The sequence below is a fragment of the Erythrobacter colymbi genome (assembly GCF_002155685.1).
In the GTDB taxonomy this organism is placed as follows: Bacteria; Pseudomonadota; Alphaproteobacteria; order Sphingomonadales; family Sphingomonadaceae; genus Erythrobacter; species Erythrobacter colymbi.
Map to the genome: position 1 here is coordinate 1 of NZ_MUYK01000013.1, position 57,671 is coordinate 57,671.

Genomic DNA, 57,671 nt, shown 5'->3' on the forward strand with positions numbered 1-57,671 from the left:
GCCATCAGGCTCAGGTCGACTTTGCGCAGTTCCGGGTGCGTTTTGCTGATGCGCCGGATCGTGTGCAGGTGGTCTGGCTGTTCTCCATGGTGCTGGGCTTCTCGCGCCTGATCTGGGGGCGGTTCGTGCTGCGCCAGACGATGCCCAGTGTGCTGGCATGCCATCGGGCTGCGTTCGAGGCGATCGGCGGCGTGCCGCGCGAAATCCTTTACGACCGCATGAAAACCGCAGTGATCGGCGAGGATGAGGACGGGCGCGTCGTCTACAATCGGACGCTTGTGGAATTTGCGAAACATTACGGCTATCTGCCGAGGGCCTGCCGTGCGTATCGGCCGGAGACCAAGGGCAAGGTTGAGCGTCCGTTCCGCTATATCCGGGAGGACTTCTTCCTTGGCGGTGTGTTCCGCGACCTGGATGATCTGAATGTCCAGTTCAATCGCTGGCTCAGCACGGTCGCCAATCCGCGCCTGCATGCTACGACGGGGCGGGTCGTGAACGAGGCCTTCGCCGAGGAAATGCCCGCGTTGCAGCCCTTGCCGCTGGTTCCCTTCGGTGCGGTGCTCAAGCTTGAGCGTCGGATCAGCCATGAGGGCATGGTCAGTGTTGGCGGCAATTACTACTCGGTTCCGGATGCGACCCGTCGGCGTGTCGTGGAGGTCCACAGCCTTGCGGACGAGATCCGCATCTTTGAAAATGATCGTCTGATCGCCCGCCATCCTTTGCTTGAGGGACGGCGGCAGCGCTCCCTTCTGGACGGTCACCGGCGTCATCGGCGCCGGAACGACGATCTGCCCTTGCCGCATGGGTTTACTGGCCAGCAGGTCGCTCGTCGCTCGCTCGATATCTATGCTGCCATCGGACAGCAGCTGGCAGGAGCAGGCGCATGAACTCGCTCCTTCCAGATCCCAGCGCATCGCTGCTTGACCGGATCAAATCCAGCATGGTCGGCCTCAAGATGCCGCGTGCGATCGAGGTCGTCGATGACTGCGTCTCCCGCCTTGATCGGGGCGAGATTACGGCTCTGGAGGCCGTGGAACAGCTGTTGCTCGAGGAGCTGACGTTCCGTGAGGAACGCCGCATCCGCACTGCCCTTCGGATGGGCCGGGTCAACACGGTGAAGACGCTGGCTGGATACGACTTCTCGTTCCAGCCTTCGCTCGACAAGGCCAGGATCATGGCGCTGGCTGAGCTCAACTTTGTTGCGCGCGCCGAGGTCGTGCACCTGCTGGGGCCGCCGGGGACAGGCAAAAGCCATCTGGCCAGCGCGCTTGGGCTTGAGGCGGTCAAGGCGGGCAAGAGCGTGTCGCTCATCACCCTTGCCGATCTGATCGGCGCTCTGGCGAAGTCAGAACGTGAAGGCGCCTTGCGCGAGCGGCTCCGGTTCTACTGCCGACCATCGCTCCTGATCGTCGATGAGATCGGTTACCTGCCGGTCATACCCGGAGGCGGCAACCTGTTCTTCCAGCTGGTCAATGCGCGTTACGAAAAGGGGGCGATGATCCTCACTTCGAACCGCGGCTTTGCAGAGTGGGGCGACATCTTCGGCAGCCCCGTGGTCGCAACCGCGCTGCTCGACCGGTTGCTGCATCATGCCATCGTCATCCAGATCGACGGCTCGAGCTACCGCCTGCGTCGGCATGCCGATCTGCTGCCCGAGCATATCAGGTCCAACGCCCTGATTACACCGCCTGCGCCGATCGAACCCCGGCGCCGCGGACGCCCACCCAAAAATGGAGGCGCCACACAAACCACCTGATCAACCGAACCGCAAAGTGGGGAATTTTACTTTGCCAGTTCCGGGGATTTTTTCAGTGCCGTTGACAGGTGTTTCTTGCAGGGGTTGCACGGATTGCCGACCTCACACGCGAGCTGTCGCGTGGAGAAGGTGATGCGTTCTTTAAGTGCCATGCGATGCGGCGGGACCGAGATATCGAACTCCTTGCCCAGATTGTGAGTCTCGACCCCGAACGCGATTATGGACGCCTGGCGGCTGTCGTGGATTTCGTGCGGAGTGCGTGGGACTGCAGCGATGATCGGTTTGCTGAGCGGGTGCGCCAGATGACGGTCACGGCCTTTGTCGACCGCATCGAACCGCACGTAAAACTCAAGTCAGACTGGATCGATGAACTCGTCGATGGTCTGCCCGAGCTGGCACGAATGCTGTCTGAAAGTATCGACAGCATCGATGCTTTCAATCGCCTTCTCCGGTCTGGCCTTGAAGTGTCAGTCGCGCGGCAGGGATTCAAAGAACGCGAGGAGAAGCGCGAGGCTGAGAGATACGACAGCTGGTATCAGGAGCATTTGAGCCAAGCTCTTGCCGCCGGCAAGCCGTTCAAAATCGCCTATCCATTTGTCTATTCACAGGGGTCCGACGATTTCGAGCGTGCAGACGGAGAGGTCTGGAGTTGCGATGCATGGATCGCTGCGCATGGGCATCCTGAAGGTTTCGAGCCCGCAGAGGATGATCTCGGTGACGTCGAAATCCTCGATCCCAATGAGTATGATGTCACATATTTCGATGCAGATTGGCTGGCCTCCGACAGCCAAATAGTTCCCAATGCCGACGCCAGCGAGGGCTCCGATCCGCACGTTCAGTATGCCGAATTCGACGAACTCGACCCCGTCACTGTCGGTGCTGGCGAGCCAGAAATCGACAGCGAAGAAATCGATTTTGAAGCACTGATAATGGAAGACGATGAGGCCAGTAGCGCTGCGCCGTCCATCCCTGCGGACCCCAATAACACAAAAGCGGCCAGCGAAGGTGAGCTTCTTGGGCCAGGCCAACGGCCTCGCAGCGCCCCCATTTCAGGAACGCAGTTGGCGGCCAGGAAGGCGCTTGCCCCCTCGCCAGCGGGACAAACTGGGGCCGCCCCAACGCCCAAACCAGATTATCGTAGCCCCGACATCGCGGGTGAATTGCCGCGGGATGGCGATGCACAGCCATCCCTCTTCAACATCAACGATGAGGATATGTGATGACGACCGATATAGTTCCCTTTGACCCTTATCGCAGCAAATTGCAGGCTGCCACGCAGATCACCAACCCTGCAGGCGCAGTGACGTTGCCCCAATCAATCTCGGAATACGGGACCAACGTGACTTACTTTCTTGTTCATCGCGATGGCATCGGCGCAAGCACGGTTGCGCTGATGCTCGAACCGTTCCTTCCGGTGGAACCACTCATTATGGAGGTAGGCACGAATGTATCGCGGGTTTTGAAATATGTTCCGAGGCAAGACCGCCACTTTCACGTCCAAGAAGCAGATGAAAGGTCAATCCCGAAAGCATTGGACTGGCGGTTGGAGCGCCCGGGAACGCCTGCAATCATTGAAGTCGGGCGGACTCTTTACAAGGAAGCAATCAACACTGCTATTGCGTTGACGTCGATTGACCCCGAGGCGCAGGTCATCTTCATGTTCATCGCTAACGAACATGATCAACATCTCAAAGTTCCTGAATTGGCACGAAAAATGGGCCTTCGGAACGTGGCTGTCCTTGGGGAGTTCCGAGGAAATTGGAATAAGCGCTCCGGTATCATTCCTATACCTCGCCTTTCGAGCGATGTTGAACAGCTTGTCACCCGTGAGGGCAAATCAATGCGCGAAGCTTTTCTGCTGAGCCAAGGCGCTTTCTCGCGAGTCCAGTTCGCCCATGCCTATAGGAGTTTTGGAAAGTCGATCCTTGAGGGGATCAATCCATGAGCTATCACAACGACTTATGGCGCGATTTATTTGGAATCGATATCTCTGACTTCGAACTTCGCGTGATGGAAGGCGTGGAAAGACGCGCAGGTGATGATGAAACTATTATGATTCTGTCCGCGATACTGACATTCTTGACAGTCTTTCCGCTCTATAGAGATCCAGCGAGCCCTTTCGTAATTGCGAATAACCTTGGTGCGGCGGTGAAAGACGTGAATGCTGAGCTGGTTCGGTTGCGGGACTACCTTGAGATTGATCGTGAACAATCGCACCTTCTCGGTATCAAACTGCAAGAGCTCAATTGGGTTGTCGATAAGACCGATGCCGTTCTTGAAGATGCGAGACGTGATGTGAAGCGGCGGGAGGACTTCCCACTCAATGCTTACCTATTTATGTCGTTCATATGCTTTTCAGCCGGCATACTGGGCGTCTTTCTGACCGTGCTTCTGCTAAAAAGTGGTTTTGTTCCATAGACGCAGCAGCAGGCTTCGGATTACAGATGGGTTGCGCAGTTAACGATCGAACCCTGGATGCCGGTCGTTATGCGAAGTCATAGCCCGCGCAATTACGTCGTGAACCTGCGCGGGCTCAAAAGCGACGTCCCACACCCACTCTCCAAAGCCTCCCGCGCTATTGACTGCTCTCACCCACTCATCGAGGGCGGCTCGCTTGGCTCGGTTCTGCTCGCTGTCGGCGCCTTTGATCTCGAGCGCCAGTGTCTGTCCGTTGACGAGGCGGACGATAAAGTCCGGAATGTAGCGTCGACGTGATCCTTGCCAGAGGTAGTGTATCTGAAAGCCAAGATGATCGTTCTTGGCATACGCGACAACATCGTCGCTACGCTCAAAGATATTGGCGGCATACTGCTCCCAAGCCGAGTCGCCGACGACATGGCTGATGTGAGACTTGATCGTCGGCACATTCGGCTTGGTAGTATACCAAGGGCGCATTTGCTCTGTGCTACCTATCGGATTTTCCTCATCAAAGACAGGTGTCAGCGCCGTCACGTTCTGCTCGGTTACGAAGCGGAGGACATGACGCACGACGATATCGATGTTGAGCGCGATTAGGATGCGACGGCGAACCGGATCCTGATGGAACAAAGACGGGATATCGATCCGGTCGGACGTGAGGAACGCATCCACCAGCCGGATCAACTGCAAGACCAGATATTCCTCGTTGCCGGTGAAATTCGACCGAAGCTCTGCAAACGCTTTGCGCGCAGCGACGAAGGTGAGCCGCTGAAGCCGGAACTCCTCGGGCAAGGCCGACAGATCGATGGTCGTCACCTTGCTCAGATCAGTGGCGCCACCCAGAGCGGGCGCGATCTCTGCGCTGATGACGGTTGCTGCCGGGTCCAATGTCAGCCGCTCGACCGCCGGCCAGTTCACCGTGAGTTCCGGCTTCACAACGGTCTCGATCCTGAGAACGTTCGGCCAACGCAATTCGAGAGAAGCCCGTTCGGGCACCACATCGATTTGCGTGCTCGGCTTGGGCGGTGGCGGTGCCTCTCCACCTTCGCCCGGTTCGTAGATCGACAGCGGCACGCCAAAAACGTTGACATACTCCGGCACGAACAGACCGTTCTCGTCTTTCTCATACGAAACCCGGCGAAGGCCGCGCCCGATCACCTGCTCGCAGAGTAGTTGCGACGTGAAAGCCCGCAAACCCATGATGTGGGTAACGTTCTTCGCATCCCACCCTTCGGACAGCATTGCGACCGATATGACCTTTTGCAGGCCCTGCCCTGCTCCACCGCGCTTGCCGACATTATCGACGATCTCGCGCAGCAGTTCCTCTTTCTTCATCTCGCGGAGCCGGGCCTTGGCTGTCTCCGGTATCGCTGCGGCTTCCACGATCTGTTTGAGGCGGTCCTCGTAACTCTTGTCGGCCTGCGCGGCCTCCCCGACCTCGGCCTTATCGAGAACCTTCGAATCAACCCGCAGGGTGCGCTCGGGCGCGTGGAGTTCGGGCCAGTGGCTATCGCCTTGATTGAAATAATGCTCGATCCTCGCCGCCGTCTCCGTGCGGTTGCAAACGGTGAGCATGACGGGGGGCGAATGGTGCTTGGCCTCGGCCCATTGCAGCATCGCCGCCCGCCAGTCAGCGCCGAGAATGGTGTAGGCGTCCTGCACCAGCTTGGGCAGCGCTTCGTGCGGCTCGGCTTTGCGATTGAGGTCTTCTGCAACCGCCGGATCACGGTAGATATGATACAGCTTTGACCGCATGGTGCGGGCATCGGGCAGAGCATCGTCGCGCACGACGACGCGGGGCGTCTTCACCAGCCCAGCCTCGATGGCATCGTTCAGCCCGAAATCCGACACGATCCATTCGAACAGGCCGACATCAGTGCTGGCCTTGCCGGTCGGAGCAAACGGCGTGGCGGAAAGATCAAAGCACCGCTGGATGCGGCGCGTTTTGTGCAGCCGGTCCAAACCCTCGATCCAGCGAGTTGCTTCGTCCAGATCGATGCCTTGTTCCGCCGCCTGCTTCTTGCTGATCTTGACCTCAGCGGGCTTGCGATAGGCGTGATGCGCCTCGTCGTTGATGACGACGATATCCTTGAATGCCGCCAGCTTGCCAAGAACGCGGCGAGTAAACGCCTCGTCTGACTCCGCGCCTTTCTTGACGACCGACCGCTTCGGTTCCGCTGCAGGCATCAGCGTATGCCAGTTCTCGATCAGGATTTCCGCCTGGTTGAGCTTCTGCCGCAGCGTCTCGGATGGGCAGAGGTTGAACTCGTCGTAATAGCTCCCCGCGCTCGGGATAAGGACTTGAAGCCGCCCTTTCACCGTCAGACCGGGGGCGACGATGAAGATGGCGCGGCTGAAATCCTTGTTGCGCTTGGGATAGGTTAGCGCGTTGAGAACCTGCCATGTGATGATCATCGCCATCACGGTGGTCTTGCCTGCGCCTGTCGCCATCTTGTTGCAGATGCGTTCCCACGGCCCACCATCGCCGGGCACGTGAATGCCCTGCCGATACTCTTCGGACGCTTCCGACCACCAGATCAGCGTCTCGATCGCTTCCAGCTGGCAGAAGTAGAACGGGTATTCGCGAGCCGTATTGTCGTGCCAGTGCTCCAGCAGGCGGCGGGTGACAATAGTGACGCCGGGATACCCGGCTTCCCGCCATTGATCGACACGGTCACGGATCGTGTTGACCAATTCGAGCGGCTCGACACGCCGGGTGTTGTTGCGGGCGTCGAATACCTCGTAACTCGCCGGTCGCCGCTCAGGCACGATTTCCAGCGTGCCATCCTGCCGGGGGGCCCAGTGCTGCTGGGGGCAAACGAAGGGCGTGTTGATGATAAGCGACTTGGGGCGTGCGCCCGGCTGCGGACTGTTCACTGCCGTCACCCCAAATCCATGATCTTGAGAGACTCAATGCCCCGGTCATCGACGATCTTGACCGCAATCCGCCGATGATCACCGGCTTCGAAGGGCAGTGAGACCGTGCCGTGGAACTGCTCAAGCAGATCTTCGTCAAGCTCAGCGCGGATCGTCTTCTTCAGGCGGTTCCAGCCGTCCTTTGCCCCTGCCATCGGGAAGAACACCTGATGCGGCATGAGGCTGCGGCCGTCATAGTCGGTGTCGAGCGACCACATGGCGATCTTGGATTTGCCGCCGGAGACCAGCGTGCCTTCGCGGGGATCGAAGTAGTCGAAGCCGTGAACCTCAACCTGCCACGTATCACCAGTCTGGCGGAGCTCGACCTCGGGCTGACCCATCAGCCAGAAGGACTGGTTGGATGAGCGCGCCTTCTTCAGGTCTTCGGTCAGCAGGTCGGTATTCATCTGCGCCTTGAGCAGAGTGACGCCGGGCCAGTTGATTTCATCGATGTCCTTCGCCGCTTCGGGATCGAACGTGAAGGCGCAAAAGACGATGAACTTGGGCGCGGGGCGCAGTTTCTCCGCCTCGCTGAGCGCCATTTCGACCTGCCGCTGTTCGAGAGCGGCATGTTCGGGGCCGAAGCTTACCACCACCCGTTCGCCGGTTTCGGCCAGCGTGCCAGAGGCGTGGAGGTGACGGACGCCGGGGATCGTTTCGAGATCGGCGAATTTCAGCATGGCACCGCCCTTGGCGCGGATGCCGGTGCGGATCAGTTCGTCGCGCCACTGGGTCTGGCGAGATGTTTCGCCGGAGCGGGCAACGGTGGCGTCGGCTTCGGCTGGCTGGACGGTTTCGTCGAGCGACAGGACTGTGGGCGCGGGCACAGCCTCGACTGAGAAGGGGCCGGTGATGCGCAGGCGAGTGTCGTCCTTTTTAGGCTTGTCATAGAGCGTCTCTTGCTCGGCGCGATCCTTGATCGATTGATCCATCGCCGCCTGCATCGTCCGCCTGGCCGTATGGAAGTCGTCGAAGGGTTTGCGCGCCTTGTCCGGCCAGCCGGCAGGAAAATCGAACGGAACCTCCCATTCTTCCAGCCCCTCACCTGCTGCAAAGGTGACCGGCTTTCCCTTGCGGTAGCCTTGACCCGGCTTGAAGGACGCTGGTGGGGCGGCAAGCAAGGACGCGTTCAGTCCGTCCAGCGCCGTAGCGATAGAAGGGTGCTCGGCCTCGTAGATCGTGTCGATGTCGGGGTTATTTGCGATGCTCTTCAGAGTGATGTGCGGCACGGTCTGATAGATAAATCCGCCTTTGAGCCCTTCGTTGGGATAGCGGAGCGCAAAATAGTCGAAGCTGGCTGTCATAAGACGTTGCTTCGCCAGTGTGATCGCAACCCTGCTGGTGTCGCAGGTGATCCAACGTCGCCCCCATCGCTCAGACACGACGGCAGTTGTGCCCGAGCCGCAGGTGGGATCTAAGACCAAATCACCCGGTTCTGTGCACATGAGAAGGCACCGCTCGACGACTTTCTCATTTGTTTGAACGACATAGACTTTCCCCATACCGCTCCCTGTCGCCGTGTCGGTCCAAAGGTTAGAAAGGTATGTGGCCGGGAAGTCGTCGAGATACCGTTTGCTGTCGCGGCCGCTCGGAGCGATCCGCCCAGATCGTATCAAACGGGGCATGCTTTCAGGGGGGAAGCCCCACCAGCGGTCACCCGCATCCACGGGACGACCCTGGAAGTCAAAAGAGTATTTTTGACCCGGGCCGGGTTTCGTCATCAAAACATAACGGAGAGGCCTGACCTTCGAAAGGTCATCTCCGTTCTTTAAGCCGCGAATTTCGCCGTTCGGCAGCTCTGCCAAACGATAGGCGCCGACGTCTTCTTCGGGGATTTTTTCGAAATACAATTGATTGTATTTTACTACTCTCTTATCTTTGCAATACCAAATAATGTAATCATTTTGCCGAGGCAGTTGAACGGAGCCTAGCGCTCCGGCCTTTACGAAAATGATATCGGCGAAGAAATTCGACTGACCGAAAATCTCGTCGAGCAAGCCTCTTACAAGGTGCACGTTCTCCTCTGAAATCTGAACAAAGAGACTGCCGCTTTCAGAAAGAAGTTCACGAGCAAGACGGAGGCGATCCCGCAGGTAAGTAAGATATGAGTGTATGCCGAGCTCCCACGTATCGCGGAATGCCTTTATCATCTCTGGCTCTTGAGTCAGATCGGCATCAACGCGATCCTTCACATCTTTCTTGTTGGTGAAAGGCTGAAAGTTTGACCCGTATTTGATGCCGTAAGGCGGGTCGATATAGATCATCTGGACCTTGCCAGCCATCGACTCCTTCTGGAGTAGGGAGTTCATGACCAGCAGGCTGTCGCCCGCGATTAGCCGGTTCGACCAGCCTTTCTCGTGCTTGTAGAAATCGACGGCCTTGCGAAGAGGCAGGTTCTCGAACGGCGCGGCAAACAGATCGGCCTGTCGCCATTCCTCTGCCCCCTTGCCGCCCTTCAGCCGTTTGGCTGCGCGGGCGAGGATGGTGGCCGGGTCCACCCGCTCATGCACGTGCAGCGATACGGTATCGACCTCGAAACTGGTCCGCTCGGCCTTGCCCGTCCAATTGAGATAAGGCGCTTGCATGCGCTTCAGTTCGGCCAGCGCATCGGCCATCACGTCCGCATCGCCCGATGCCAGCGCATCGTCGATCAGCGTCTCGATGGCCCCACGCTGGCTGTCGAACATCAGGGCGGGATCGAGATGAGGGTCATACGCCCATACCGTCTTCGGCTGATCCGGGTCATTGTCCGGGTGCACCATGCCGACTTCGGGGTTGTTCACTCGAGTGTCGTCGTGGCGGTAGCTGAGCACCTGCACCGGCCCCTTTGCTTTCGCTGGTGCCTTCTTCTTGCCCGCCGCCCTGCGTGTCACGGCAACGCCGGGCTCCTGCGCCTCCAACGCGAAATCCTCGCCGTCGTCCTCGCCGTCTTCGTCATCTTCGATGCTGGCAAGGAACACGGAGCCGCCACGTCCACGGCCTTTGCCGAGCAGGCCTTCAGCCACCAGATCATCCTTTGCGGCTGCATATTCCTCGTCCGAGAGGCCCGGCACCTGTTCCCGCAGCAGCGCCAGCAGCGCCATATTGCCGATGGCCGAGCCATCTTCAGGCACATGGGCGAGGATCAGATCACGCAAGGATAACGACATGGCAGGCAAGGCTTCCCCAAATCACTCAAAGATTTGGCGTGCACGTTAATGCCGATTTTGGCTGCCGTCACCCGTCCGCTTCGCAGCAATTGCGCGATCGATGCGATGCGGCTGACTTTCTGCAATGGCGAGAGGCGCCGGACGACATGGCCCGCGGCCTCGTAACGGGATGATATCGGGGCGCGATGATCACATCACCACTTGCGCGCTTTGGGTTTGCAGCCAGCGCTCCGCGCTGACTGACCCAAGCCGCAGTTGCCTTGGTCGGGAGAATGGGCATCCTCACAGAACGGGCAATGCGCGTCTGCGATCCACCCGATGACAGTGAAGGCAGTATGAGAATTGGGATGAAAGGAAAAGCGGGCCCCCTCCCCCCGATCCCTCTAAGATGTCGATTATTAAGACTTCGTATATGTCAGAGAAAATTTTTCCTTCCGATTCCCTCTTCAGCGAAATTTCCATAGAAATTCCGACCTTACAGCGAATTTGGAGCTCGTCATCAGTCCGATTGCAAAGCTCTCGGAGACCCGTCGAAGGCTATCGAAGGCAGGGCGGCGCTCCAGTAAGGATCGCCGCCCCCCCGATGGCAGAGACTTGGCTGATTGCCTGCTTAAAAGACTGGCACGTGCAACACTTAGAAATGGACCTCCCAGCTCGGATATCGGAAGGTTGCCCCATCGACCACGTCTGCCATACGACGACGAACTTCTGCCCAGCCACGTTCGACCCCAGCAGCAATCTTCGCGGGCCGCGGAACTGCGCATTCTATCAACTTGCCCGACGTATCAAACGCGAATGCATGCGACCGATTATCAGCCACCAGGATCATAGGCGCACCGCTTCGCACGATGCACGGATGGACGAGGCCAATCATAAGAGTGTCTCCGCGGGGCTTTATCATGAAGAGCCCGTCACAGATCGAGGTAGTTTTGTCGGCGAAGTTGGCCAAAAGCCAGGGCACCTGCTTGCGCACAGCAAATTCCGCTATCGCACCGATTCCATCTGCAATCGTCCCGTTGTTCGCGGCGAAAGCCATCTGGCAGCCCTTGATGCTGACATTGCCGGGGTCGCGCGGGCGCCACAAGGCTCTGGGCAGGACATAGGTAATCGGTAGGCGGGGGCAGGCCCCGCCGGGCAGGGTAAGATCAATCATTTCAGTATTCCTTTTCATGGATTTGCTGACCCCGTTCCGGGTGTCAGAAGCCTTTTCCATTCTCAGAACAGGCTCATCCCTGATCTCGAATACCGAGGGATATTTGCCGTCCGATCCATCGGCGGCATCGGCTTTCTTTCAGATATTCAGCGTTGTATGCGGCTCTGCAGTCCAAAGGTCATGGCTCAGCGCCGGATGCATTTCATAGCAAGCCGCATTATCGCGTCCGATAGAGTTGCGACGCAATCGCCTCGCCGCCGCATCTATGAGTCAAAGCGGGATAGTGCGCCATGCGGGGTTGCCACCGCCGACTGTCCCAATTAACTGTCCCAACACGCCTGCCGGGCGATGGCTGCCGGTAAATTTTACCGTTTTAGTTCAATTGGCTGGGGCAAATTGGCTGGGAATCCTTCCGCCCCAGCCATCATCCTCTCATCGCTCTTCCATCCCCACCCGCACGGGACCCCCGCGCGCGGTCAGTTGGGCCAGTAGATCCACTCGCCGCGCGGGTCGAAGGGCTCGGCCAGCGTCGTGTCGATCGAGACCGGCGTGTCGAAGGTGCTGGCATAGAGCGGCGGCTTGCGGCCACGCTCGTGCGCGGCCAGCAGGGCTTCGAGTGCCTTGCGCTTGGCGGGCTCGCTCGCGGCAAGATTACGCTGTTCGGTCGGGTCGGCGGCGAGGTTGTAGAGCCACACCTTGCCCTGCTTGCCGTTCACCTGAAGCTTCCAGTCCCCTGCACGCACCGCCTTGTAATAGCCGCTCGACCAGAACAGCGGGGCATCGGCCCGTGACTGCGTGCCCTTGCCGGTGAGCGCGGGCAGCAAATCGCGCCCGTCGATCGCGACGCCCTTTGGCAGCGGCGCGCCTGCGGCGGCGGCGAAGGTTGGCATGAGGTCGACCTGCCCGACGGGGAGCGCGACGCGCGATCCCGCCGCCACCCGCGCCGGCCAGCGCGCCAGCAGCGGCACGCGGATGCCGCCCTCGAAGAACGTGCCCTTCCCCCCGCGATAGGGCGCGTTGAGATGCTGGAGCCCGACGTACCCCGGCGCGCCGTTGTCCGACGAGATCACCACCAGCGTGTTGTCGGCCAGCCCCTCGGCCTCGAGCTTTGCCATGATCCGCCCCACGCTACGGTCGAGCGCGCGGATCATCGCGCCGTAGACCCGCAGGCGGTGCGGGCCGATATCGCCCACCGCGTCATAATCGGCCTTCGTCGCCTGCAGCGGCGAATGGACACCCCATTGCGCGAGGTAGAGGAAGAAGGGCCGGTTGCGGTTGGCCTCGATCACCTTCAGGCTCTGGTCGGTCCAGTAATCGGCGAGGTATCCGCCAGGAGCGAACTTTTCGCCGCCATTGTAGCTGGTGGCATAGTGCGCCGAGGCCCACAGGAAACGGTCGATGGGGTCGAAATCGACATGCGCGCTGACCGCGTTCGGATCGTCCTCGGGCAGGTGCAGCATCCCGTCCATGTTGAGGCTCTCGTCGAAGCCCTGCGCGTTCGGCAGGAAGCGCGGCGCATTGCCGAGGTGCCACTTGCCGATGTGGACGGTGTGATAGCCGCTCGCCTTGAGCACTTCGGCGACGGTCACTTCCTCGGGGGGAAGGCCCTGATCCTCGAACGGCGGGGCGGCCTCGGCAGCGGCGGGATCGGTGAGGACCGGCGGGCGATCGGGCTGGATGTCGTTCCACACCATCGGCACGATCCGCGGGAAGCCCGCGGGCGTGGGGGTAAACTCGAACCCGGTGCGCGTGGCATAGCGCCCGGTCATCAGCTGCGCGCGGCTCGGCGAGCAGGTGGCGTTCCCGGCATAGGCCTGAGTGAAGATCGCGCCCTCGGCGGCGAGCTGGTCGATATGAGGAGTCGGCACCTTGCCGCCTGCCACCCCGCCGCCGAAGGTGGAGAGGTCGTTCATGCCGAGATCGTCGAACAGGATGAAGATGATGTTGGGCGGACGCTCGGCGGGAGACCGGGCGGCCTCAGTCGGGCCCTGCTGCCACGGGACGGGACGGTTGGGCGCGACGTCCTGCGTGCTGCGCCACTTGACCAGCGCAAGGGCAAGATCGGTGCGGAAGTGGTAGGCCCCCGCCCCGGCCATCGCCAGCGCAGCGAGCGTCCCCAGCGCCCCCTTCTGCCAGCGCTTCATGCGCCCGCCGCTCCGTCCCGCGCGGCGGTGCAGATGTTGAGCTGCCCGGCCAGCCCCGCCTCGCGGTGCTTCGTGATCGCCTGATATTCGGGCGATTGCACCATCGCGAACATCGCCTTTCTCGAGGGATATTCGGCGATTGCCACCATGTCCCACAGCTCCTCGACCTCGCCGATGAGGAGGCCGGTCACATCCCCGCCGAAGCGCAGCTTGCCGCCCACCGCGGTGATGCAGGCGGCCACCCCTTGCGCATAGCGGGCATAGGCTTCGCGCCCCGACAGTTCGGGCTCGGAGCCATCGGCATAGGCCGCCTTGTCCTTGAACTTGAGGAGGTTGACCATGCAGATCGGGGCATCATCGCTGCCCGCGAAGAACGCCATCGCCTGCTGCGGGGCCGGATTGAGCTGGTTGGTCACGATCATTGCGGCGCTCCCTTCGCTGCGACATCGAGAATGGCGGCGACGAAGCCCTGCGGGTCGTCCTCCTGGATGAAATGCCCGCCCTCCAGGGCGCGGTGGGCCTGCCCTGCGGTGCCGGGGACGCGGCCGATGAAGCGCGTCTCGCCGGTGCGGGTGATCGGATCGCCATCGGAAAAGGCGCAGAGGAAGGGCTTGTGCCACTGGTCGAGCACGGCCCACGCGGCCTTCTGGTCGGGCACGGCAGGGTTGCCCTCGAAGGGCACGAAGCTCGGGAAGATCCGCGCACCCGCCTTGTAGCGCGCGTCGGGAAAGGGCGCGTCATAGGCGGCGATTTCGGCGGCGGAGAGCGGACGCTTTGTGCCCTTGGCGATGATCCTGCCGATCGGGAACAGCGGGCTCCACTTCGAGAACGCCCGCCAGATCGCGAAGGCGCGCGGCGCGGGGCCGCCTTCCGGCAGCCCGCCATTGGAGAGCGCGACGGCGCGAAAACGCTCCGGCATAGCGGCAACCAGCCTGAGCCCGATCAGCGAACCCCAGTCCTGACAGGCGAGGGTGATGTCGCGCAAGTCCAGCCCCTCGAGCCACTGCCGCATCCAGCCGACATGGCGCGCATAGGAATAGTCGGTCTTGGCCGCGGGCTTATCCGACCGGCCGAAGCCGACGAGATCGGGCGCCACGACGCGGTAGCCTGCCGCCACCACGGGGCCGATCATGTGGCGATAGAGGTAGCTCCAGGTCGGCTCGCCGTGCATCATCAGCACCACGGGCGCATTGCGGGGGCCTTCGTCGATATAGTGGATGCGCAGGGGGGCGCCGCTCTGAGCGTCCTTCACCTCCGCATAGCGGGGCTCGAAGGGGAAATCGGACAGCCCCGCAAAAGCCTCGTCCGGCGTGCGCAGCACCTTCACAGCGATCCCCTCTCCCGTTTTATTGGCACTCTGAATGTCATTATCTTCCGGCGGCGTCAATCCTGCCGGGGCGGCGCGCGCTTGGTGTCGATGAGGCGGAAGCCGATGTGGTCGGTGCCCAGCCCGCGCTCCTGGAACTGACGTGCGGCAGGGCGATAGCGGGCGCAGTAATTGGCAGCGCAGAGGAAGGAGCCGCCCTTGATCACCCCGACCGGCTCGCCCGCATCGGCGCGGCTGCCGGACGTGGCGGTCCACTCCCAGACATTGCCGATCATGTCGTGGAGCCCGAAAGCATTGGCGGCAAAGCAGCCGACGGGCGCGCGGCCGGTGAAGCCGTCGGTGCCGAGGTCCTTGGCCGGAAACGCGCCCTGCCAGTAATTCGCCTGCGGCTTGCCCTCTCCGTCCACCGGCTCGGGCAACGCGGGCGCACCGGCGCGGGCGGCGTATTCCCATTGCGCCTCGTCGGGGAGCTGCTTGCCGGCCCATGCGGCATAGGCCTGCGCATCCGCGTAGGCGATCTGGACGACGGGCACGCGATCCTGCCCCGCGATGTCCGTGCCCGCGCCCGCAGGATAGCGCCACTGGGCCCCCGGCACCCAGCGCCACCATGCGCGATCGTCCGGCGTAGGCGCGCGAAACACCGCCGAGCCGGGCTGGAGCATCTCGGGCGGCGCGCCGGGGAGCGCAGGGGGCGCGCGCTCGGCCAGGGTGACATAGCCGGTGGCTTTGACGAATGCCGCGAACTGCGCGTTGGTCACCTCGTGGGCGTCCATCCAGAAGCCTTTGACAGCCACTTCGCGCGGCGGGCCTTCCTCGGGGTAATCGGGGTCCTCGCCCATGGTGAAGGTGCCGCCAGGGATCCAGACCATCGCGTCATCGGCAAGGCCCTTGCAGGCGCTCCGGCGCGGCGGATCGGGCGGATCGGCCTCCCCGCAAGCGGCCAGTAGCAGACAGGCGAGGATGGCCAGCGCGGCGCGCATCACCCCTCCGGCCAGCGCGCCAGTGCGTCGCCCAGCATCCGCCGCACCACCGCCGCGGCCTCGTCCGGCGCGAGGTTCTGGTCGTGGCGCAGCAGCCGCCAGGTGTTGAAACTGAGGATGACATTGAGACCCCGCGCCCCGTCGAGATCGGCACGCACCTCCTCGGGCAGATGCGCCGCCAGCGCCTCGGCCTCGAGCCGCAGCTGGCGTCGATAGCCTTCCATCAGATAGGCGGATTCGAAGCGCCGGACATTGGCCGAGATGCGATAGGGCATGATCGTCTCGAAGATCAGCGCACGGCGCGCAGCGATGTCGAACAGCCGCGCTTGCCACGTCGCACCTTCGGGCGGGCGGAGCAGGATCGGCAGGATCCGGCTTTCGATCGCCGCCGCCATCTCGCGGTAGAGCGCGTCCATGTCCTTGAAGTGGCGGAACACCGACCTGAGGCCCACGCCCGCGACCTCGGCGACCTGCGCGGCGCTCGGCGCGACCTCGCCGCGGGCGACCAGATCGAGCATCGCCGCCACGATCCGCGCATGGCTCGACCGGCTGCGCTGGCGCCGCCCGTCACGCGGCAGGGCTTCGGTGAGAGGGGCTGGCGACAGGTCGGCAGAGGGCATGCGCGGGCCTCTTCGGCAGGTGGCAGGGACGATCCCGGCCGGCACGCAGCCTATGTTCTGGCACTCATACTGTCAAATTCCGAAGGGGGGACAGCCACCCTGCCCCCTCCCCGGTTGGCAACCTCAATAGGTCAGGCGCACGGTGAAGCGCGCATTGATCGGCGCGCCGGGGGTGATGTTGTTGTTGTTGTGCGCGTCGGCGAAATAGTCCTCGTCGAGCAGGTTCTCGACATTGAGCTGCAATTCGAGATTATCGCTCGCCTTGTAGAAGACCGCCGCATCGACGCGGGTGAAGGCCGGAAGGCGCGTGGTCGTCGGCAGGGTCCGGATCGCGGCGAACTGGCTCGACTGGTGCACCACGCCAAGCCCGACGCCGAGGCGGCGGTCGAGATCGACGCGGTTCCACAGCGCGAACTGGTGCTTCGGCAGCTGGCCGAGCCGGACGAAGCCGTTCCCGCGCAGCTCGCCGTCCTGATAGGTGTAGCCGCCGCTGGTCTGCCAATTGGGCAGGATCCGCCCGGCCACCCCGATCTCGACGCCCCGCGTGCGGGTCTCGCCGATGTTGATCGTGGTCAGCACGTTCTCGGGATCGGGCGTGGTGGCGTTGGTCCGGTCGAGCTGGAACAGCGCGAGCGTCAGGTTCAGGTCAGGGCGGATGTCCCACTTGGCGCCCACCTCGTAGTTAGTGAAGCGTTCCGGCGCGAGGTTCTGCTGGGTCGCGCTCAGCGTCAGAAACTGGTCGCCCGAGCGCGGCAGGAAGGACTGGCTGTAGCTGCCGTAGATCGAGACATTGGGCTGCGGCTTTAGGATAAGCCCGACCCGCGGCGAGACCTTCTCGTCGGTGCGGCCGAAAGCGCGCGGCGTGCCGATCCGGTCGATGCCGGTGATTTCGAAGCGGTCGTAGCGCAGGCCCACCACGACATCGACATGCTCGCCGAAGCTGATCTGGTCCTGCGCATAGGCGGAGACGAAGGTGACATCGGACTGCGTGTCACGCGCCAGCGCGCCGAAGGTGACAGTCGGATAGACGATGTTGGCGAGGTTGAGCGTGCCACTCGACAAGGTTCCGTTGCGGCGCTGGTTGGCCGAATCCTGGTCGCCATATTCAAGCCCGAACAGGATCTTGTTCGTCACCGCGCCGAGATCGACATCCCACACGAGGTTGCTCTGCGCGATGAAATTCTGCCGCGTCGTCGGGTCGAAATAGCTCGACAGAGCGACGGTGCCCGTCTGGCCGGTAGCCGCCCCGTTGGCGAAGACGTTGGCGTAGTACTTGTCGTAATCGCCGTAGAGCAGCGTGGTCGACCATGCGAGGTTCTCGGCCAGCTCGCCATCGAGCCGGGCCTTGAGGATGTGTGCCTCAAGCTCCGTGCGGTTGGCGCCGGGCACGCCGAAGAAGGTGTCGCGATAGCCGGTCAGCGGACGGTTGGGCTGGCCCGGGGCGGTCGCGATCGAGGGGACGCCGCGATCGGTCACGCGGTCGTCGTTGACGTATTCATAGGACAGACCGGCCTTCCACCCGCCGCCCAGATCGACCGCGACATAGGGGTTGATCGCGTAGCGCTCGCCCCCGAAAAAATCGCGGTGGTTGTCGAGGCTTTCGTAGGTCGCGTTGAGCCGGAAGGCGGCGTTGGAGCTGATCGGCGCGTTGATATCGGCCGCGACATCCCATGCGCCGAAGGTGTTGACGCTCGCCACCCCGCCGACCCGCAGCGCATCGGCAGAGGGGGTCTTCTGGACGCGGTTGACGATGCCCCCGCTGCCGCCGCGGCCGAAGATCAGGGCGAAGGGGCCCTTGAGAATCTCGACCCGCTCGATGTTGTAGAGGCTGCGGAAATACTGGACGTCGTCGCGCACGCCATCGAGGAAGAAGTCGGCGGTGGTGTTCTGCCCGCGCAGGGTGATCTGGTCGCGGTTGCCCTCGCCCTGCCCCACGGTGGTGCCCGGCACATAGCGCAGCACATCGCCGATGCTGCGCTGCGCCTGGTCGTCGAGCCGCTCGCGGGTGACGACCGTGATCGACTGGGGCACGTCGAGCAGCGGGGTATCGGTCTTGGTCGCGGTCACCGAATCGCTCGCGAGATAACCCTCGGCCTTGCCGGTGACGATGATCGCCTGCGCATCGCCCGCGTCCGCCTCCGCTTCCGCGGCATGGGCAAGGCCGGGCATGGCGATGAGAGCGCAGGAAGCGAGAAGCAGTTTTTTCAAGGCGGGGTCCTCAGCAGAAACAAATGACATCCGCCGGCTAGTGATAATGAGAATGGCTTGCAACAATTATTCGCAAGGCAAGCGCTCGGTTCGTCGCAAAGCGGGCGACGTGGTGCGGCCCGGATCCGGGCGATGCTAGGGGCGGAATTCCACTTTGGTGCCCGGCCCCACCATCAGCGCCAGACGGGCCGCGTCCCAGTTGGTAAGGCGCACGCAGCCGTGGCTCTCGGTGCGGCCGATCGCCTCGGGTACGGGCGTGCCGTGGATGCCGTAATGCTCCTTGCTGAGGTCGATCCACACCACGCCGACCGGGCTGTTCGGCCCCGGCGGCAGGCGCTGCTTGTCCGCGCTGTCGGGCACATCCCAGAACAGCGCAGGGTCGAAGGCGAAAGGCGGATTGTAGGCGACGCCCTTCACCGTCCAGTCGCCGATGGGCAGCGGATCGTGCTGCGATCCGGTGGTGACGGTGAAAATCGCGACCAGCTGTCCCTCGCCGTCATAGGCCTTGAGCCACCCCTCGGATTCATCGACGAGGATCCGCTCGACCTCGCTCTGCCGCGTGCCGACGCCGAGCGCGCGCAGGGTGGCGAGCCAGTCCTTGTCAGCAACCGCCGCCGGATCGATCGCATCGGCGCCGACATTGGGGACGCGGATCGTCTGGCCGGGCGCGAATTGCGGCTCTCCTGCGGGCGCGGATGGCGGGGTTGCAGCGCCCGTGCCCGCTGGCTTGCCACCGGGGTTGAGCATGGCGAGCACGGCGGGCGTGGTGTGGAACCGTTCCGCGAGCTTTTCGGCCATGGTCTCGTAGCCCAATCGCTCCAACTGCGCCTGTGCGGTCATGTCCTCCGGCAGCGTGGCAAAACGCTCGGCGGCCCAATCCTGAGGTATCGTCACCACGCGGGTCGCGGGGATATTGCTCCAGCGCGCCAGAGCGGAGCGCGTCGCCTCGTCCAGCTCGCCGGTCACGGGGAGATCGCGCGCCTCCTGAAAGCCCGCGAGCGCATGGGAGAAGGACAGGCCAGCTTTCCCGTCGATCACCCCCGGACCGAAGCCGAGCCGTTCGAGCACCACCTGCGCCTGCATCAGCGGCCGCGCCTCGGCATCGGGCGGACCGGCATCGGCCACTGCGCCCGGAGCGGGATCGCGTGACGCCATGGAATCGGCCCCCTGCTCCGGTGCGGGTTGCTGCTTGTCGGGGGTCTGGGCGGGGTCAGGCTCGGCTTCGCATCCGCCCAGCAGCGACAGGGACAGGGACAGGGGAAGGAGAGCGGCAATGAGGCTACGCATCTCCCGCCTTTGGGCGAAGTCCCCGTGCTGCGTCCCTAACCCAGAATGGCATTCCGGCGCGGGCGCGTCAGCCCAGCGACACGGTCCACAGCCCGTCCGCCCCTTCGCCGAATGCAAAAGTGCGCCCCGTGAAGCGCGCGATCAGCGCCGCCGCGGTGCGGGTGTGCTCGGACAGCTTGACCGTGGTGAACTCCCCCGCCCCCGCAAAAGCGAAGGGCAGCAGCAGCTGGTCTTGCATGTAGGGCCCGGCGAAGGCGCCCGACGCGAGGTAGCCCGCCATCCGCTTGGCCGCCGTCGTCGCCAGCCGCTCGGCCGGTACGCCGAGCTGGCCGAAGCCGGACATGACCTCGGTCACATGCTCGCATTCCGCCGTGATCAGCAGCGCGTTGCCGGGGCCGCGGTCGGCGGACAGCTGGACGGGCGCGAAGGCATCCTCCAGCCATTCGCGCAGCACCTTGCGCGCCGCCTTGAGCTCGCGCTCGGCGATATCGAACGGGATGCCCGCGATCAGCACCTCGACCTTGCCCGCTTTGAACGCCCCGCGCTCAGTGCAGGCGATGGGCGCGAGCGGCGCGGGCACGATGTCGAGCACGATCCGCCCCCCGCCTCGGGGGTAGAAGCCGTGGCGCTCGAGGCTGACCGACAGGCGCGGCCCCATGCGCTCCAGCACCGGCAGCAGCGTGGCGCCGAGGAACTCGAACGGCGGCGCGGAAGACGCATGCGTCCCTCCCTCGATCACGATGCGCGAGGGCGCGTCGGCCAGCATCAGCGGGACGAGCACGGTCTGCACCACCAGCGCGGTGGAGCCGGCGGTGCCGATGGCGAAGTGGTACTCGCCCGGAACAACCGTGCCGGGCCGGAAAGTGAGCTCGCCCGAGCCCACAGCCAGCCCCGAACACTCCGCCGAGCCGATCGCCGCCGCCGCTTCAAGCGCGGTGACGTGCTGGCGCATCAGCCCGGGCTTGGCGCGCCCGCCGCGGATGTTGGTGATGGTAAAAGGCTCGCCCGTCAGCAGCGATAGCGCCGCCGCATAGCGCAGCACCTGCCCCCCGCCTTCGCCTTCCGAGCCGTCGATGGTGATCATGTTTATCTCTCTATTTCAGATACTACTGCGCGCATCGGGGCGGCCACCAGAACATCCATGGGGCGGCCCGTTTGTTGTCGGATGTTCCAATCCCAAAGTCACCATCGCCAACCTCGACCGCGGCGAACGCCGATGAAAGGGTTCGCAGGCGTTTATTGCCGACGGTCATAATCAATCTTTCTTCGTCGGGGACGAGAGTAAGATCGCCATGGTCAGGCTGGAACTCGACTCTCAACTTCGAGAAATGACCCCGGCTATTCTTGCCATAGTTGGGCATTCTCAGCACGGCGTCCGTGACAGGATCGAGTTGCAACGTGCGATGGCACGGCTCTCCCCCGCTCATGCGATCGAGCAAATTTCTGACTGAGCGGCAGCCGACTGGGTCCGCAGACAGATGCCATCCGCGCCAGCCATGATTGGGCTCGGCATATTGCCAGATCCACAGACGACCTTCCTGAACCCATTGGCCAACCCAGTCCTGCATTCCGCACCCCCAATGGGGCGCGAAGGGCGTTACCCCTTCACGCACACCACCTGCTTCAGCGTGTGGACGATCTCCACCAGATCGGCCTGCGCGGCCATCACGGCGTCGATCGGCTTGTAGGCCTTGGGCGTTTCGTCGATCACGCCCTCGTCCTTGCGGCATTCGACCCCTGCCGTATCGGCGAGGTGTTCGTCGAGGCTGACGAGCTTCTTCGCCGCCGTGCGGCTCATCACCCGTCCCGCCCCGTGCGAGCAGCTGTCGAAGCTTTCAGGGTTCCCCAGCCCGCGCACGATGAAGCTCTTCGCTCCCATCGAACCCGGGATGATCCCCATCGTCCCCTTGGCCGCGCGCACCGCACCCTTGCGGGTGACGAGCACGTTCTCGCCGAAGTGATGCTCGCGCGTCACGTAGTTGTGGTGGCAGTTCACCGCCTCGCACTCCGCATCGAAGGGCTTGGCGATCTGCGAGCGCAGCGCGTCGATCACGTGCGCCATCATCACCTGACGGTTCAGGCGCGCGAAGTCCTGCGCCCATTCGACCGCTTCGACATAGTCGTCGAAATGGTCGGTCCCTTCCGGGAAGTAGGCGAGGTCCTGATCGGGCAGGTTGATGTGCCACTTGCGCATGTCCTGCTTGGCCAGTTCGATGAAGAACGTCCCGATCGCGTTGCCGACCCCGCGGCTTCCCGAGTGGAGCATCACCCACACGCGCTGCTCCTCGTCGAGACACAGTTCGATGAAGTGGTTCCCCGTCCCGAGCGTGCCGAGGTGCATCAGGTTGTTGGTGTTGCGCAGCCGCGGGTGCTTGGCGACGATCCGCCCGAAGCGCTCGGCGAGCTTGGCCCAGGCGTCGACCACCACGCGCGGGGGTTCGCCCCACGCACCCTTGTCGCGCCTGCCGCGCCCTACGGAGCGCCCGTGCGGCACCGCCGCCTCGATCGCGGAACGGATGCCAGCAAGGTTGTCCGGCAGATCACTCGCGACGAGCGAGGTGCGTGCCGCCATCATCCCGCAGCCGATATCGACACCCACCGCGGCGGGAATGACCGCGCCCTTGGTGGGGATGACCGATCCGACCGTCGCCCCGATCCCGACATGGACGTCGGGCATCGCGGCCACGTGCTTGAAGATGAACGGCATCTGCGCCGCGCGGGCGAGCTGCTTGCGGGCCTCGTCCTCGACGGGAACGCCGCGCGTCCACATCTTGATCGGCGCGGCCCCCTCGTCCTGGTGAAACTCGTAAGTCGTCTGCGTCATGGCGAAATCCTCTAGCAGGTTTCGGGCGGCCGGCCCATTCCGGCCGCCCTTCATCCTGCTGCATGCCGGGTGTTCGACGTCCCGGCGGTGATTACACAGCATAGGGCGTGCCAAACTTGCCGGGAGCGGCCCCGGTTCACGCTATCCATTTCAAAATCCTCTATTATTTCGGGACGCCATTCGCAGTGCTTTGAAGAGCCATGAGTACGTTTCCTATTCCCTTGTATCGCTAGCGATAAAATTTTATCGTACTTCCGATGAAACCCACCACCCTCATCGGTTTTCTCGGCTCCGCGCTCGACGCCGGGCCCTTCAGCCCCGCGCGCTGGAACCGGTGGCGGCCTTCGGTCAGTATCTGCATGCAAGACGATCTGCGCGTGGATCGCTTCGTGCTGATCCACGGCAGCCAGCACGCCCGCCTTGCCGGGCAAGTCGCCGCCGATATCCGCGATGTCTCGCCCGAAACCGAGATCGTGCTGCAGGTCATGGACTTTGCCGATCCGTGGGATTTCGAGGAGGTCTACGGCAAGCTCCTCGATTTCGCGCGCGGCTTTCCCTTCGATCCCGAAGCGCAGGACTACCTCGTCCACATCACCACCGGCACGCACGTCGCGCAGATCTGCCTCTTCCTGCTGACCGAGGCGCGCTATCTGCCGGGCCGCCTGCTCCAGACCCAGCCGCCGCGCGGCGCGCCCTCGCCCGTCGGCTCGTGGGACGCGATCGACCTCGATCTGTCGCGCTATGACAGCATCGCCACCCGCTTCGCCGAGGCGAGCGCCGAGAGCGCGAGCTTCCTCAAGAGCGGGATCGACACCCGCAACCCCGCCTTCAACCGCATGATCGACGAGATTGAGGCGGTCGCAGTGCGCAGCCGCGCGCCGATCCTGCTGATGGGGCCGACGGGTGCGGGCAAGAGCCAGCTGGCGCGCAAGGTCTTCGAACTCAAGAAGCTGCGCCATCAGGTCAGCGGGCCCTTCGTGGAGGTCAATTGCGCGACGCTGAAAGGCGATAGCGCGATGTCGGCGCTGTTCGGGCACCGCAAGGGCGCCTTCACCGGCGCGGTCGCGGATCGCCCGGGCCTGCTCAAAAGCGCGAACAAGGGCGTGCTGTTCCTCGACGAGATCGGCGAGCTGGGGCTCGACGAGCAGGCGATGATTCTGCGCGCGATCGAGGACGGGCGCTTCCTTCCCGTGGGCGCGGACAACGAGGCGGCAAGCGATTTCCAGCTGATCGCGGGCACCAACCGCAACCTGATGGAGGCGGTGGCGGCGGGCACTTTCCGCGACGATCTCTTCGCGCGGCTCAACCTGTGGACCTTCACCCTCCCCGGCCTGGCCGAGCGGCGCGAGGATATCGAGCCCAATCTCGATTTCGAGCTCGACCGTTTTGCCCAGCGCGAGGGCACGCGTGTGACCTTCAACAAGGAGGCCCGCGCGCGCTACCTCGCCTTTGCCACGGGCCCCGCGGCGCGCTGGGCGGGGAATTTCCGCGATCTGGCGGCGAGCGTGACGCGTATGGCGACGCTCAGTCCCACGGGCCGGATCGATGTCGATGCAGTGGCAGCGGAGACGGCGCGGCTCGCGCGGCTGTGGTCGGGCGAGCCGTCCGGCGCTTCGGGGCTGGAGGCGCTGCTCGGGGCCGATGGGCTGGCCGAGATCGACCCCTTCGATCAGGCGCAGCTCGAATATGTCGTGACCGTGTGCCGCCAGTGCGCGAGCCTCTCCGACGCAGGGCGCCGCCTGTTCGCCGCATCGCGCCGGCAGCGCCGCTCGACCAATGATGCCGACCGCTTGCGCAAATACCTCGCGAAGTTCGGGCTCGACTGGGGTGCGGTTACCGCCTGAGCGCCATCAGAGCCACACCGAACGGCGCTCGACCCGGCGCTGGAACCCGGCGGCGAGCGAGGCGGCGCGGGCGCGCAGCAGCAGGCGGCGGCCCTCGGGGGTGAGGGCGAAGACCAGATCGGAGGAGCCGACATTCTCGCGCCACAGCTCGGCAAAGCGCTCGGCGAATTCCTTGCGCGCGGCAAGTGTGGCCGGGACGGCGTGATAGTCCGTACGCCGCTTCCACCCCAGCCACGACCGGCGCACCAGCAGGTAGCGCGGGTTCTGCACCGGGCCGAGGATCTCGGCGAGGCCCTGCATCACATGCCGTTCCGCCGCGCGGCTGACGCCGGTCAGGATCACGTCCTTGCGCCCGTCGAGGCTGGTGCGCACCGCGATGCCCACCCCTTCCAGCTCGAAGCCGCTGATCGCGCCGGCGTCGACCAGCGCCTTGAAGGTGACCCAGGCGACCTGATGGAGCGAACCCTCGAGCGAGCCGTTGCGCCATGCGAGCCGACCGGCCTTGAACAGGCGCGGGAGGCTTGCGAGGGTCGCCGCGCCAGCCAGCCCCAGCGCGATCGTGCCGAGCCCCGCATAGCCGGGCAGGTCGCGCACTGCCTCGGCCGCGGCCATCGCCCCGCTCCCCGCCGCGCTCCAGCCGAGGGCGTGGAGCGTGTCGTACCAGCTGAGCGCGCGCGGGGCATGGGTGGCAGCAGCGGTCTCGCGCACACGGGCGCGGGGCTCGCCCTCGCCCAGCGACACGCGCCAGCGCTCGGCGATGGCGGGGCGGTCGGCGGCGATGGCGAAGGTGCGCGCGTTGTTCGCCGCGAGCCCTGCCGCAGGGTCGATCCCGAGCCGCGCCACCCCGTCCTCGATCAGGGTCGATGCCCCGTTGGCGATCCCCTCGAAGGCCTTGAAGCGCCGGGCGACGACATCGATGTCCGAGACCTCGTCTGCCCCACCGTCCTCCAGAAAGCCCCATTCGAGCGGGCGGGCGACCTGTTCCCACTGCGCGCTCTCGCCGGGGTCGATGGTAGCCAAGTGCCAGATATTCGACACCTTTTCAGGCCGCGCCGGATCGATCCGGATCGCCCGTCCGCGCATCTGGTTCGAGAGCATGAAAGAGGCCGCATTGCTCGCCAGCACCAGTGAATTCAGCGCGGGCGCATCCCACCCCTCGCCCAGCAGCGACTGCGTGCCGACGAGGATGTGGAGATCGCCGCGGGTGAACAGCGCGGTCACCACCCGCACCAGCGCGGCGGAGCCTCCGCTGCGGCACTCCACGCCGACATGGCCGGGGCAGCCGGGCAGCGGAGCGGTGCGGAACGTGTCCGCCGCATAGCCGCACTCCACCGCCACAGCCTGTAGGCTCTCCACCGCGCTCTCGGGCAGGATCACCAGACTTCCCGTCAGCACGCCCAGATGCCGCGCATCGATCGCCTCGCGCCGGAGCACCTCGAAGATCGGCACCACACCGAGCTTGGCGGGAACGAAAGGCGCGTCGGGGCGGGTCGGCAGCTCGCCCGCGCGGATGTGGTCGGACAGGATCACCATTCGCAAATCGTCACCCAGCGCCGCATTTTCCGCTCGGGCGATGGCGGTGATCGAGGCGAGTTTGGCGAGGCTCGCGCTCATCAGCTTGAACACCGCGCGCGTCTGGCCGAGCCGCACGCGCCCGCCCTCGATCAGCCCGTGCTGATGGAGCCGCTCCCGCAGTTCCTTCAACCGCGCCGGATCGAGCGGGAAGACGGCGGCGTGGCGGGCGATGATCCCGTCGAGGAAACGCTCCATCCAGAAGGCCGAAGGCGCGGGCACATCGCGCGCGCGTACCCCCAGCAGCTTCAGCGGCGCGCGGGGCAGATCGTGGCCGGCCGAGGCCAGCAGCACCAGCACCGCCGAGAGCATCTCGGGCGCTTCGAGGATCGCTTCCACGTGCGCCTCGGGGTCGGTCAGCCAGGGGTGCGCGGCGAGCCAGTCGAGCAGGCCCCAGTCCTCGCGCAGGTCCTGCACCAGCGCCGAGACCGCCGCGCGGCGTCGTTCCAAAAGGTCGATGGCATCGGCGGTGGGGGCGGACAGAACGAGGTGATCCTGATGCGGGCACAGGTCGCCGTTGCGCACCAGTTCGGGGATGCCGATCTCCATGTCGATCGGCCCGCACAGCGCCTCGTAGCGCGTCCATTCGGCATGGCCCGCATCATAGGGCGGGGTCGCGGTGAGCGCGACGACATGCGCGCCTTCCAGCGAATTTATCAATTCATCCAGACACTTCCACCACTCGCGCCGCAGGTGGTGCGCCTCGTCCAGCACCAGCGTGAGCGGCCCGAGCGCGCCGAGCCGCGCCACGAGCGCCGCCATGTCCTCGCCCCGCCTGAGGCTGTCGAGAGCCTGATAGGTGGTCAGCGTCAGCGCCGCCGGCTGGGCCAGATCACGCGACACCGCGCCGCCTTGTGGGGGCCTCTCGAGGAACAGCGGGCAGAGCCGCTGCTCCCACTGGTCGCGGATCGCGATGGTCGGGGCGAAGACGAGCGCGGGGCGGCCGAGGCGGCGGACAATCTCGAGGCCGAGCACCGTCTTGCCCGCTCCGGGCGCGGCGACGACGTGGAGGCGGCGGTCATCGAGATGGCGGTCCATCTCCTCCAGCACGCGGGCCTGATAGTCGCGCCATACCCCGGTGAAGTTCATGTCCCCCAGCACGCCTGCCGGACTAGCAGCCGCGATTCCCCCGCGCCAGCGGCCGCTGCGCAATGTTTCACGGGAAACATCGCGACGAGAGGGGTCTGGAGGGGGTCTAGGAGGGGTCTGGAGGGGGTCTGAGTGGCGCTGGCACCGCGCGAACAGTCTGCGAAAGCCCGCTGAACCGGGGGTGCCTTGGCCGCCCCCGATCCCCGCCGGTCAGAGCCTGAGGTCGCTCTCGCTGCGGTCGAACACGCTCTTCAGATCGAAGAACACGCTCTCGCTGCGGCCAAAGCTGCGAATGGCTGCCGCGCCGCCTGCGCGGAACGCCTCGTGCGCCACTGCGAGGATCACGCCGTCATAGACGCCCCGCTCCGGCGCACTCACCAGATCGAGCCCGTATTCGCGCCGCGCCTCGGCCGGATCGACCAGCGGATCGTGGACGTCCACCAGCGCGCCATAGTCGCGCAGTTCGGCCACCACATCGACCACGCGGGTGTTGCGCAGATCGGGGCAGTTTTCCTTAAAGGCGAGCCCCAGCACCAGGATCCGCGCGCCGCCCACGTGGATGCGCCGCCGCAGCATCGCCTTGACCAGCGCCTGCGCCGCATAGGCCCCCATCCCGTCGTTGATCCGCCGCCCGGCCAGGATCACGTCGGGGTGATAGCCCAGCGCCTCGGCCTTGTGGGTGAGGTAATAGGGATCGACCCCGATGCAGTGCCCGCCGACCAGCCCGGGGCGGAAGGGCAGGAAGTTCCACTTGGTCCCCGCCGCCGCGAGCACCGCTCCGGTATCGATCCCCATGCGCTCGAAGATGATGGCGAGCTCGTTCACCAGCGCGATGTTGAGATCGCGCTGGGTGTTCTCGATCACCTTGGCGGCTTCGGCGACACGGATGCTCTCGGCCCGGTAAGTGCCTGCGGTGATGATCTCGCCATAGAGCGCATCGACCGCCGCGGCGGCCTCGGGCGTCGAGCCCGAGGTGACCTTGAGGATCGTGGTCAGCCGGTGCGCCTTGTCGCCCGGATTGATGCGTTCGGGGCTGTAACCGCAGAAGAAATCGACATTGTAGGTGAGGCCCGAGAACTTCTCGAGCAGCGGCACACAGTCCTCCTCGGTGGCACCGGGATAGACCGTGCTTTCATAGATCACGATCGCCCCCTTGCGCATCGCCCGGCCCACGGTCTCGGTCGCGCGCAGCAGCGGGCCGAGATCGGGGCGCTTGTGCGCGTCGATGGGCGTCGGGACGGTGACGATGAAAATCCCCGCTTCGGTCAGATCGGCAGGATCGCTCGAAAGCCGAAGATGGCGCGCGGCGGCCAGCTCTTCCGGCGCAACTTCGAGGGTGCGGTCATGCCCGGCGGACAGTTCGGCGATGCGGCCCGCGTCGATATCGAAGCCGATCACCGCGCGGTGCTTGCCGAACTCGGCCGCGAGCGGCAGGCCGACATAGCCAAGGCCGATAACGGCGATCACGGGGGCGGCAGCTTCATTCGTCACGGCGGGTCTTCCGGCAGGCAGGGTCTTGGCCGCCCGCCTTAGCCGCGCAAGTCCTAAGGAACCCGAAACCGACTGCCGACGCCCCTAGCCCACCGGTTCGAGCCGCGCGGGCACATATTTGTGCCAGGGCGTCCCCACCACCGGATCGCGCCAGCGGTAGTCGGTGAGCTCATTCAATGCGACCCCGTGGCGGCGCACCGTCCCGTCGGCGCCCGTCACGTCGAGGCCAAGCCCGTTGGGGAGCGATACGTGCCCGCGGCGGCTGCCCTCGTGCAGTTCGACCACGGTGCGCGTGCGCCCGCGGGTGGTGACGACATCGACCGGAGCGCCCTCGGCCAGCCCCAGCCCGGCGGCATCATCGGGGTGGATGCGCAGCGTGCTCTCGAGCTCGCCCTTCCTCAGCCAGTCAGGATTGCGGATCGAGGTGTTGCTGGTCTCGGTCCGCCGCTCGCCGGCCGAAAGGATGAAGGGATAATCGGGATCGCGCGGGGGGCCTTCGGGGTCGAGGCCCACCAGAAGCTCGAGCATCTCGGGGATGTGGAGGTTGATCTGCTGGCCCGGGCTGCGCAGGCGCTTCCAGCTGTCCTCGGCGTCCTGCCGCGCGAAGACCACGCCCGAGGGGGACGCCATGATCGCCTCGAACAGGCGGTTGCCGGCAAGCTGGCCTTCGAACCCGGCGCGCGCGGCTTCCTCGGGGAAGCTGCTGACAAAGAGCTGCGCCACGCCCCACACGCCCGCGGCATTGCCCATCCCCTCGGGCAGCACCGGCCCGAGTGCACGGTAGAGCAGCGCCGAGGCGACCGGCATCAATGCGGGATTTGCGCCGATGGTCTGCATGAAGGCCATCGCAAGAGTGTCGAGGCTCTTTTCCGCCGCCGCGCGCAAAGGAGCGACCTCGGCCTCGCCGAAAGCGCCCAGCGCCTCGCACAGCGCGGCATGGATCGCCCCTTCCTCGCGCGTGCCTTCACGCGGGGGGAACAGCGGGCGGCGCAGGTGGAAGGCGTTGGCCTCTGCCTCGAAGTTGAAGAAGCTCGCCTCGGCCTTCTCGAACTGGCTGCTGGCGGGGAGGACATAGTCGGCCGAGCGCGCGGTCTCGGTCATGGCGACGTCGATCACCACGCTGACATCGAGCGCGCGCAGCGCCTCGCGCATCCGGTTGCTGTCTGCGAGTGAATGCACCGGATTGGCGCTCTCGACGATCATCGCGCGGAAGCGGTGGGGGTGATCGGTGAGGATTTCCTCGGTGATCGCGTTGCAGGGGATGAGGCCCATGATGACGGGAAAGCCGGTGACGGGGGAACGGCGGAAGTTGCGCTCGCCTGAGGTCTTGCTCGCCGAACCGCCGCCGCCAGCGCCCAGCGGCCGGAAGGGTATGAAGGCATAGCTCGTCCCCTTGCGTCCGAAAGCACCGGTGAGGCCGATCAGCAGGCGGTGGAGATAGGAGCCGAGCGTCGAATGGACGCCCATCTGCATGCCGAGATCTTCCATCGAAGCGAGCGTCTTGGCGGCCGCCATGCGCCTTGCGGCGGCGCGCAGCAGGTCTTCCTCGACCCCGCAAACCTGCGCGAACTGGCTCACCGGAATGCGCGCGAGGGCGTCCAGAACCGGATCGGCGTTGGACACGTGGCTCGCCATCCAGTCGCTGTTGGCGAGGCCCTCCTGCACCAGGATCGCCGCGAGCGCGCCGAGGCACCAGGCGTCGGTGCCGGGGCGGATCGCGAGGTGGAAATCGGCCATCGCCGCGGTCTCGGAGCGGCGCGGGTCGATCACGATCATCGCGCGGCCCGGGTCCGCCGCGATCTCGCGCAGCACCAGCCGCGCACGGGGGAAGCCGTGCGATTGCCACGGGTTCTTGCCGATGAAGAGCGCGACCTCGGCGTGCTCGAAATCATGGTGAATCCCGCAGCCGAACATGCGCGCCTGCACCCAGGCCTCGCCGGTCTTCTCCTGCGCGAGGGCATTGGAGCGGTAGCGCACGCCGAGCGCGGCGAGCGTGCTCTGGGCGTAGACGCCGGGCAGGTGGTTCCCCTGTGCGCCGCCGCCGTAATAGAAGATGCTCTCGCCCCCGTGGGCGTCGCGCACCGCGGCGAGTTTGGCCGCGATTTCGGTGATGGCGGTGTCCCAGTCGATCGCCTCGTAAGTGCCGTCGGCGCGGCGGCGCATCGGGGAGGAGAGGCGGTCGCGGCCCTGCTGGTAGGCGTCCATCCGCTGCGCCTTCTCGCACAGATAGCCCTGGCTGACGGGGTGGTTCTTGTCGGCCCGCACGCGGGTGATGTGTGCGCCCTCGGTCTGGACCTCGATCCCGCAATTCAACGAGCAGATCAGGCAGGCGGTGGGTTTCCAGTCGCTCATCGGGGGTCTCCTTCCTTCATGGCATAGGCATCGGCGAGCGTGCCGGCGGCATCGCGGCAGGCGCGCAGGATCGCATCGGACAGCGCCGGATCGGGCACCGCGCGGGCGAGCGCGAGGCCGCCCATCGCCAGCGCGGCGAGCGCCAGTTCCTCTGACGGGGGCGCGGCGTCTTGCGGATTGTCGCCATCGGTGACGATCCCGGCTAGCAGCGACTGGAACGCCTCGCGCACCGGCATGCCGGCGCGCGGCGCCTCGCTCAGCAGCGCGGCGAGCGGGCAGCCGCTCTCGGGCGCATCGCGGTGGGTGCGCGAGAGGTAGCTGCGGGCGCGCAGCTTGCGGCGCTCGGCGCGCGAAAGGCCGGGCGGGGTCGCGGGCAGGCGCGCCGCACGCTCGGCCAGCGCGGCTTCGAGCGCGGCGACATCGAGCGCCTCCTTGCTCGGGAAATGCACATAGAAGCCCCCGTGGGTGAGCCCCAGATCGCGCATCAGGCGCTGCACGCCGTTGCCCGCCAGCCCTTCGGACCGCAGGCGTTTCGCCGCCAGATCGAGGATCGCGGCGCGGGTTTCGGCCTTCTTCGCGGCACGGGTCATGCGGAGTCTCCTTGAGGCTCCGGAGAGTTTCACATTACATCTATCATGTCAATTTGCGACGGGCGGCGCCGCGGTGCGGCTCGAATCGCTGGAAAACTCCGCCCCTCCCTTTGCGCCGCCGCGCGAGGCTGCCTAATCCCGTCGGCGTGACAGCCACCATCGACATCGGACGCGGGCCTGACGGGGCATCGATCGGCATGGACCTTGCCGAGCTCCTCGCCACGCGCCTGCTGGTGCAGGGCAATTCGGGCTCGGGCAAATCGCACCTGCTGCGCCGCCTGCTCGAGGAATGCGCGGGCCAAGTGCAGCAGATCGTGATCGATCCCGAAGGCGATTTCGTCACCCTCGCCGATGCTTTCGGGCATGTGGTGATCGACGCCGGGGCCTATTCCCCGCGCGAGATCGAGGAGCTGGCCGCGCGCGTCCGGCAGCATCGCGCCTCGGTGGTGCTGGCGCTCGACGAGCTGGAGGTCGAGCAGCAGATCCGCTGCGCCGCGCTGTTCCTCACGGCGCTGTTCGATGCCCCGCGCGAGCACTGGTATCCCGCTCTCGTGGTGGTCGACGAGGCGCAGATGTTCGCCCCTGCCGCGGCGGGCGAGATGAACGACGACACCCGCCGCATGACCCTGTCGGCGATGACCAACCTCATGTGCCGCGGGCGCAAGCGTGGCCTCGCCGGGATCGTCGCCACCCAGCGGCTTGCCAAGCTCGCCAAGAATGTCGCGGCGGAAGCCAGCAACTTCCTGATGGGACGCACTTTTCTCGACATCGACATGCAGCGCGCCGCAGACCTGCTCGGCATGGACCGGCGGCAGGCGGAGCGCATCCGCGATTTGCAGCGCGGGCAGTTCCTCGGGCTTGGCCCCGCCATCAGCCGCCGTCCGGTGGCGGTCAATGTCGGCGCGGTGCGGACCTCGGGGCGCGGCGGGGCGCAGGCGCTGATCCCGCTCCCGCAGGCCGAGGAAGGCGCGATGGAGGCGCTGCTGACCGACCGTCTGGCCGAGGCCGCGAGCGCGCCGCAGCCCGTCCGCCGCGCCCCGCCGCCCCCTGCCCCGCGCGCCGATCTGGAGGAAGCGATCGCGCTCCCCCGCGTGCTGCCGGAGGTCAAGCCTACAGCGCCGCTCCCCGAGCCCGTCGCGGAAACGCCCCGCCCCGCCCCCGCCACCCCGCCCGCGCCGGAACCGGGCAGCGGCGGAACACTCGAGGAAATCGTCCGCGAGATCGCGCTGGCCGAGGGCGCCTCCTACCGCCCCGCCGCGACCCTGTTCCGCGATTTCGCGATCCGCTGCCGCCAGCGCGCCATCGCCTCGGCCCATGTCGACCTCGCCCGCTTTCGGCGGATGTTCGCCTTTGCAATCAGCGGCTTGGACCAGCTTGGCGAGGCCGCTCAGAGCGCCATTGCCGGCGCTGCCGAGGGCGTGGAGGACGATCTCCTCGCCCCCTATCTCGCCATCCTCATTGCCGCACATACGGGCTCGGCCATGCCTGACGAGGAGGAACTGGGCCGCCTCTACGGCAGCGCCTCGCCCAGCCGGGTGCGGCGGCTGCTCGAGCATCTCGAACGGCAGGGCCGGATCGTGGTGCGCGAGGATTTCGGGGGCGAGCGTTCGATCACCGTGCCGATGATCCCCGCCGCCGCCTGACCGCGCGATGTTTCACGCAAAACATCGCGCAGCCGGGGGTCTGGAGGGGGTCTAGGCGCGTCTGGCAGGGGTCTGAGGGGGATCTGGCCCCCGCGAACCCGCCGCGAGACCCCGCCTGTCCCGCCCCTGACCCGCGCGCGCCTTTAGCCGCAAGCCCGGCCCTGCCGCAGCAATTGCTGCACAGCATCGCCCCCCGTGCCTCGTCTAGACCTGTCCGCGAACGGATGGAGGGACAGACGAGGAGAATGTCGATGCACGCACCGATCCGCCCCGCCGCCGCCGCCTTCGCGCTGCGCCCGCCGCCCGCGCGCCGCCGTGCCGGGCTCCAGCCGCGCCACCTAGCCGCGATCGACCACTTCATCGACAGCCATATCGAGAGCACGCTGCGGATCGACGATCTCGCAGGGCTCGCCGGCCTCTCGCGGTTCCACTTCCTGCGCTGCTTCAAGCGCGCCACCGGATCGAGCCCGCTGCAATATGTCCTCGCCCGCCGCGTCGCCCGCGCGCAGACATTGCTGGCGACGCGCGAGGGCAGCATCGCCGAGGTCGCCTATGCCGCGGGCTTTTCCTCGCAGAGCCACCTCAACGCGATGTTCAAGCGCCATGTCGGCATGACCCCGGGAGCCTATCGCCGCGCGCTCGCCACGCCGCGGCTGGCGGAGTGCTGAGCGCCGCGCTGGCGCTCGCCGCCGAAGCGCCCCCACGACCTGATCCCCCGCCTCCCCCCGACCCGCCCGCCATCACTGTCTCGGGCGAGGTGCGCGAGCGGGTGACGTGGCAATCCGCCATCGGTTTCGATGCGGATGATCCCGACGCGGGCCTCGTCTGGACGCAGCGCATCGCGCTCGCCGCCGATGCCGATCTGGCCCCCGTGATCCGCGCCCGCGCCGCGCTGGTGAGCGCGCTGATCCAAGGCGGCGACGAGACCTCGCCGGTCGAGCGCAATGTGCTCGACCTTCAGGAGGCCTTCGTCGAACTCGGCCCGCGCGAGGCTTTCGTGCGGCTCGGGCGGCAGGAAATCCGCTTGGGCTCGCAGCGCCTTGTCGCGATGCGCGACGGGACGACCGTGCGCCGCACACGGGACGGCGCGCGCGGGCACGCGGCGCTCGGCAAGCTGGAGCTCGACGCCTTCGCATTGAGGCTGGTGGCGGTGCGGCCCGAGGGCGTGTTCAACGATGGCCGCAACGAGGGGCGCGATCTGGCGGGCGTGCAGGCGAGCTTCCCCACGCCGCTCGGGAAAATCGAGGCCTATTGGCTGCGCACAACGCAGGACAATCGTCCCACCATCGAAGGCACCGCCGACGAACGCCGCCATTCATGGGGCCTGCGCGCGGCGGGCGAGGCGCGCGGGTGGTTCTGGGACTGGGAGGCGGTCTTCCAGACCGGCCGCTTCGGCACTGCCACGATCCGCGCATGGACGCTCGCCACCAAGACCGGATACCGCTGGGAAAGCCGCGCGTGGAAGCCCGAAGTCATGCTCTCGGCCAACATCGCCTCGGGCGACGGCGCGCGCGGTGACGGGCGGCTGGCGACCTTCAGCGCGCTCTATCCCAATGCGAGCTATTTCTCCGAGGATGCGGTGCTGGGGCCGGCGAACTTCTTCAACCTGCACCCTTATGTGACCGTGCATCCGCGCGAGGACCTCAGCCTCGGCCTCGATTTCAACCTGTTCTGGCGGCTGAAGCGGACAGACGGGGTCTATACGCCCCAAGGCGGGCTGCTGCGCGCGCCCGGCAACGCGCGCGCCCGCTTCGTCGATGCCGCGCTGTCGGGCGTGGCCGAATGGGCGCCGCGCGAAGGGCTGCTCCTCAGCCTCGTCTTCACCCATTCGCGCCCGCAGGACTTCATCCGGGCGAGTGGCCCTGCCGATCCGTCAGATTTCGTCGAAGCGACGCTGCAATTCACCTTCTGAGCCGCTAGTCTCGTCGCCAAGGAGCTTTTACCATGATCGAACGCATCATCACCAAGCGCATCCACGACCTCGGCGGCGGGTTCACCGTGGGCCGCGTGCTGCCGTTCCACGCGCGGCGGATGGTGGGGCCCTATATCTTCTTCGACCATATCGGCCCGGTGGAGCTGGCCCCCGGCATCCCGAAGAGCCTCGACGTGCGCCCCCATCCTCATATCGGGCTGGCGACCGTGACCTATCTCTATGACGGCGCGATCACGCACCGCGACAGTCTGGGCGTGCATCAGGACATCCATCCGGGCGAGGTCAACTGGATGATCGCCGGCAAGGGCATCACCCATTCGGAGCGCTTCGAGCACGCGCGGCTCCACGGCGCGCTGATGCACGGGATCCAGGCGTGGGTGGCGCTACCCGAGGCCTTCGAGGAGGCTGACCCCGCCTTCTCGCACCACGCCGATCTGCCCGCATGGAACGAGGCCGGTGTAAGCGGGCGGCTGATCGCGGGCGAGATGGAGGGGATGCGCGCAGGCACCCCGGTGCATTCGCCGCAGTTCTATGCCCACTGGCAGATGGCGGCGGGCGCGCGGCGGGTGCTGCCTGCGGAATATCCCGAGCGCGCGGTGTTCGTCGCTTCCGGTGTCGCCGAGGTCGCGGGCGAGCGGATCGAAGCGGGATCGATGGCGGTGCTCGCGCCCGGCGGCGATGTGCCGGTGGTGGCCGGGACCGAGGCGACCGTCATGGTGCTCGGCGGGGAGCCGGTGGGCGAGCGCTTCATGTTCTGGAACTTCGTCCACTCGCGCAAGGACCGGATCGAGCAGGCGGCGGAGGACTGGCGGCAGGGGCGCTTCCTGCTGCCGCCCGACGACGATGGCGAATTCACCCCCTTGCCCGAATTCAAGGGGTTCTAGGGCCGTGAGCGAGATCACCATCCGCATCGAAGATCGCGGCCAGGCCAAAGGGAAAAGGGGCCGCTACATCGCCACCGTCGAGGGCCGCGAGGGGGAGGCCTACATCGCCTTCACCCACCGTGAAGAGGGCGTGATCAGCGCCGATCACACCATCGCACCCGACAGCCTCAAAGGGAGCGGCGCGGCCTTGGCGCTGGTCGAATATCTGGTCGCCGACGCGCGGGCGCGGGGGTTCCGGATTATCCCGATCTGCCCCTATGTCCGCGCGCAGTATCGCAAGCATCCCGAATGGACCGACGCCTTCACCGTCCCGCCCGAATGGGAGCCGGACGCAGGCTGACAGCCAGCGCCTATTGCACCGCCTCGCGGAAGGCCGAGGGCGTGCAGCCGAAATGCCCGCGGAACACGCGCCCGAAGCCCTGCGGACTGTCATAGCCCACCGCCAGCGCGACCTCGATCACGCTCAGCTGCGGCTGGCGCAGCAGCGCGCAGGCGAGCTCCATCCGCCGCAGGAACTGCCAGCGGTGCGGCGAGCAGCCGAGCGAGCGGGTGAAGGCGCGCTGGAGGTGGAATTCGGACATCCCGCAATGCTCGGCGAGCGCCTTCAGGCCCTTGGGATTGCCGATGCCGTCCATCAGGAAGGCGGTCGCCTTGCGCACCATTGCCGGGCTGAGCCCGCCGGTGACGCGCAGGCCCGTCTTGCGCGCCGAACCGCCCGCGCGTTGCAGTGCGAGGATGATCGTCACCAGCACCGAATCCTGAAGCAGCACGCCCGTCTTGCCCTCGAAGGCCAGCGCCTGCCCGAGCTGCGGCATCAGTCCGGCGAGGAAGGGATCGTCGAACCCGCCGGCATAGAGCGGCTCGAGCTCGTCATCGGCGCGAAAGCCGTGGCGGCCGAGCAGCTCGCGCACCTCGCTCATCGGCACCGCGAGCAGGCGCGCGACATGGCGGTTCTCGACCGCGAAGGCCGAGGGCGCGCGCGCCGGGCTGAGGAAGAAGGGGGTGGTCGCGCTCTGGAACGCAAAGCGTCCCGCGCCGAAATCGATCGCTGCCGCGACCGGATCGCCGAGGATCGTGCACATCACCAGATCGTCGGTGCCGCTGGTGGTGTAATCGCCCGCGGGCTGGTCGACCAGCAGCGCGCTCGCCCCGAAGCTGCCGACCTGCGCCACGTCGCGCACGAACTGGCCGTGCTCGCCTTTGACATAGCTGTCGGAAAAGTGGAGCCCGCGCCCCGGGCCGGACGGGCGGGAAAAGCGGGGTGGCTCAATCGTCATCGTCGCGAACCCGGATGGTGCCGGGACGGAGGAGACCTCCGGTTCCGGCGGTTGCAAGGCGGGTGACGATCCCGGTCACGGATTTGCAGCTTATTGCGCTTTGGCGGCCGCGCAAGGCCCGCGTGCCGCCCTCGCCTCTGCCCCCTGCGCTTGACCGCAATTTCGGTCCAGTCTGCGCAAGACCTGCGGCGCGGGGCGGGCGCGGGCGCAATAGGATGGCGGCAACACCCACCCCTGTCAGAGGACATCCCCATGCCCACCGCCTCCGCCACTCCCGGCGCCTCGCTGCTCGCGCCGTCCGATCACCTGCTGATCATGATCGACCACCAGTCGCAGATGAGCTTCGCGACCAAGTCGATCGACGCGATCATGCTGCGCAACAACGCCGCGCTCGTCAGCAATGCCGCGCGGATTTTCGGCGTTTCGACGATCCTCACCACGGTCGCCGAGAAGTCCTTCTCCGGCCCGATCTATGACGAGATCAAGCGCGAGTTTCCCGGCGCGCCGATCATCGACCGCACGACGATGAACTGCTGGGAGGACGAGAACGTCATCGCCGCGGTCAACGCGTCGGCCAAGGGCCGCATCGTGCTCGCCGGGCTGTGGACCAGCGTGTGCATCGTCGGCCCGGCGATCTCGGCGCTTGATCAGGGCTTCGATGTCTATGTCATCGCCGATGCCTGCGGCGACGTCAGCGACGAGGCGCACGAACGCGCGATGGAGCGCATGGTGCAGGCCGGCGCGCGGCCCATCACCTCGCTGCAATACATGCTCGAACTCCAGCGCGACTGGGCGCGGGCCGCAACCTACGAAGCGGTCACCGGCACGGCCAAGATCTACGGCGGGGCCTACGGGCTCGGCATCATCTACGCCAAATCGATCCTCGGCGCGGACGCGCACGAGGGCTGAGGCACCGAGCTTGCGGGAGCGGTCCCGACCCGTTCCCGCCGGCTGCCGCCGGTCTTGCGCGGCCCCGCAAGGCCAGCGGCACACGGGCCGGCCGCATGTCCCCAGGGCGGCCGGCCCCATCTTTCCTTCGCAAGCAGGAGCCGCGCGCGATGAAGCCCTATCTTGCCGCCCTTGGCGCCGGCCTGCTGGTCGGGATCGTCTACAGCCTGCTCAATGTGCGTTCCCCCGCCCCGCCGGTGATCGCGCTGGTCGGCCTGCTCGGCATCCTGCTGGGGGAGCAGATCGTCCCGTTTGCCAAGCGGGTGTGGCACGGCCAGCCTGACGTCGTCGCCGAAACGCGGGCCGACTGTGCCGAGCATATCCTCGGCCCGCTCCCTGCCCGCTCCGGCCTCAGGCAAGAGCAGGACGCATGATCGACCGCCGCACCGCCAGCGCAGGGATCGCGCTCGCCGGACTTGCCCCGCTGTTCAAGGGATCGCCGATGCACGCCGCCACGACCACGCCCGACACGATCCTCGTGAATGGCAAGTTCACCACCCTCGACCGCGCCAATCCCGCACCCGAGGCGGTGGCGATCACCGGAAACCGCTTTGCCGCGGTCGGAACGCGCGCGGAGGTGATGGCGCTGGCCGGGCCGGACACGAAAGTGATCGACCTCGGCGGGCGGCGGGTGATCCCGGGCCTTGCCGACAATCACATCCACGTGATCCGCGGCGGTTTGAACTTCAACATGGAGCTGCGCTGGGACGGGCTCACCAGCCTGTCGGACGCGATGGCGATGCTGCGCGCGCAGGTGGCCCGCACCCCCGCCCCGCAATGGGTGCGCGTGGTCGGCGGCTTTTCCGAGCACCAGTTCGCCGAAAAGCGCCTGCCGACACTGGACGAGATCAACGCCGCCGCGCCCGACACGCCGGTCTTCATTCTCCACCTCTACGACCGCGCGCTACTGAACGCGGCTGCCCTGCGCGCGGTGGGCTATACCAAGGACACGCCCGATCCTCCCGGCGGCACGATCCAGCGCGACGCCAGCGGCAACCCGACCGGGCTGCTGATCGCCTCGCCCAATGCGGGCATCCTCTATTCGACGCTGGCGAAGGGGCCGAAGCTGCCCTTCGACTACCAGCTCAATTCCACCCGCCACTTCATGCGCGACCTCAACCGGCTCGGGGTGACGAGCGTGATCGACGCAGGCGGCGGCTTCCAGAACTATCCCGACGATTACGCCGTAATCCAGAAGCTCCACGACGACGGCCAACTGACGATCCGCATCGCCTACAACCTCTTCACCCAGAAGGCGGGCGAGGAGAAGGAGGACTTCCTGCGCTGGACCTCGACGGCGAAATACCATCAGGGCGACGACTATTTCCGCCTCAACGGCGCGGGCGAGATGCTGGTCTTCTCGGCCGCGGATTTCGAGGATTTCCGGATGCCGCGCCCGGATATGCCCGCGAACATGGAGGGCGACCTTGAGGGCGTCATCCGCATCCTCGCGCAGAACCGCTGGCCGTGGCGGCTGCATGCCACCTATGACGAGACCATCACCCGCGCGCTCGACGTGTTCGAAAAGGTCAACCGCGACATACCCTTGGACGGCATCCACTGGTTCTTCGACCATGCCGAGACGATCAGCGAACGCTCGATCGACCGCGTCGCAGCCTTGGGCGGCGGAATCGCGTTCCAGCACCGCATGGCCTATCAGGGCGAATATTTTGTCGAACGCTATGGCGCGCGTGCGGCCGAGGCGACGCCGCCCTTCAAGCGGGTGCTGGAGGCGGAAGTGAAGACCTCGGCGGGGACGGACGCGACCCGCGTCGCTTCCTATGACCCCTGGGTTTCGCTGAGCTGGCTCGTCACCGGCAAGACCCTGGGCGGCACCGGGCTCTATCCGCAAAGGAACCTCCTCGACCGCGAGACCGCATTGCGGATGTGGACCGAGAACACCACCTGGTTCTCGAACGAGGAGGGCCGCAAGGGCCGGATCGAAGCCGGGATGCTCGCCGATCTTGCCGTGCTCGACCGTGATTACTTCGCCGTACCGGGGGACGAGATCCGCCAGATCACCTCGGTGCTCACCATCGTCGATGGCAAGCTGGTCTATGGCGCGCAAGGTTTCGAGGGCCTCGCCCCGCCCCTTCCCCCCGCCATGCCCGACTGGTCGCCGGTGAGCACCTTCGGCGGCTACAACAAGGCCGCGCCCGATGCGGCGGCGCTGGCGAAGGTCGCGGCGGCTTCCTGCGGCTGCGCGACGGCCTGCGGCGTCCACGGGCACGAACACGCGAAGAGCTGGGGCGCGGGGCTGCCGGTGGGCGATCTCAAGAGCTTCTGGGGCGCGCTCGGCTGCGCGTGCTGGGCGGTATGAGCGGCGCGGCTCTGCTGCTCGCGCGCCTCGCGCTCGCCTCGCCCTTCCTGTTCAGCGGGGTGACCAAGGCGTCGGACTTCGCCGGAGCCACCGCCGAGGTGCGGGGTCTGACGGGGTTCGAGCCTGCCGCGCCCCTCGCGATGCTGGTGATCGCGGTGCAGCTCGGCGGATCGGCGCTGCTGCTGGCGCGGGGCCGCGCAGTATGGCTCGGCGCGGCACTGCTGGCCGGCTTCACCCTCGCCGCGACGCTGCTGGCGCATAACTTCTGGGCCAAGCCCGAGGGCGCGTGGCTTCGCGATGCGACCACCTTCTTCGAGCACATGGGGCTGATGGCCGGCCTCGGCCTTGCCGCATGGATAGCGGGGCGCGCAACTTGAACGAGGCTCCCGCGCCCTCCGCCTCCCCCGCCCTGCCGCTGGTCGCGGTGCTGCTCGCTTTCCTGTCTGGCTTCGTCGACACCGCCGCCTTCATCCACATGAAGGGGCTGTTCGTTGCCCATGTCACCGGCAACTTCGTGCTGCTGGGCGCGGCGCTGGCGAGCGGCGAAGCCATAGCCGGCAAGGGGCCCGAGGTGCTGCAACTCGCCGCGCTCCCCGTCTTCTTCCTCGCCGCGATGCTGACCGGAGCGCTGGGCGCGCGCCTGCCGCGCATCCTGTGGAGCGCCGCGCTGCTGATGCTCGCCGTCGCGGGGGCGAGCGCATGGCTCGGCACGGGGCCGTGGGACGCGGCGAGCGCCGTGGTGCTGATCGCGGCGATGGGCATGCTCAACGCCGCGCACCGCTTGAACCCCGCGATGGGCCCGCCCTTTGCGGTGATGACCGGCAATGTCGCCGCCCTCGCGATCCGCACCGCGCAGATCGTGCACCTCGCCCCCGCCGCACCCGCCAGCGGAGCCGAGGGCAAGATGCTGCGCGCGGTGATCGCCTTTGCCGCGGGCTGCGCGGGCGGCGCGCTGACGCAGGCGTGGCTCGGCCTTGCCGCGGTCGGCATTCCGGCGCTGCTGTTGGTCGCCGCGCTGCTCATCAAGCGTGGCTGACCCCCCGCGCTTGCGCCCGCTGCACCGATCTTGCGGCAAAGCGACGGGCCGATGCGCGCGCCCTCGAACTGTCTTTAATATCATGCATTGTGGCAAATGATGCGAAAGACACGATCCCTCCTCGTGGCTGCGGCGCTGCTGGCTGCGGCCGCCTGTTCCCAGCCGACTCCGCCCGCCCCGCCCCCGCCGACCGTCGCGGTGGCGGCGCCGCTCGAACGCAGCATCACCGACTGGGACGACTATGTCGGCCGGTTCGAGGCGATCGACGATGTCGAGGTCGTCCCGCGCGTGTCGGGCAACGTCACCCGCATCGCCTTCCGCGAGGGGCTGGCGGTGGGCAAGGGCCAGGTGCTCTACGAAATCGACCCGCGCCCGTTCCGCGCCGCACTTGCCCAGGCCGAGGCCGAAGTCGCGCGCGCCCGCGCCAATGCCGCCGTCGCTCGCAGCGAACTCGCCCGGGCCGAAACGCTGCTGCCCGACAACGCGATCAGCAAGGAGCTCTACGACCAGAAGGCCGCCGCCGCGAAGGCAGCCGATGCCGCGCTCGCCGCCGCGCGCGCGACCGCCGAGACCCGGCGGCTCGATCTGAGCTTCACGCAGGTGCGCGCGCCGGTGGCGGGCCGCGTCTCGGACCGCCGCGCCTCGCTTGGCGACTACGTGACCGCCGGGCAGACCGTGCTCACCCGCGTGGTCTCGGTCGATCCGATCTGGTTCACCTTCGACGGGGCCGAGAGCTTCTACCTCAAGTATATCCGCCAGGACGCCAAGGGCGAACGCCAGTCCTCGCGCTATGCGCCCAACCCGGTCGAGATTCAGCTCGCCGACGAGGACAGCTATCGCTGGCGCGGGCGGATGGTGTTCGTCGACAACGCACTCGACCCGCGTTCGGGCACGATCAAGGCGCGCGCCGAGGTTTCCAACCCCGACGGTTTCCTCGTCCCCGGCCTGTTCGGACGCGCGCGGCTGCTCGGCTCGGGCGCCTACAAGGGCCTGCTGGTGCCCGACGAGGCGGTCATCACCGACCAGACCCGCCGCGCGGTGTTCGTGCTGGGCAAGGACAACAAGGTCGAGATGCGCAACGTCGAACTCGGGCCGATGGTCGAAGGCCTGCGCGTGGTGAGGAGCGGCATCAAGCCGGGCGACAAGGTGGTGCTCGATGGCCTCGCGCGGCTCCAGCCGGGAGCCGTGGTGACCCCCAAGGCGGGCACGATCAAGCCGCGCGCCAAGAACGCTGCGCCGGTCGCGCTGCCGGTCTCCGCCCCGCCGCCCGCCGAAGCCAAGTCGCAGTAAGGCGGGGGGCGCGCGCGTGAACTTCCCGCACTTCTTCATCAACCGCCCGATCTTTGCCGCGGTGCTCTCGATCCTGATCGTGATCGTGGGGGCGATCGCCTATCCGACGCTTCCGATCGCCCAATATCCCGAGATCGCCCCGCCCACCGTGGTCGTCTCGGCAAGTTTTCCCGGCGCCTCGGCCGAAACTCTGGCCGAAACCGTCGCCGCCCCGCTGGAAGAGCAGATCAACGGGGTGGAGAACATGCTCTACATGTCCTCCTCCTCCACCGGGGACGGGAACGTGGCGATCACCGTCACCTTCGCCCAAGGCACCGACGTCGACGAGGCGCAGGTGCTGGTGCAGAACCGCGTCTCGACCGCCGAGCCGCGCCTGCCCGAGGAGGTGCGGCGCCTCGGCGTCACGGTGCGCAAGAACTCGCCCGACCTGCTGCTGGTCGCGACCCTGATCTCGCCCGACAACCGCTATAACCAGCAATACCTGTCGAACTACGCGACGCTCCAGCTGGTCGACCGACTGAGCCGCGTCGAGGGCGTGGGCTCTGTGCGCATCTTCGGCGGGCGCGATTATTCGATGCGGGTGTGGATCGATCCGGACCGCGCAACCGCGCTCAACCTCGATGCCTCCGAGATCGTCGCGGCGGTGCGCGCACAGAACGTGCAGGTCGCCGCCGGCGCGGTGGGCCAGCCGCCCTACAATACCGGCGGCACCGCCTTCACGCTCAACATCCAGACCCAAGGGCGGCTGGTGACGACGCAGGAATTCGGCGACATCATCGTCAAGCGCTTCGACGATGGCCGCCTGATCCGCCTGCACGATGTCGCGCGGATCGAGCTCGGCGCGCAGGATTACAGCGTCAACGCCTTCAATTCGGGCAAGCCGACAGTGGCGGTGGTGGTCTCGCAGCTGCCCGGCTCCAACGCGCTGGCGACGGCCGAAGCGGTCCGCAACGAGCTGGAAACGGCGAAGAAGGATTTCCCCCCGGGGCTCGAATACGCGATCCCCTATGCCCCCACGACCTATATCGAGGCCTCGATAGCCGCGGTCGAGGACACGCTGTTCGAGGCGATCGTGCTGGTCGCGCTGGTGGTGCTGGTGTTCCTGCAAAGCTGGCGCGCGGCGATCGTGCCCATCATCGCCATTCCCGTCTCGCTGATCGGCTCCTTCGCCTTCCTCGCCGCCTTCGGCTTCAGCCTCAACAACCTTTCGCTGTTCGGGCTGGTGCTCGCCATCGGGATCGTGGTCGACGATGCCATCGTGGTGGTCGAGAATGTCGAGCGCGTGATGGAGGAGGAAGGCCTCTCCCCCCGCGAGGCCGCGCACCGGACGATGGACGAGGTCTCGGGCGCGCTGATCGCGATTGCCCTCGTGCTGATCGGGGTGTTCCTGCCGACCAGCTTCATTCCCGGCATCTCGGGCCAGTTCTACCGTCAGTTCGCGCTTACCATCATGAGCGCGACGGCGATTTCGGCCTTCGTCTCGCTGACCCTCTCGCCCGCGCTCGCGGCCTTGCTGCTCAAGCCCAAGTCGCACGAGGAGACGCCGCCTGCCCCCGGCTGGCGCGGCTGGGGGACGCGGTTCGCGCGCGGGTTCAACCGCGGGTTCAACAAGCTCTCGGAGCGCTATGGCCGCTTCACCGCCAAGGCGGTGCGGATGCTGGCGATCATCGGCATCGCCTATGCCGCCCTCATCGGCCTCACCATTTGGCGCTTTGCCGAGACGCCGACCGGCTTCATCCCCGCGCAGGATCAGGGCTACCTCATCGCGGTGCTGCAAATGCCGCCGGGCACCTCGCTCGAACGCACCACCGAGACGCTGGAACAGGCACAGAGGATCGCGCTTGCCAACCCCGCGACTGCGAGCACCGTCGCCTTCGGCGGCTTCGACGGGGCGACTTTCACCAATGCGCCCAACGCGGCGGCGATGTTCATTTCCCTGAAACCCAAGGACCAGCGCGCCGGGGCGAACCAGCTGCTGGGCGAACTGAACGGCGCCCTGAGCCAGATCACCGCGGGCAACATCTTCGTCATCCCGCCCCCGCCCGTCTCGGGGATCGGCACCGGCGGCGGCTTCAAGATGATGATCGAGGACCGCGGCGGGGCAGGCTATCAGGCGTTGGAGACGGTCGCCTTCACCATGATGGCCAAGGCCAACCAGACGCCGGGGATCGGCGGGGCATTCACCACCTTCAACACCCGCACCCCGCGCCTCTACGCCGATATCGACCGCGAGCGGGCCGAACAGCTCGGCGTGCCCTTGGAGAACGTGTTCACAACGCTCGGCACCTATCTCGGCTCGACCTATGTGAACGACTTCAACCTCTTGGGCCGCACCTTCCGTGTCACCGCGCAGGCCGACGCGCCCTTCCGCGAGAGCGCAGCGGATATCCTGCGCCTCAGGGTGCGTTCGGATAGCGGCGCGATGGTGCCGCTGGGCGCCTTCATGTCGATCCGCAACGAAGGCGGGCCTTACCGCGTGGTGCGCTACAACCTCTATCCGGCGGCCGAATTGCAGGGCAACACCCTGCCCGGTTTCTCCTCGGGCCAGTCGCTGGGATCGATGGAAAAGCTCGCGGCGGAAACCCTGCCGCAGGGCTTCGCCTTCGACTGGACCGAGCTTGCCTTCGAGCAGAAGCAGGCGGGCAACACCGGCACTATCGCCTTCGGCCTTGCGGTGGTCTTCGTGTTCCTGCTGCTCGCCGCGCAATATGAAAGCCTGGTGCTGCCGCTGGCGGTAATCCTGATCGTGCCGATGTGCCTGCTCGCCGCGCTCTTGGGCGTGCTGGTGATGCGGCTCGACAACAATATCCTGACGCAAATCGGCCTCGTGGTGCTGATCGGCCTTGCCGCCAAGAACGCGATCCTGATCGTCGAATTCGCGCGCCAGAACGAAAACGAGGGGATGGAGTTGAGGCAAGCCGCGCAGGAAGCGGCCAAGCTGCGCCTGCGCCCGATCCTGATGACCTCGATCGCCTTCATCCTCGGCGTGCTGCCCCTGGTGCTGGGTCAGGGCCCGGGCTCGGAGATGCGGCAGGCGCTGGGCGTGGCGGTGTTCTTCGGGATGCTCGGCGTTACGATCTTCGGGCTGATCTTCACGCCTGCCTTCTATGTCATCGCGCGGATGTTCGGCGACTGGGTGGGCAAGCGGCTGAAGCGCCGCAAGGCCGATGCCGATGCCGGGCCAGAAGCTCTGTCCCCGCCCCCTGCCGACCCGCAACCGGAGGCCGGCGCATGATGCCCGCGCGCACCCTTCTCCCGCTCGCCGGAGCGCTGCTGCTCGCCGGCTGTGCGGTCGGCCCCGATTACGTCGTCCCCGCTCCGCCCGGTGGCCCCACACCGAGGCTGACCGAAGCGGACGCAGCCGCCACCACGCCATCCCTTCTCCCCCCGCAGTGGTGGCGGCTGTTCGGCGATTCGGTGCTCGATGGCCTCGTCACGCGGGCGCTCGAGCGCAACACCGACCTGCGCGTCGCGGCCGCCAACCTCCAGCGCGCGCGTGCGCTGACCTCCGAGGCGCGCGCCGGGCAGCTGCCCTCGACCACGCTGAACGCGCAATATGTGCGCCAGCGCTTCGGCGGGCAGGTGTTCAATTCGATCGGCAACGTTCCGGTCGTCACCACCGATTTCTTCACCACCGGGATCGACGCGAGCTACGAGATCGACCTGTTCGGCGGGGTCAGCCGCGCGGTGCGCGCCGCCATCGCCGACGAGCAGGCCGCCCGCGCGCAGGTCGATGCCGCGCGGGTCGCGGTCGCGGCGGAGACGGCGCTGACCTATGCGCAGGGCTGCGCGCTCGCGGTGCGGGTGCAGAAGGCCGAGGAAACCGTCGCCCTCGCCCGCCGCGCGCTGACCCTCGTCGATACCACCACCAGAGCGGGCTACACCGATGCCCGCGATCTTGCCGCCGCGCGCACGGCCCTCGCCCAGGCCGAGGCCGCGCTGCCGCAGCTGGTGGCCGAGCGCCGCGCCTCGCTCTACGCGCTCGCTTTCCTCACCGGCGACCCGCCCGAGGCCGTGTCCGAGGACGCCGCCCGCTGCGCCGCCGTGCCGCAGCTCGCCGCGCCGCTGCCGGTGGGCGACGGGCAGGCATTGCTCGCCCGCCGTCCCGACATCCGCGTCGCCGAGCGCCAGCTTGCCCGCGATACCGAGCGCGTCGGCGTGGCGGTGGCGGCGCTCTACCCCCAGATCAGGCTGCTCGGCACCCCCTCGCTGGGCGCGGCGCGGGTCGGCGATCTCGGCTCTGCGGCAAGCTTCGGATTCTCGGTCGGGCCGCTGATCAGCTGGAACTTCCCCTTCAACGGCGCCGCCCGCGCGCAGGTGCGTGCCGCGAAGGCCGACACCGAAGCCTCGCTAGCGCGGTTCGATGCGGCGGTGCTGGGCGCGCTTCAGGAGACCGAGCAGGCGCTCGCCCGGCTCGCCGGTGCGCTCGAGGCCGAAGCGCGGCTGCGCGAGGCGGCCGAGGCGGCGGGCGAGACCGCGCGCCTCACCGAACTGCGCTTCAAGGCGGGGAGCGACGATGCACTGCGCCTCGTCGACACCCAGCGCCAGTGGCGCGCCGCCGAGGCTGCCTATGCCGAGGCCGCCGGCAGCCGCGCCGCCGCGCAGGTGAGCGTGTTCCGCGCGCTCGGCGGCGGGTGGGAGACCCCGGACGCCGCGCCTCCCCCGCAGTCCTGATCGCGCGTGTGTGTGAAGGGGGGGGGCGTCTGCGCCCCCTTGGGGTGAGCCCCAGCTCCCCCGAAAGATCAGGGCGGCAAGCCTTGCTCCGGCAGGGCCGAAAGCGGATGATCCCCGGCGGAAGGAGAGCCGCCGATGAACCAGCTTGCGACCATCAACCGGCCAGCGGGCACAGCGCCCGCGGCGCTCCCCGATCCTGCCGGGCACCCCCACGCGCTCGCCCTGTTCCGGCTCGGCGATGACGACCGGATCGACCGCCGCGTCGCGGGCCGCGCGCTCAGGGTCGCGAGTCTGTCCGATCCCGCGGCGAGCGGCCACTGGTTCGCGATCGCCTTCGAGGCGCCCCTGCTCGCCGCAGCCGAAGCCGCGCACGGCGTCCGCTTCGAACCCCTGCCCGAGATTACCGACCCCGAAGCGCACACGCTCGCCGCGATGATCCATGCGGCCACCGGCGGCGAGACCGCGCCCGATCCGGAACTGCTCGGATCGCTGCGCCATGTCCTGCTGTGGCGGCTGCTGATGCTCCCCGCGCGCGGGCGGCGGCAGGGGGAGGCGCGCGGCGGGCTCGCGCCGTGGCAGGCGCGGCGCACCACCCAGCACCTTGCCGCCCATATCGAGCGCCGCGTGCCGCTCGGCGAGCTTGCCGCGATCGCGCGCCTCTCGCCCTTCCACTTCTCCCGCGCCTTCGCCCGCACCGTGGGGATGCCGCCGCACCGCTATCACCTGCATTTGCGGATGGAGCGCGCCTGCACGCTGCTCGCGCGCAGCGAGATGCGGATCATCGAGATCGCGCTGGCCGTCGGCTACGAGACCCCGCAGGCGCTCGCCCGGGTGTTCGTCCAGCAGCACGGCATCACCCCCTCCGAATGGCGCCGCCGCCATCGCGAGGGGTGAGGCGGGACTACGCTCCCTCGCCCCCGCCCCCGCCATTGAGCCGTCGCCAGCGGCTCGGGCTGGTGCCGACCTCGGCGCGGAACATCCGGGCGAAGGCCTGCGGGGTGTCGTATCCGACCCGCGCCGCCACCTCGGTCACCGGCAGATCGCTCGCCGCCAGCAGCGCCTGCGCCTGCTCCACCCGCAGCGCGCGCAGATAGGCATAGGGCGCAACCCCGGTGCTCTGCTTGAACATCCGCGTGAAGTGGAACGGCGAGAGCCCGACCAGCGCGGCCAGCTCGCTCAGCGATGTGTCGCGGGCGTAGTGGGTATGGAGATAGTCGCGCACCCGCCGCTCGGCCCAGGGCGCCAACCCGCCGCGCACCTGCACCATCTCCCGCGCCGCGCCGCGCGCGAGCAGTGCGAGCAGTTGCAGCGCCGCGCCTTCGGCCAGCAGCCGCCCTCCGCCCCGGTCTGCGGCGTCGGCCCACATCCGCTCCATCACCGCACCCAGCTGCGGCGCGGTGAAGGCCCCGTCATGGAGCACGCCGAAGTCGAACGGATCCCCGCCCGGGCGCGCCTCTTCGAGGATGGGGCGGAAATGGTCCGCCTCGAGGCTCGCGATGCGGATGCGCTGCGGGGCGAAAACCTCGATCTCGCTGGCAAAGCCCGGCGGGACGAGCGAGAACTGGCCCGCCAGCGCCACGAATTCGCGCCGCCCCGCGCCGAAATTGCTCCGCTGCGGGATGTGATCGCTGCGCAGCTGGACAAGGACGAGGCAATTGCTCCCCCGGTCGGACTTGTCGCCCGCGGGCTGTGCGCATTCGAACAGCTTGATCCCCTCGCCGCCCGATTTGCGCTCGGTGACATAGCTGCTGAGCCGCCCGGAGCGCATCCACTCGTCGAATTGCCGCATGACCCCGTCGCCCTGCTCCCCTCAAGCGATCCGGGATTTGGGGCTAACACGGCTGGCCCTCCCGGGTCTCGCCCGGCGGGGCACGGGACAGGGGTGCGCGGCGGTGAGCGGCCGGAATACCGCAATCGCGGTTAAATCGGCCGCCCCCGCCTAGAACAGCCGTGCCCCCAGCGGCACCGCGCTGTCGGGGGCGAACAGCACCACCCGGCCCGCCTCGTCGGGAAAGCCCAAGGTCAGCACCTCGGACATGAACTTGCCGATCTGGCGCGGCGGGAAGTTGACGACGGCCGCGACCATCCGTCCCTCGAGCGCCTCGGGCGTGTAGAGTTCGGCGACCTGTGCCGAGGAGCGCTTGACCCCCACCCCCTCGCCGAAATCGATGGTGAGCTTCAGGGACGGCTTCCTTGCCTCGGGAAAGGGCTCGGCGCGGATGATCCGTCCGGCGCGGATGTCGACCCGCAGGAAGTCGTCGAAGGCGATGGTATCGGCCGGCGGCGCGGCAGGATCGTGGACAAGGTGCATGGGGCGGCAGGCTAGCGGATGGGTTGCATTTGACAATCCATTGCGCCCCTTTCAGTCTGAGCCGCACAGAGAGAGGCACTCCAAGGGGATCAATCGATGCAAGCGCAAATTCTCGCGCCCGCCGCCGTGCTGGTGGTGTGGACGCTGATCATGCTGTTCTGGACGGCGGGCGTGCGCCTGCCGGCGCTGAAGAAGGCCGGGATCGATCTGGGCGCGCGGCCCGGCGGGCGCGGACAGGATCTGGAAGGCGTGGTTGACCCGAAGATCAACTGGCCCTCGCACAACTATTCGCACCTCGTCGAACAGCCGACGGTGTTCTATCCGACGGTGGTGATCCTCGCGATCATGGGCGCAGGCGCGCTCGATGTGGGCCTTGCCTGGGCCTATGTCGGCTTACGGATCATGCACTCGGTGTGGCAGGCGACCGTGAACAGGGTTCCGGTGCGCTTCCTGCTGTTCATCAGCAGCACGTTGGTGCTGGTCGTGCTCGCCCTGCGCGCCTGCGCGGCGACGCTGCTCGCCGACCCCTCGGCGCTTCCGGCATAAGGAGATCCGGACAATGATCGGAATGGACATTCTTCAACCCGTCGTCGCGCTGCTGGCGTGGACGATGGTGATGTGGCTGTGGATGTACGCGACCCGCATCCCGGCGATGCTCAAGGCGGGGCTGGATGCCAAGGGGATGGTCGGCACCACCGGCGCGTCGCTGCGGGCGCAATTGCCCGACCGCGTGAGCTGGAAGGCCGACAACTACAACCACCTCCACGAGGCGCCGACGCTGTTCTACGCGGTGGCGATCGTGCTGGCGATCATCGGTCAGGGTGACGGGTTCAACACGACGCTCGCCTGGGCCTATGTCGCCTTCCGGGTGCTGCATTCGATCGTGCAGGCGACGTGGAACAAGGTGGCGGTGCGCTTCGCCCTGTTTGCCCTCTCGAGCCTCGCGCTGATGGCGCTGATCCTCCACGCGGGGATCGCGGTGTTCCACGGGTGATGCGCTGGCCCACCCCTAGCCCCTCCCGCAAGCGGGAGGGGGACACGAAGCGCTGACTCTCACCTACCGCTTGCCCCCGGGTCATGCCCGGGGCGGGTATCGGGGTTAGAGGTGGGAATAGCTTACTCGGCCGCCTCGGCCTGCAACCCGGCATGCGCCCGAGAGGCGAGCCAGCGTTCCGCGTCGAGCGCGGCCATGCAGCCCATGCCCGCAGCCGTCACCGCCTGACGATAGACGTGGTCGGTAACATCGCCGGCCGCGAAGACGCCCGGGATCGCGGTCTTGGGCGTGCCGGGTTCGGTGAGCAGATAGCCGCTCTCGTCCATCGGCAGCTTGCCGACGAACAGCGAGGTCGCGGGTGCGTGGCCGATCGCGACGAAGGCCCCGTCGGTCTCGAGCGTGCTGGCCACGCCCGTCACCGTGTCGGTGAGCGCGAGGTGGTGGAGCATGCCGTTCTCGCCCGCCTCGAAGCTGTCGACCGCCTTGTTCCACAGCACGGTGATCTTGGGATTGGCGAAGAGTCGCTCCTGCAGGATCTTCTCGGCGCGAAGGCTGTCGCGGCGGTGGATCAGGGTGACGTTGTCGGAGTGGTTGGTGAGGTACAGCGCCTCTTCCACCGCGGTGTTGCCGCCGCCGATCACCGCGACGCGCTTGCCGCGGTAGAAGAAGCCGTCGCAGGTGGCGCAGGCGCTGACGCCCTTGCCGCCGAGCTCCTGCTCGCCCGGCACGCCCAGCCACTTGGCCTGCGCGCCGGTGCAGATGACCACGCAATCGGCGATATACTCGTCCCCGCTGTCACCCACCGCGCGGAAGGGCGAGCCGTTCTCGAGATCGACGCTGACGATCGTGTCCCAGATCATGCGCGTGCCGACGTGTTCGGCCTGGGCTCGCATTTCCTCCATCAGCCAGGGGCCCTGCACGACGTCGCGGAAGCCGGGGTAGTTTTCGACATCGGTGGTGATGGTGAGCTGGCCGCCGGGCTGCAGGCCCTGGACGACGATCGGCTCCAGCATGGCGCGCGCGGCGTAGATCGCGGCGGAATAGCCGGCCGGGCCTGAGCCGATGATGAGCATCTTGGTGGTGTGGGTCGCCATGGTGCGGGTGCCTCGGGTGGGAATTTCAGGATCGGGATATGGGGTTTCCGGCGGCGAAAGTCACGCCACCAGCTTGGCGATCAGACGCTCTTTTCTTGGGCCATCCACACCTAAGATTGTCGCCAGATAGGCATCGAGCGAACCGTGATCGCGTGTCACCTCTGCGATGTAAGTCTCGATATATTCGGGCAAAACACCCATGAGATTGTGCAGCGCCTCGGGGTCGATCCGGCCGTAGTGCGCCTCCATCCGCGGGAGTGACTGGCGCTCGAGGATTTCGCGGGTGGGGGCATCGTTGGTGAGCAGGAATTCCGCCACATAATCATCGCGGTGGACGCCGAGGACGTGGAGCAGCAGGCTTGCGGCGATGCCGGTGCGGTCCTTGCCGGCGAAGCAATGGACCAGACTGCCGCCGTCGTTCTCGTCCAAGGCCTTGAAATATTCGCGGAAAATCCAGATCATCGCGGGGTTGACCGGCATCCGCGTATAGACCGCCAGCATCCGCTCGCGCGCCCGTTGCGGGGTCATCTCGACCGTCCCGCCCCCGCCCTCGTGCGGCGGCGAATTCGATGTTTCCCCATCATAGGCAATGACTTGCGCGGTGAAGTTCGCATGGCGTCTGCACGGAAAACCCTCGCGCTCCGAATTGCCCCGCAGGTCGATCACCGTGCGGATGTCGAGCATCTGCACCAGTTCCAGATCGAGCTCCGAGGCTTCCATGTGCTGGCCCGAGCGGAACAGCAGCCCTTCGCGCACCGTGCCGCCGTCCGCGGTCGCATAGCCGCCATAATCGCGAAGATTATGAATGCCTTGCGTCACATAGAACGGGCCGATCCGGCCGGGAGCAGGCGCGCTGTTGGATGCGCCGGGGAGAGAATCGCTGGTCATGGCGAACAGCCCTTACACCCCCGCAAGACAGGGGCAAGGCGGGGCTGGCGGGGGTCTAGGGGTTGTTGCGAGGGGGCAAAGCAGGTTCGGCGGAAGGACGTGTTGGTTAACACGCCGCTATCCAACCTAACCCAGCGATTTCGAACATGGCCCGCATCCTGATTGCCGATGATGACGAACTGGTCGCCGAACTGGCGAGCGAGGTGCTGATCGACGCGGGCTTTGCCTGCGGGTGGGTCACCACCGCTGCCGCGGCATGGACCTGCGTCCAGAAGAAGCGCCCCGATCTGCTGCTGCTCGACCAGTCGATGCCGGGCGAATCCGGCCTCACCCTGCTGCGCCGCCTGCGGTTGTCGGCGCGGCTCTACGATCTGCCGGTGATGATGTTCACCGCCATGAACGGCGAGCAGGACGAGGTGCAGGCGATCTATGCGGGCGCACAGGACTTCATGTCCAAGCCCTTCGAGCCCGACAATCTGGTCAAGCGCGTGCGGCGCCTCATCACCTTGAGGGGCGACCGTCCGCGCCATGTCGATCTGAAGAGCGCCGTGCTCCCCGATCCGCACCGCGCGCTGCTGCCCGAGGCGGGCTACCGCCGCGTGATCTAGGCTGCGGCGGCCGAGGCCTTGGCCGCCGGAGCCTGCCCCGCGAGCAGCCCGCGTCCGATCACCTGCGCCTGGATTTCGGCCGCGCCCTCGAAGATGTTGAGGATGCGCGCATCGCACAGCACCCGGCTGATCGGATATTCGAGCGCATAGCCGTTGCCGCCGTGGATCTGCACCGCATTGTCCGCCGCGCTCCACGCCGCACGGGCCGCGAGGAGCTTGGCCATTCCCGCCTCGATATCGCAGCGCGTGCCCAAATCCTTGGCGCGCGCAGCGGCATAGGTGAGCTCGCGCGCCATCACCGTTTCGGCCGCCATCAGGGCGAGCTTGTCGGCCACGCGCGGGAATTGCGTGAGCGCCTGCCCGAACTGCTTCCTGCCCAGCGCATAATCGAGCGCAAGGTCGAAGGCGTTCCATGCCACGCCCACCGCGCGGGCGGCGGTCTGGATGCGCGCGCCCTCGAAGGTGCGCATCAGCTGCTTGAACCCCTGCCCCTCGCGCCCGCCGAGGAGGCCATCGGCGGCAACCGCAAAGCCATCGAGCCCGAGCGCATATTCCTTCATCCCGCGATAACCGAGCACCTCGATCTCGCTGCCCTCGATCCCGGCATCGGGGAACGGCGCGGCATCGGTGCCGCGCGTTTTCTCCGCGAGCAGCATCGAAAGGCCGCCATAGCCCGGCGTGCCCGCATCGGTGCGCACCAGCATGGTCATCAGATCCGCGCGCGCGGCGTGGGTGATCCAGGTCTTCGCCCCCGTCACCCGCCAGCTGCCGTCCGCCTGCCGCTCGCCCCGGGTGCGCACGGCGGCAAGGTCGGAGCCGGTATCGGGCTCGGTGAACACCGCAGTCGGCAGGCAGGAGCCGTCGGCAATCGCCGGAAGCCATTTCGCCTTCTGCTCGGGCGTGCCGTTCTCCCCGATCAGCTCGCCCGCGATTTCCGAGCGGGTGCCGAGGCTGCCGGCACAGATCCACCCGCGCGAGAGCTCTTCCGAGACCACCGCCATCGCCAGCTTGCCGAGGCCGAGGCCGCCATGCGCTTCGGGGATGCACACGCCGAACACGCCCAGCGCCGCCATCTGCGCGATCACATCGTCGGGGATCAGCGCGTCGGCAAGGTGCCATGCGTGGGCGTGGGGCGTGATGGCTTCGGCGGTGAAGGCGCGCATCTGGTCGCGCACCAGATCGAGCGCGTCATCGCCGAGCGCCTCGTCCGGGCGGATGCCGTCCGCCAGCAGCGCGGCGAAGGCGGCGCGGGTTTCCGGAGTGCTGCCGTCCGCGAGGAAGCGCGCGACATCCGGCTGCGCAGCAAAGGCGCGCGCAGCATCGGCGGTGCCGAGCGCGGCGGGGCGCACCACCTCGTGCGCGCTCATCGGCACCCCATAGGCGATCTGCGCGAGATATTCGCCGAAACCGATCCGCAGGGTCAGCGCCTCGGCCTCGCCAAAGTGCCCGGCCCGCTCGGCCCGCACCGCCCAGTCGAGCGTTGCCTCGAGCGCGGCGATGCTCGCCGCCACCCAGGCTAAGCCGTGGACGCGGTGCTGCTCGCGGGTGAGGAGCGCCGCATCGACCGCGCCGCCGGGGGACACCACCGCCGCCGTCGCCGCCCGCACCGTTTCGAGATAGTCCCGCGCCGCCCCAAGCCCGGCGCGCGCTGCCGTGATCCATTCGCTCATGCGAGGGTGCTAGCAGAGCCGCAGGGCCGAGGCGAACCCGCAAAATGCGCCGGATCTTGCGGATTCCGGCACGCCGGCGGGCCGCCTGTTGCCAATCCGTCACAGGCCTCGCGGTGAATCTGCGGGGGGCCGGAATCTACGTCGAATGACCACTAACCACGAATTGGCCAGTTCGTAATACCGGACAGGCACAGCCGGAGAACCGGCGCGCTCGTCTGGGGGCAGACGATCAGGGGCAGCAATCCTCCGACATCTGACCTCGCGCAGGAAGGACCGCACAGGAGCCGATTGAACGGGGGCACCAAGCCCTCGCGGCGGCGCAACTGGCGAAGACGGCACGGCCCGGCATCGCACCCGCGACGTCAGGTCTTGTCCCGACCCTTTCCACGCGAGGACATACCATGCGCATTACGAAGCTTTCTCTCCACTCTTCGTCGCTCCCCGCTCTCGCCGCCGCCCTGCTGATCGCAGGCGCGATGCCGGCCAAGGCCAATGCCGCGGAAGGCGCCGAAGAGGACGCCGTCACCGCCGAAGACCTCGCTGCCGCAGACGCTGCCGAAGGCGAACCCGGCGAGGCGATCGTCGTCACCGGCTCGCGCATCGCGATCGACGCGGCGACTGATTCTCCCAGCCCGATCACCGTCGTCACAGGCGATGCGATCCTCAAGAGCGCGCAGGCCGATGTCGCCACGCAGCTGCGCTCCATCCCCGCGCTGAACGGCACGCTGCCCGGGATCGATTCGGTCAACCAGGCTGCCGCGGGCGACAGCTCCGACCTTGGCCTCAGCCTTCTCAACCTGCGCAACCTCGGCACGGTGCGCACCCTGACGCTGGTCGACGGGCGGCGGCACGTGCCGGGCACCGGCGGCTCGGCCGCGGTCGACATCAACCACATCCCGCAGGCACGCATCAAGAGCGTCGAAGTGCTGACCGGCGGCGCCTCGTCGATCTACGGCGCTGATGCGGTCACCGGCGTCGTCAACTTCACCTTGCGCTCGGACCGCGATTTCAGCGGCGTCGAATACAACATGCGCGGCGGGATTTCCGGCCGCGGCGATGCCGAGAGCTTCAGCGCCTCGGTCGCGATGGGCGGCACCTTCGCCGACGACCGCGGGAGCGCGGTGATCTCGGCCGAATACCGCAAGCAGACCTCGCTGATCACCACCGACCGTCCCTTCGCGGGCACCGGACTGTTCTCGCTGAGCGCGGCCAACCAGGCGACGCTCGATTTCCTCGGGATCACCCAGGCGCAGCTCGGGTTGCCGGCGGGGCAGATCCCCTCGAACGTCTTCGTGCCCAACCGCACCCTGCCGATCTCGAGCGCCTTCGGGATCATCGCCATCGACCGCGATGCCTTCATCGCCGGCCGCAACGCGGGCCGCGCCGGGGCGACCGCCAATATCCCGGGCACCACCATCCCGACCGCACAGGTGTTCGACAACGGCCAGCTGCGCGCCTTCAATCCGGGCCTCTCGGTCGGCGGCTTCGACGCCTCGGGCGGTGACGGGATCGGCGCCAACCCGAACGAGATCATCCTGCCCGAACTCGACCAGCTGGTGGTGAGCACGGGGGCCGATTACGAGATCACCCCGGGCGTCACCGCCTTCCTCGAAGGCACCTTCGCCTTCACCTCGGGCAAGGACCAGAATGGCGCGCCGTTCAACGACGATATTCCGATCCGGCTCGACAACCCCTTCATCCCCTCCGCGCTGCGTGCGCAGATCCCCGTGGTGCAGGCCGCCGGCCGCCCGGTCCGCCTCAACATGTCGCGCGACCTTCACGACATCGACGTGCTCTCGCGCGAGGAGACCGAGCGTACCACGTGGCGTCTCGTCGGCGGCTTCAAGGGCGAAATCGACAAGCTCGGCTGGGACTGGGAAGTGTCCTACAACTACGGCCGCACCGAGGTGGAATCGGTGTTCACCAACACCCGCATCGACGACCGCTACTTCTACGCGATCGACGCCGTGGCGCTGACCGCGGCCAATATCGGCAGCTTCCGCCCCTCGACCGCGACCAAGGCGATCCGCAACGGGCAGGACATCACGATCAACGCGAGCTCGGCCCAGATCGGCGACATCATCTGCCGCTCGCAGCTCGACGGCTCGTCGCCGGGCGTCTCGCCCTTCCCCGAGCCGCCGACCAACCCCGACGGCACCGGCAAGGCCCTGACCTTCGCGGTGGGTGACGGCCAGTGCGCGCCGATCAACCTGTTCGGCAAGGATTCGATCAAGGGTGCGGGCGCCCGCTTCGCCTTCCTCGACATCACCGATTCGACCGTGATCACCCAGCAGCAGTTCCTTGCGACGCTGGCCGGGGATTCGGCGGAATTCTTCGAGCTGCCGGGCGGCCCGCTGGGCTTTGCGGTCGGCTTCGAATAC

At 66.8% G+C, this 57,671-nt stretch carries 47 protein-coding genes (1 of these 47 running past the window's edge); 24 read left to right on the forward strand and 23 right to left on the reverse strand.

The annotated features are described in order from the left end of the window. The 5 genes from istA to BZF57_RS16640 form a co-directional block, all read left to right on the forward strand. On the forward strand, window positions 1-887 hold an 887-nt coding region (gene istA / locus BZF57_RS16620; protein ID WP_086741211.1), incomplete at its 5' end, for an IS21 family transposase. Then, entirely contained in the window at window positions 884-1,756 is an 873-nt protein-coding gene (istB, locus tag BZF57_RS16625; RefSeq protein WP_086740089.1) for an IS21-like element helper ATPase IstB, read from the forward strand. The genes istA and istB, both read left to right, overlap by 4 nt. A 68-nt stretch (window positions 1,757-1,824) precedes the next feature. Next, entirely contained in the window at window positions 1,825-2,976 is a 1,152-nt protein-coding gene (locus tag BZF57_RS16630) for a hypothetical protein (protein ID WP_143738537.1), read from the forward strand. Further along, window positions 2,976-3,701: a hypothetical protein gene (locus BZF57_RS16635; protein ID WP_086740095.1), complete on the forward strand. Its 726-nt coding sequence runs from the start codon at window positions 2,976-2,978 to the stop codon at window positions 3,699-3,701. The genes BZF57_RS16630 and BZF57_RS16635 overlap by 1 nt, the downstream gene beginning before the upstream one ends. Further along, complete coding sequence (locus BZF57_RS16640) at window positions 3,698-4,174, forward strand: hypothetical protein (RefSeq protein WP_086740098.1); 477 nt, start codon at window positions 3,698-3,700, stop codon at window positions 4,172-4,174. Before BZF57_RS16635 ends, BZF57_RS16640 begins: the two co-directional genes overlap by 4 nt. Before the next feature lie 39 nt (window positions 4,175-4,213). Here BZF57_RS16640 and BZF57_RS16645 read toward each other — a convergent pair whose 3' ends face one another. The 13 genes from BZF57_RS16645 to BZF57_RS16700 all read right to left on the reverse strand — a co-directional run bounded on the left by BZF57_RS16645 (window position 4,214) and on the right by BZF57_RS16700 (window position 22,782). Next, a complete protein-coding gene (locus tag BZF57_RS16645) occupies window positions 4,214-7,051 on the reverse strand; it encodes a BPTD_3080 family restriction endonuclease (RefSeq protein ID WP_086740213.1) in 2,838 nt (945 codons plus the stop codon). 5 nt (window positions 7,052-7,056) lie between these two features. Continuing rightward, entirely contained in the window at window positions 7,057-10,227 is a 3,171-nt protein-coding gene (locus BZF57_RS16650; RefSeq protein ID WP_206073288.1) for a site-specific DNA-methyltransferase, read from the reverse strand. Window positions 10,228-10,873: 646 nt separating this feature from the next. Further along, window positions 10,874-11,392 carry a hypothetical protein gene (locus BZF57_RS16655; protein WP_086740103.1) on the reverse strand — a complete coding sequence of 173 codons (519 nt, stop codon included), beginning with the start codon at window positions 11,390-11,392 and terminating at the stop codon, window positions 10,874-10,876. A gap of 476 nt (window positions 11,393-11,868) precedes the next feature. Next, the gene (locus BZF57_RS16660; RefSeq protein WP_086740105.1) at window positions 11,869-13,536 is read right to left on the reverse strand and encodes a sulfatase; all 1,668 of its coding nucleotides are present in this window, start codon (window positions 13,534-13,536) and stop codon (window positions 11,869-11,871) included. After that, window positions 13,533-13,958, reverse strand: a complete 426-nt coding sequence (locus BZF57_RS16665) for a DUF1330 domain-containing protein (RefSeq protein ID WP_086740107.1) — start codon at window positions 13,956-13,958, stop codon at window positions 13,533-13,535. Before BZF57_RS16665 ends, BZF57_RS16660 begins: the two co-directional genes overlap by 4 nt. Continuing rightward, on the reverse strand, window positions 13,955-14,863 hold the full coding sequence (locus BZF57_RS16670) for a haloalkane dehalogenase (protein WP_086740109.1): 909 nt from the start codon (window positions 14,861-14,863) through the stop codon (window positions 13,955-13,957). Before BZF57_RS16670 ends, BZF57_RS16665 begins: the two co-directional genes overlap by 4 nt. 56 nt (window positions 14,864-14,919) lie before the next feature. Continuing rightward, window positions 14,920-15,843, reverse strand: a complete 924-nt coding sequence (locus tag BZF57_RS16675) for an SUMF1/EgtB/PvdO family nonheme iron enzyme (protein ID WP_086740111.1) — start codon at window positions 15,841-15,843, stop codon at window positions 14,920-14,922. After that, a complete protein-coding gene (locus BZF57_RS16680; RefSeq protein ID WP_240506024.1) occupies window positions 15,843-16,463 on the reverse strand; it encodes a TetR/AcrR family transcriptional regulator in 621 nt (206 codons plus the stop codon). The genes BZF57_RS16675 and BZF57_RS16680 overlap by 1 nt, the downstream gene beginning before the upstream one ends. Window positions 16,464-16,586: 123 nt before the next feature. After that, a complete protein-coding gene (locus tag BZF57_RS16685; protein ID WP_240506025.1) occupies window positions 16,587-18,671 on the reverse strand; it encodes a TonB-dependent receptor in 2,085 nt (694 codons plus the stop codon). A gap of 135 nt (window positions 18,672-18,806) precedes the next feature. Beyond that, window positions 18,807-19,958 carry a L,D-transpeptidase family protein gene (locus BZF57_RS16690; RefSeq protein ID WP_086740113.1) on the reverse strand — a complete coding sequence of 384 codons (1,152 nt, stop codon included), beginning with the start codon at window positions 19,956-19,958 and terminating at the stop codon, window positions 18,807-18,809. Between the two features lie 67 nt (window positions 19,959-20,025). Next, entirely contained in the window at window positions 20,026-21,042 is a 1,017-nt protein-coding gene (rtcA, locus tag BZF57_RS16695; protein ID WP_086740115.1) for an RNA 3'-terminal phosphate cyclase, read from the reverse strand. A gap of 22 nt (window positions 21,043-21,064) precedes the next feature. Then, window positions 21,065-21,526: a hypothetical protein gene (locus BZF57_RS20890; RefSeq protein ID WP_143738538.1), complete on the reverse strand. Its 462-nt coding sequence runs from the start codon at window positions 21,524-21,526 to the stop codon at window positions 21,065-21,067. Window positions 21,527-21,555: 29 nt separating this feature from the next. Then, on the reverse strand, window positions 21,556-22,782 hold the full coding sequence (locus BZF57_RS16700; protein WP_086740219.1) for an RtcB family protein: 1,227 nt from the start codon (window positions 22,780-22,782) through the stop codon (window positions 21,556-21,558). 257 nt (window positions 22,783-23,039) lie between these two features. Here BZF57_RS16700 and rtcR point away from each other — a divergent pair, with 257 nt between their 5' ends. After that, the gene (gene rtcR / locus BZF57_RS16705) at window positions 23,040-24,626 is read left to right on the forward strand and encodes an RNA repair transcriptional activator RtcR (RefSeq protein WP_086740118.1); all 1,587 of its coding nucleotides are present in this window, start codon (window positions 23,040-23,042) and stop codon (window positions 24,624-24,626) included. Between the two features lie 6 nt (window positions 24,627-24,632). Here rtcR and BZF57_RS16710 read toward each other — a convergent pair whose 3' ends face one another. The 4 genes from BZF57_RS16710 to BZF57_RS16725 all read right to left on the reverse strand — a co-directional run bounded on the left by BZF57_RS16710 (window position 24,633) and on the right by BZF57_RS16725 (window position 31,720). Further along, window positions 24,633-27,287, reverse strand: a complete 2,655-nt coding sequence (locus tag BZF57_RS16710) for a DEAD/DEAH box helicase family protein (protein WP_086740121.1) — start codon at window positions 27,285-27,287, stop codon at window positions 24,633-24,635. Window positions 27,288-27,497: 210 nt separating this feature from the next. Continuing rightward, the gene (gene tviB, locus BZF57_RS16715; protein WP_086740124.1) at window positions 27,498-28,778 is read right to left on the reverse strand and encodes a Vi polysaccharide biosynthesis UDP-N-acetylglucosamine C-6 dehydrogenase TviB; all 1,281 of its coding nucleotides are present in this window, start codon (window positions 28,776-28,778) and stop codon (window positions 27,498-27,500) included. Between the two features lie 84 nt (window positions 28,779-28,862). Next, window positions 28,863-31,130, reverse strand: a complete 2,268-nt coding sequence (locus tag BZF57_RS16720; RefSeq protein WP_086740126.1) for a molybdopterin-dependent oxidoreductase — start codon at window positions 31,128-31,130, stop codon at window positions 28,863-28,865. Continuing rightward, on the reverse strand, window positions 31,127-31,720 hold the full coding sequence (locus tag BZF57_RS16725) for a TetR/AcrR family transcriptional regulator (RefSeq protein WP_086740129.1): 594 nt from the start codon (window positions 31,718-31,720) through the stop codon (window positions 31,127-31,129). Before BZF57_RS16725 ends, BZF57_RS16720 begins: the two co-directional genes overlap by 4 nt. A gap of 146 nt (window positions 31,721-31,866) precedes the next feature. Here BZF57_RS16725 and BZF57_RS16730 point away from each other — a divergent pair, with 146 nt between their 5' ends. The 5 genes from BZF57_RS16730 to BZF57_RS16750 all read left to right on the forward strand — a co-directional run bounded on the left by BZF57_RS16730 (window position 31,867) and on the right by BZF57_RS16750 (window position 36,520). Next, window positions 31,867-33,363, forward strand: coding sequence for a helicase HerA domain-containing protein (locus BZF57_RS16730; RefSeq protein WP_086740132.1), 1,497 nt, complete (start codon window positions 31,867-31,869; stop codon window positions 33,361-33,363). A 251-nt stretch (window positions 33,364-33,614) separates the two neighbouring features. Beyond that, window positions 33,615-34,031, forward strand: a complete 417-nt coding sequence (locus tag BZF57_RS16735) for a helix-turn-helix domain-containing protein (RefSeq protein ID WP_162291033.1) — start codon at window positions 33,615-33,617, stop codon at window positions 34,029-34,031. Next, on the forward strand, window positions 34,025-35,275 hold the full coding sequence (locus BZF57_RS16740; protein ID WP_086740137.1) for an alginate export family protein: 1,251 nt from the start codon (window positions 34,025-34,027) through the stop codon (window positions 35,273-35,275). The genes BZF57_RS16735 and BZF57_RS16740 overlap by 7 nt, the downstream gene beginning before the upstream one ends. A gap of 32 nt (window positions 35,276-35,307) precedes the next feature. Continuing rightward, a complete protein-coding gene (locus tag BZF57_RS16745; RefSeq protein ID WP_086740139.1) occupies window positions 35,308-36,180 on the forward strand; it encodes a pirin family protein in 873 nt (290 codons plus the stop codon). 4 nt (window positions 36,181-36,184) lie between these two features. Continuing rightward, window positions 36,185-36,520, forward strand: coding sequence for a GNAT family N-acetyltransferase (locus BZF57_RS16750; protein ID WP_206073289.1), 336 nt, complete (start codon window positions 36,185-36,187; stop codon window positions 36,518-36,520). Between the two features lie 10 nt (window positions 36,521-36,530). Here the strand turns inward: BZF57_RS16750 and BZF57_RS16755 are convergent, their stop codons facing one another. Then, on the reverse strand, window positions 36,531-37,457 hold the full coding sequence (locus tag BZF57_RS16755) for a helix-turn-helix transcriptional regulator (protein WP_086740143.1): 927 nt from the start codon (window positions 37,455-37,457) through the stop codon (window positions 36,531-36,533). A gap of 252 nt (window positions 37,458-37,709) precedes the next feature. Between BZF57_RS16755 and BZF57_RS16760 the strand changes: the two genes are divergently transcribed. The 9 genes from BZF57_RS16760 to BZF57_RS16800 all read left to right on the forward strand — a co-directional run bounded on the left by BZF57_RS16760 (window position 37,710) and on the right by BZF57_RS16800 (window position 48,619). Further along, a complete protein-coding gene (locus BZF57_RS16760; RefSeq protein WP_086740145.1) occupies window positions 37,710-38,366 on the forward strand; it encodes a hydrolase in 657 nt (218 codons plus the stop codon). 149 nt (window positions 38,367-38,515) lie between these two features. Beyond that, a complete protein-coding gene (locus BZF57_RS16765; protein WP_086740146.1) occupies window positions 38,516-38,779 on the forward strand; it encodes a DUF1427 family protein in 264 nt (87 codons plus the stop codon). A 68-nt stretch (window positions 38,780-38,847) separates the two neighbouring features. Continuing rightward, window positions 38,848-40,725, forward strand: coding sequence for an amidohydrolase (locus tag BZF57_RS16770; RefSeq protein ID WP_420810222.1), 1,878 nt, complete (start codon window positions 38,848-38,850; stop codon window positions 40,723-40,725). After that, a complete protein-coding gene (locus BZF57_RS16775) occupies window positions 40,722-41,102 on the forward strand; it encodes a DoxX family protein (RefSeq protein ID WP_086740150.1) in 381 nt (126 codons plus the stop codon). The genes BZF57_RS16770 and BZF57_RS16775 overlap by 4 nt, the downstream gene beginning before the upstream one ends. After that, window positions 41,099-41,761: a DUF1275 family protein gene (locus tag BZF57_RS16780; RefSeq protein WP_162291034.1), complete on the forward strand. Its 663-nt coding sequence runs from the start codon at window positions 41,099-41,101 to the stop codon at window positions 41,759-41,761. The genes BZF57_RS16775 and BZF57_RS16780 overlap by 4 nt, the downstream gene beginning before the upstream one ends. Window positions 41,762-41,884: 123 nt before the next feature. Then, entirely contained in the window at window positions 41,885-43,051 is a 1,167-nt protein-coding gene (locus BZF57_RS16785; protein ID WP_240506026.1) for an efflux RND transporter periplasmic adaptor subunit, read from the forward strand. 16 nt (window positions 43,052-43,067) lie between these two features. Continuing rightward, window positions 43,068-46,286: an efflux RND transporter permease subunit gene (locus BZF57_RS16790; protein WP_086740154.1), complete on the forward strand. Its 3,219-nt coding sequence runs from the start codon at window positions 43,068-43,070 to the stop codon at window positions 46,284-46,286. Next, window positions 46,283-47,725 (forward strand): efflux transporter outer membrane subunit, encoded by a 1,443-nt coding sequence (locus BZF57_RS16795; RefSeq protein ID WP_086740156.1) that lies wholly within the window; start codon window positions 46,283-46,285, stop codon window positions 47,723-47,725. The genes BZF57_RS16790 and BZF57_RS16795 overlap by 4 nt, the downstream gene beginning before the upstream one ends. 135 nt (window positions 47,726-47,860) lie before the next feature. Then, complete coding sequence (locus tag BZF57_RS16800; RefSeq protein ID WP_086740158.1) at window positions 47,861-48,619, forward strand: AraC family transcriptional regulator; 759 nt, start codon at window positions 47,861-47,863, stop codon at window positions 48,617-48,619. Window positions 48,620-48,626: 7 nt separating this feature from the next. Here the strand turns inward: BZF57_RS16800 and BZF57_RS16805 are convergent, their stop codons facing one another. Both BZF57_RS16805 and BZF57_RS16810 read right to left on the reverse strand, forming a co-directional pair. Then, window positions 48,627-49,514, reverse strand: coding sequence for an AraC family transcriptional regulator (locus BZF57_RS16805; protein ID WP_086740160.1), 888 nt, complete (start codon window positions 49,512-49,514; stop codon window positions 48,627-48,629). Window positions 49,515-49,664: 150 nt separating this feature from the next. Next, entirely contained in the window at window positions 49,665-50,036 is a 372-nt protein-coding gene (locus BZF57_RS16810) for a tRNA-binding protein (protein WP_086740163.1), read from the reverse strand. Between the two features lie 96 nt (window positions 50,037-50,132). Between BZF57_RS16810 and BZF57_RS16815 the strand changes: the two genes are divergently transcribed. Then, a complete protein-coding gene (locus BZF57_RS16815) occupies window positions 50,133-50,582 on the forward strand; it encodes an MAPEG family protein (protein WP_086740166.1) in 450 nt (149 codons plus the stop codon). Between the two features lie 13 nt (window positions 50,583-50,595). After that, the gene (locus BZF57_RS16820; RefSeq protein ID WP_169712978.1) at window positions 50,596-51,030 is read left to right on the forward strand and encodes an MAPEG family protein; all 435 of its coding nucleotides are present in this window, start codon (window positions 50,596-50,598) and stop codon (window positions 51,028-51,030) included. Between the two features lie 122 nt (window positions 51,031-51,152). On the opposite strand, the gene trxB is transcribed toward BZF57_RS16820, so the two are convergent. After that, window positions 51,153-52,124, reverse strand: a complete 972-nt coding sequence (trxB, locus tag BZF57_RS16825; RefSeq protein ID WP_086740171.1) for a thioredoxin-disulfide reductase — start codon at window positions 52,122-52,124, stop codon at window positions 51,153-51,155. A 60-nt stretch (window positions 52,125-52,184) separates the two neighbouring features. Then, complete coding sequence (locus BZF57_RS16830; RefSeq protein ID WP_086740173.1) at window positions 52,185-53,012, reverse strand: tyrosine-protein phosphatase; 828 nt, start codon at window positions 53,010-53,012, stop codon at window positions 52,185-52,187. A gap of 146 nt (window positions 53,013-53,158) precedes the next feature. On the opposite strand from BZF57_RS16830, the gene BZF57_RS16835 reads away from it, so the two are divergent. After that, the gene (locus BZF57_RS16835; RefSeq protein WP_086740175.1) at window positions 53,159-53,620 is read left to right on the forward strand and encodes a response regulator; all 462 of its coding nucleotides are present in this window, start codon (window positions 53,159-53,161) and stop codon (window positions 53,618-53,620) included. Here BZF57_RS16835 and BZF57_RS16840 read toward each other — a convergent pair. Next, window positions 53,617-55,290 (reverse strand): acyl-CoA dehydrogenase family protein, encoded by a 1,674-nt coding sequence (locus tag BZF57_RS16840; RefSeq protein WP_086740177.1) that lies wholly within the window; start codon window positions 55,288-55,290, stop codon window positions 53,617-53,619. The two genes, BZF57_RS16835 and BZF57_RS16840, sit on opposite strands and share 4 nt — an antisense overlap. A gap of 401 nt (window positions 55,291-55,691) precedes the next feature. On the opposite strand from BZF57_RS16840, the gene BZF57_RS16845 reads away from it, so the two are divergent. Then, window positions 55,692-57,671: the 5' portion of a TonB-dependent receptor domain-containing protein gene (locus BZF57_RS16845; RefSeq protein ID WP_086740179.1), read on the forward strand. The gene runs 1,377 nt beyond the window's last position; the window shows 1,980 of its 3,357 coding nt (coding positions 1-1,980); the start codon lies at window positions 55,692-55,694; its stop codon lies off the right edge, out of view.

Coding starts and splice junctions, on each gene's coding strand:
- BZF57_RS16665 (WP_086740107.1), bottom strand. CDS start 13,958: ATGATCGTGACCAACCAGCTCAATCCGGCCCCGCAGCAGGCGATGGCG.
- BZF57_RS16830 (WP_086740173.1), bottom strand. CDS start 53,012: ATGACCAGCGATTCTCTCCCCGGCGCATCCAACAGCGCGCCTGCTCCC.
- BZF57_RS16735 (WP_162291033.1), top strand. CDS start 33,615: ATGCACGCACCGATCCGCCCCGCCGCCGCCGCCTTCGCGCTGCGCCCG.
- BZF57_RS16800 (WP_086740158.1), top strand. CDS start 47,861: ATGAACCAGCTTGCGACCATCAACCGGCCAGCGGGCACAGCGCCCGCG.
- BZF57_RS16835 (WP_086740175.1), top strand. CDS start 53,159: ATGGCCCGCATCCTGATTGCCGATGATGACGAACTGGTCGCCGAACTG.
- trxB (WP_086740171.1), bottom strand. CDS start 52,124: ATGGCGACCCACACCACCAAGATGCTCATCATCGGCTCAGGCCCGGCC.
- BZF57_RS16745 (WP_086740139.1), top strand. CDS start 35,308: ATGATCGAACGCATCATCACCAAGCGCATCCACGACCTCGGCGGCGGG.
- BZF57_RS16765 (WP_086740146.1), top strand. CDS start 38,516: ATGAAGCCCTATCTTGCCGCCCTTGGCGCCGGCCTGCTGGTCGGGATC.
- BZF57_RS16720 (WP_086740126.1), bottom strand. CDS start 31,130: ATGAGCGACTGGAAACCCACCGCCTGCCTGATCTGCTCGTTGAATTGC.
- BZF57_RS16810 (WP_086740163.1), bottom strand. CDS start 50,036: ATGCACCTTGTCCACGATCCTGCCGCGCCGCCGGCCGATACCATCGCC.
- BZF57_RS16690 (WP_086740113.1), bottom strand. CDS start 19,958: ATGCGTAGCCTCATTGCCGCTCTCCTTCCCCTGTCCCTGTCCCTGTCG.
- BZF57_RS16635 (WP_086740095.1), top strand. CDS start 2,976: ATGACGACCGATATAGTTCCCTTTGACCCTTATCGCAGCAAATTGCAG.
- BZF57_RS16805 (WP_086740160.1), bottom strand. CDS start 49,514: ATGCGGCAATTCGACGAGTGGATGCGCTCCGGGCGGCTCAGCAGCTAT.
- BZF57_RS16775 (WP_086740150.1), top strand. CDS start 40,722: ATGAGCGGCGCGGCTCTGCTGCTCGCGCGCCTCGCGCTCGCCTCGCCC.
- BZF57_RS16700 (WP_086740219.1), bottom strand. CDS start 22,782: ATGACGCAGACGACTTACGAGTTTCACCAGGACGAGGGGGCCGCGCCG.
- BZF57_RS16815 (WP_086740166.1), top strand. CDS start 50,133: ATGCAAGCGCAAATTCTCGCGCCCGCCGCCGTGCTGGTGGTGTGGACG.
- BZF57_RS16795 (WP_086740156.1), top strand. CDS start 46,283: ATGATGCCCGCGCGCACCCTTCTCCCGCTCGCCGGAGCGCTGCTGCTC.
- BZF57_RS16770 (WP_420810222.1), top strand. CDS start 38,848: ATGCACGCCGCCACGACCACGCCCGACACGATCCTCGTGAATGGCAAG.
- BZF57_RS16760 (WP_086740145.1), top strand. CDS start 37,710: ATGCCCACCGCCTCCGCCACTCCCGGCGCCTCGCTGCTCGCGCCGTCC.
- rtcA (WP_086740115.1), bottom strand. CDS start 21,042: ATGATCACCATCGACGGCTCGGAAGGCGAAGGCGGGGGGCAGGTGCTG.
- BZF57_RS20890 (WP_143738538.1), bottom strand. CDS start 21,526: ATGCAGGACTGGGTTGGCCAATGGGTTCAGGAAGGTCGTCTGTGGATC.
- BZF57_RS16820 (WP_169712978.1), top strand. CDS start 50,596: ATGATCGGAATGGACATTCTTCAACCCGTCGTCGCGCTGCTGGCGTGG.
- BZF57_RS16710 (WP_086740121.1), bottom strand. CDS start 27,287: ATGAACTTCACCGGGGTATGGCGCGACTATCAGGCCCGCGTGCTGGAG.
- BZF57_RS16675 (WP_086740111.1), bottom strand. CDS start 15,843: ATGCGCGCCGCGCTGGCCATCCTCGCCTGTCTGCTACTGGCCGCTTGC.
- BZF57_RS16680 (WP_240506024.1), bottom strand. CDS start 16,463: ATGCCCTCTGCCGACCTGTCGCCAGCCCCTCTCACCGAAGCCCTGCCG.
- BZF57_RS16840 (WP_086740177.1), bottom strand. CDS start 55,290: ATGAGCGAATGGATCACGGCAGCGCGCGCCGGGCTTGGGGCGGCGCGG.
- rtcR (WP_086740118.1), top strand. CDS start 23,040: ATGAAACCCACCACCCTCATCGGTTTTCTCGGCTCCGCGCTCGACGCC.
- BZF57_RS16660 (WP_086740105.1), bottom strand. CDS start 13,536: ATGAAGCGCTGGCAGAAGGGGGCGCTGGGGACGCTCGCTGCGCTGGCG.
- BZF57_RS16725 (WP_086740129.1), bottom strand. CDS start 31,720: ATGACCCGTGCCGCGAAGAAGGCCGAAACCCGCGCCGCGATCCTCGAT.
- BZF57_RS16755 (WP_086740143.1), bottom strand. CDS start 37,457: ATGACGATTGAGCCACCCCGCTTTTCCCGCCCGTCCGGCCCGGGGCGC.
- istB (WP_086740089.1), top strand. CDS start 884: ATGAACTCGCTCCTTCCAGATCCCAGCGCATCGCTGCTTGACCGGATC.
- BZF57_RS16655 (WP_086740103.1), bottom strand. CDS start 11,392: ATGATTGATCTTACCCTGCCCGGCGGGGCCTGCCCCCGCCTACCGATT.
- BZF57_RS16640 (WP_086740098.1), top strand. CDS start 3,698: ATGAGCTATCACAACGACTTATGGCGCGATTTATTTGGAATCGATATC.